This is a genomic window from Kitasatospora sp. NPDC041988 (genome assembly GCF_055588525.1).
The window spans coordinates 56,639-98,350 of the sequence record NZ_JBVJCO010000036.1 but is presented as its reverse complement, the minus strand read 5'-3'; the positions used below and the strand labels follow the sequence as shown (position 1 = coordinate 98,350).

Genomic DNA, 41,712 nt, shown 5'->3' with positions numbered 1-41,712 from the left:
CCGACGGCCGCATCGTCGACGAACTCGCCGGCCCCACCGCCGACACCGTCCTGGACCGCATGCGCCGCTTCGACGCCAAGGGCCGCACCAGCTGACGCCCCGCCGCCAGCACCCCGCCCCTCCGCAGACCTCAGGACACCCCATGTATCGCACCGCACTGCGCAATGTGCTGGCCCACAAGGGCCGACTCCTGATGACGGCACTGGCCGTCATGCTGGGCACCGCCTTCGTCGCCGGCACCATGGTCTTCTCCGACACCTTCGGCAAGGCCATGCGGGACAGCAACTCCAAGAGCTACTCCGACGTGTCGGTCCAGATCGTCGACCGGGCGGCCGGCTCCGGCGCCTCCGCGCGCGAGAAGAGCGAGAAGAGCGCGGCCACCCTGACCGACGCCACCGTCCAGCAGCTCGGCGCGCTCCCCGGCACCGCCCACGCCCGCGGCGTGGTCAGCGGCTTCACCGGCGTCGCCGACAAGAGCGGCAACCTGATCGGCCAGGCCTGGTCCGCCAAGGGCGCCAACTTCGCGCCCGGCCCGGACGGCAAGGACACCCGCTACCCGATGGCCGAGGGCCAGGGCCCGAAGAACGCCAAGGAGATCGCCCTCGACCGGAAGACCGCCGACAAGGCCGGCTACAAGGTCGGCGACACCGTCCGGCTGGCCTCCAACGGCCCGGTCGTCGAGGCGAAGCTCACCGGCGTCTTCACCACCGACGACCCGGTGGTGAACACCGGCGGCACGCTCACCCTGTTCGACCGCGCCACCGCCCAGCAGCTGCTGCTGGAGCCAGGCCGCTACAGCAGCATCGTGCTCACCGCCAAGCCCGGCACCGCCGAGAGCGCGCTGCTCGCCGAGGCCGGGCCGAAGCTCCCGGCCGGCCAGCAGATCCACTCCGAGACCGGCCAGGAGCTCAAGGACGACGAGCAGAAGATGATCGAGAGCGGCACGTCGAGCATGCGCACCATGCTGCTCGCCTTCGCCGGGATCTCACTCTTCGTCGGCATCTTCATCATCGCCAACACCTTCACCATGCTGGTCGCCCAGCGCACCAAGGAGCTCGCCCTGCTGCGGGCGATCGGTGCCAGCCGCAAGCAGGTCACCCGGTCGGTGCTGATCGAGGCGCTGGCGATCGGCACCGTCTCGGCCCTCGCCGGTCTGGTGGCCGGTATCGGGATCGGCGCCGGGCTGCAGTCCCTGATCCACTCGCTGGACGACGGCATGCCCACCGGCTCGCTGGTGATCAAGCCGCTGACCGTGGCGGTCACCCTGGTGGTCGGCGTCCTGGTGACCGTCCTCTCCGCCCTGCTGCCCGCCATGCGCGCCTCCCGGATCGCCCCGGTGGCCGCGATGAGCAGCGGCGACCAGCCGAGCAGCCAGAAGAGCCTGGTGGTGCGCAACACCATCGGCTCGGTGCTGGCCGCCGGCGGCGGCGCGCTGATCGCCTACGGCGCCTCCACCGGCGACAGCGACGGCCGGGTGCCGGTCGCGTTCGGCGCCCTGCTGGCCCTGATCGGCATCTTCATCCTGCTGCCCCTGCTCTCCCGGCCGGTGATCGCCCTGGTCGGCCCGGTGCTCGGCAAGCTGTTCGGCACGCCCGGCAAGCTCGCCCGGCAGAACGCGGTGCGCAACCCGCGCCGTACCGCCGCCACCGCGGCCGCGCTGACCATCGGCCTGACCCTGGTCAGCGGCCTGACGGTGCTCGGCGCCTCGATCGGCGGTGCGATCGACAAGGCCGTCACCAGCACGATGAAGGCCGACTACGTGGTCTCGGCCGCGAACGGCATGAGCCTCTCCGAGAAGATCCCGGCCGAGATCGCCAAGACCCCCGGGGTGACGGCCGCCTCGGCGATGACCACCGTCTACTGGGAGCTGAACGGCAGCACCCGGGCGATCAGCGGCCTGGACCAGGACACCTTCGACAAGCTCGTCTCGGTGGACGTGACCAGCGGCTCCGCCGCCGCGCTCGGCCAGGGCAAGATCCTGGTCGACGAGGACGTCGCCAAGAAGAACGGCGTCACCGCCGGTTCGACCATGACGGTCACCTACCCCGACGAGTCCACCGGCCAGGTCACCGTCGGCGGCGTCTACAAGGCGGGCGGGATGCTCGGCCCGGTCCTGCTGGCCAACAGCGAGATCGTCAAGCACGAGCCCGCGCCCTACCTCAGCGACGTCCTGGTCAAGGGCGCCGACGGCGCGACCGACAAGCTGAAGCAGGCGCTCAAGGACGCCACCGGCGCCAACCCGGTGATCGAGGTCAAGTCCAAGCAGGACGTCCGGGACGACTTCAGCCAGATCATCACCTTCGCGCTCAACATGATGTACGGGCTGCTCGCGATGTCCGTGATCGTCGCGATCCTCGGGGTGATCAACACGCTGGCCATGTCGGTCTTCGAGCGCAAGCGCGAGATCGGGATGCTGCGGGCGATCGGCCTGGACCGCGGCGGCATCAAGCGGATGGTCCGGCTGGAGTCCGTGGTGATCTCGGTCTTCGGCGCCGGCATCGGCCTGCTGCTCGGTTGCTTCATGGCCTGGGCGATCAACGGCACGCTGAAGTCCAGCATGGCGGGCCTGACCACCGTCCTGCCGTTCGGCCAGCTGCTGCTCTTCCTCGCCCTGGCCGGCGTGGTCGGCCTGGTGGCGGCGATCTGGCCGGCCCGCCGGGCGTCCAAGCTGGACATCCTGGCGAGCATCAAGACCGACTGACGGACCGACGGGCGGGCGACGGACCGACCATCGGCCCACCGGCCCCGGGCACCACGCCCGGGGCCACCGTCCTGGGACGACCACGCACACCGACAACGAGAAGGCCCCTGCCCGAGGGTTCGGCAGGGGCCTTCTCGTACTTCTGTACTCCGCCCGGTCGCACTGGCCGGCTGAGCACCACGGAGGTCGTGGTCCGGCGACGCTGCCGGGCGGAGGGCCTCCGACTCATACCCCGGTGCTCCCACACCGGAGTCGCAGTCGCTTACTTGCTGGCGAGCTCCTTGTCGGCGGCCGGCTTGGCGGCCTCGACGGGCTTCGGCGCGGGCGCCGCAGCCTCCTGGAACGCCTCGAACGGCTTCTCCATCTGGGCCAGACCCACGGTCTCGCGCTTCAGGAACATCGCCAGCGTCCAGTCGGTGAACACGCGGACCTTGCGGTTCACGGTCGGGACCATGGCGCCGTGGTAGGCACGGTGGAACCACCAGGCCAGGCGGCCCTTCAGCTTGACCTTGCCGAAGAGGATCGCGACACCCTTGTGCAGGCCGAGACCGGCCACCGCACCGAGGTTCTTGTGCTTGTACTCCTTCTGCGGGAAGCCGCGCATACCGGAGATCACGTTGTCGCCGAGGACGACGGCCTGACGGCAGGCGTGCTGCGCGTTCGGCGGGCACCAGGCGCCCTCGCCGGAGGCGAGGTCCGGCACCTGGGCGTTGTCGCCGGCGGACCAGACGTAGTCGAAGCCCTGGACCTGGAGGGTCGCGGCGGTGTCGACGTGGCCGCGCGGGCCGAGCGGCAGGCCGAAGTTGGCCAGCACCGGGTTCGGCTTCACGCCGGCCGTCCACACGATGGTGGAGGCGTCGACCTCGACGCCGTTCTTCAGCACGACGTGCTGGTCGACGCAGGAGTCCATCGAGGTCTCGATGAAGACCTCGATGTTGCGCTCTTCGAGCTTCTCCTTGGTCCACAGACCGAGGTCCGGGCCCACCTCGGGGAGGATGCGGTTGGCCGCCTCCACCATGATGAAGCGCATGTCGTCGCGGCTGACGGTCTTGTAGATCTTGGCGGCGTCGCGCGCCATGTCCTCGATCTCGGCGATCGTCTCGACGCCGGCGAAGCCACCACCGATGACGACGAAGGTCAGGGCCTTGCGGCGGATCGCCTCGTCCGTGGTGGACTCGGCCTTGTCCAGCTGCGCCATGACGTGGTTCCGGAGGCTGATGGCCTCCTCGACCGTCTTCATGCCGATGCCGTGCTCCGCCAGACCCGGGATCGGGAAGGTGCGGGAGACCGAGCCGGTCGCGACGACCAGGTACTCGAAGGGCAGCTCGTACGAGTCGCCCGCCGCGGGCTGGATGGTCGCGACCTTGCGGGCGTGGTCCACACCGGTGACAGCACCGGTGAGCACCTCCGCCTTCTTCAGGGCGCTGCGCAGCGGCGCGACGAGGTTGCGGGGCGCGACGTTGCCGCCGGCCGCCTCGGGAAGGAAGGGCAGGTACGTCATGTACGACCGCGGGTCGACGACCGTGACGGTCGCTTCGCCGTAACGCATCTTCTTGAGGATGCGCATCGCGGCATACAGGCCGACGTAACCACCGCCGACAATGAGGATGCGAGGACGCTCCGTGGTGCTCATATCCGAAAGTATCCAGCACCGTCCGGAGCAGCATTCGTGAGCCCGCTCACAAGCTCCTGGACACCCCGTGCTACACTTCGCGGCCCTTTTCGCCGCCTGGGGCCATCACCTCACGACCCCCGGGACCCCTCGGTGAGCACGGGTGGCCGGACGGCCCGGCTGAGCTGCAACGATCCGTACTACGCCTGGGTTCCCGCGTGTGATTTCGATTTTCAAACCCGTACGGGTGCCCCGCCTGCGATCCAGCGGGCGCCACGCCGACCGAGCCTTCAGTCCCACATTTCGGACGTTGCGGGCACGCAGGCACGACGAATGGATGGATCGCCATGTGAAGAAATTCACGAACTTTCCTGCCCGACCCCGGGCGCGCCCCGGCCCCGGGCCCCGTCAGGGGGCTCCGGGGCCGGTCGGGTAAGGCCTGCAAGGGCTCAGGAGGCCATACTCCATGCGATGCCGTCCAGGATGTCGTGCTCACTGACGACCACCTCGGCGGCGCCGGTCCGCGCCATGATCTCCAGCAGCTCCAGCGCGCCGGCCGCGATGACGTCCACCCGGCCGGGGTGCATCGACGGGATGGCCGCCCGCTGGTCGTGGGTGGCGGCGAGCAGTTCGTCAGCGATCCGGGCCACCTGCTCACGGCTGATCCGCGAATGGTGGATCGCCTCGGAGTCGTACGCCGGCAGGTCCTGGGCGATCGCCGAGACCGTGGTGACCGTCCCGGCCAGGCCCACCAGGGTGGCCGCACCGGTCAGCGGGACGGCCTCCTCGGCCTTGTCCAGCTCGGCCCGGACGTGCGCCCGGGCCTCGGCGATCTGCTCCGCCGACGGCAGCTCGGCGCCGCCGAAGTGGCGCTCGGTCAGCCGGACGCAGCCGATGTCCACCGAGCGGGCCGCCTCGACGTCCGCCCCGCCCAGCACGAACTCGGTGGAGCCGCCACCGAGATCGAAGACGAGGTACGGCGCCGGGAACTGACCGCCGGTGAGCTCCTTGGTGGCACCGACGAAGGAGAGGTGCGCCTCCTCCTCGCCGCTGACGACCTCGGGCGAGACGCCCAGGATGTCGCGCACGCCCTTGGTGTACTCGTCGCTGTTCTCGGCGTCCCGGGAGGCGCTGGTGGCGACGAAGCGGATCCGGTCGGGGCCGACGCCGAAGCCGGAGATGACCTCCGCGTACTCGCGGCAGGCCGCGAACGTGCGGGCCAGCGCGTCCGGGTGCAGCCGGCCGGTCTTGTCCACACCCTGGCCCAGCCGGTTGATGATCATCCGGCGGTCGAGGTCGGTGATCGCCCCGGTCTGCGGGTCGAGGTCGGCGACCAGCAGGCGGATCGAGTTGGTGCCGCAGTCGATCGCGGCGACCCGGGTGGTGGTCATGCGCCGGCCTCCTCGGTGCCCTCGGCCGCGGCCGCCTTCTTGGCGGCGCGCTCGGCGGCCTTCTGCTCCTTGGCGGCGATCACCGCCGCGTGGTCCTGCTCCTTGGCCCGGTTGCGCGCGACCCGCTCACCGGCGGCCTCGACCTCGGCGGCGGAGACGCACGGGCCCTTGGCCCACCAGTCCTCCAGCATGCCGATCGCCTCGTCGCCGAGCGGGTTGACGCCCTCGCCGGCCGCCAGCGAGTGGCCGACCAGCACGTGCAGGCACTTCACCCGGTCCGGCATCCCGCCGGCGCTCGGGAAGCCCTCCAGCACCTCGATGGCGTCACGGCGGGCGATGTAGTCCTCGTGGGCCTTCTGGTAGGCGGCGGCCAGCTCCGGGTCCTCGGCGAGCCGGGCGGTCTGCTCCTTCATCACGCCGTCCGCCTCCAGGGTGCCGATCAGCGAGGCGGCCTTGGGGCAGGTCAGGTAGTACAGGGTCGGGAACGGCGTGCCGTCCGCGAGCCGGGGGGCCGTCTCCACGACGTCCGGGTTGCCGCAGGGGCAGCGGTGCGCCACGCCGCGCAGACCGCGCGGGACCCGGCCGAGCTGGGCGGCGATGGCCGCGACGTCGGCGTCGGAGACGGAGGGGTGGTTCTCAGTGGTCATGAGGGGAGCTGGCTCCAGCGGGGGGCAGGGGTGTCTGCGAAGGAAGGGGAGAGGGCGGGGCGAGGGCGGCGGTGTCGGCGGCGTCCACGGAGTCCCAGACGCTGGCGTACCAGGGCTTGGCGGCCTTCGCCGGAGCGGCGGCCACAGCGTCGGACGGGGCGGGCGAGGACACGGAGGACTTGGCGGCGCCCTGGCCGGCCGGGTCCACCGCAATGTACGGGGTCTCCCCCGGCATCGCGTAGTGCAGCCGCGAACGGGCCTGCGCCTTGACGTACTCCGGGTCCTGCCAGCGGGTCTTCTCCCGGCGCAGCTGCTCGACCTGCTGCCGGGCGTGTTCGGCCTTCGCCCGCTGGGCGGAGATCTCGGAGCGCTGGGAGATGAACTGCCGGGTCGGGTAGGCCAGGATCGCCACCAGCGAGCAGAGCACCAGGACGAGGACGGTCGCCCGGCTCGTGAAGCGAGGCCGGGCCGCCAAGCCCGGGATCCTCCAGCCTGCCATCTCCCGTATCCCCTCCTGGTCGCGCCGGTGCCCCGCCGTCCACCCTACGGGGTGAACGGCGGGGCACCGGTCAGGCTTGCGCCGGCGGGCGCGGTCAGCCCTCGTGCTTACCGTGCTGACTACGCCGCCTCAGCGCGCTGGCCACTCCGCGGAGCGACTGTGCTGTCATTCCGCAGAGCGACTGTGCTGTCATTCCGCGGAGCGGAAGCGCGGGAAGGCGCCGCGGCCGGCGTACTCGGCGGCGTCGTCGAGGATCTCCTCGATGCGCAGCAGCTGGTTGTACTTGGCGACGCGCTCGGAGCGGGCCGGGGCACCGGTCTTGATCTGGCCGCAGTTGGTGGCGACGGCCAGGTCGGCGATGGTGACGTCCTCGGTCTCGCCGGAACGGTGCGACATCATGCAGCGGTAGCCGTTGCGCTGGGCCAGCTCGACGGCGTCCAGGGTCTCGGTCAGCGAACCGATCTGGTTCACCTTGACCAGCAGCGCGTTGGCGGTGCCGGTCTCGATGCCCTTGGCCAGGCGGGCCGGGTTGGTGACGAACAGGTCGTCGCCGACCAGCTGGACCTTGTCGCCCAGCTTGACGGTCATGGCCTTCCAGCCGTCCCAGTCCGACTCGTCCAGCGGGTCCTCGATGGAGACCAGCGGGTACGAGGCGACCAGCTCGGCGTAGTACTCGATGAGCTCGGCGGCGGTGAGCGCCTTGCCCTCGAACTGGTAGGCACCGTCCTCGTAGAACTCGGAGGCGGCGACGTCCAGCGCCAGCGCGATGTCGCGGCCGGGCACGTAGCCCGCCTTCTGGATGGCCTCGGTGATGAGGTCCAGGGCCTCGCGGTTGCTGTCCAGGTTCGGCGCGAAGCCGCCCTCGTCGCCGAGGCCGGTGGAGAGGCCGCGCTCCTTCAGGACGCCCTTGAGGGTGTGGTAGACCTCGACGCCCCAGCGGACGGCCTCGGAGAAGGACTCCGCGCCGATCGGGGCGATCATGAACTCCTGGATGTCGACGTTGGAGTCCGCGTGCGAGCCGCCGTTGAGGATGTTCATCATCGGGACCGGCAGGACGTGCGCGTTCGGGCCGCCCAGGTAGCGGAACAGCGGCAGGTCGCTGGCCTCGGAGGCGGCGTGCGCGACGGCCAGCGAGACGCCCAGGATGGCGTTGGCGCCGAGCGAGGACTTGTCCGGGGTGGCGTCCAGGTCGAGCATGGCCTGGTCGATCAGGCGCTGCTCGGTGGCGTCGTAGCCGACCAGCTCCGGGCCGATCTGCTCGATGACGGCCAGGACGGCCTTCTCGACGCCCTTGCCGAAGTAGCGGTTCTTGTCACCGTCGCGCAGCTCCAGGGCCTCGAAGGCACCGGTAGAGGCACCCGACGGGACAGCGGCACGGCCGGTGCTGCCGTCGTCGAGGCCGACCTCGACCTCGACCGTGGGGTTGCCACGCGAGTCGAGAATCTCACGGGCTACGACGACATCGATGGACGGCACGAGGCATCTCCTAGCGGAAGCAGGTTCGACTGACGGTGGGTGCTGTCGGACGAACGATTGCGGAGTCGTTACGACCAGAGCCTAACCGCACGGGCTCTCGGGGCCACGTTGACCTCGGTCCCGTCTCAGCGTGTGGCCCTACTACCCCCCGGTAGTTCACCTGGTTGCCCCATGAAAGGCGACCAGATGTGGACGAAGAGGGCCGAATCCGGCCCCCTTCGTCGAATCACCGTGAAGGCGGGGCCGCTCAGCCGAGGTTGAGCACCTGGCCGGGCAGGATCAGGTTCGGGTCGGTGCCGACGGTGCCGCGGTTGCCGTCGTACAGCGACTGCCAGCCGCCGGAGACGCCCTGGGTGGCGGCGATGCCGGCCAGCGTGTCGCCGGACTGGACGGTGTAGCCGTGGCCGGCGCGCTGCTGGGCGACCGGGGCGCTCGGCGCGGCCGGAGCGCTCTGGGCGGCGTGGGCGTCCTGGCTCGCGTCCTGGCTCGCGGCCTGGCCGGCGAACTGCTGGTAGACGCTCGGGTGGCTGGTCCAGTACCAACCGCCGTTGTTCTGGTACCAGTACACCTTGGCCTCGGCATCCCAGCCGGCGTGGCCGGAGAAGCCCGGGGCCTGGGTCTCCTGCTGCGCGTACGGCTGGGTCTGCTGCTGGGCGTGCGACTGGGCGGCGGGCTTCTGGGCCTGCTGCTGGACCGGCTGCTGCGCGGGCTTCGGCTGGGCCGGCTTCGGCGCGGCGGGCTTGGCATCCGAGGAGGCGTCGACCGAGGCCGGGGCACCGCCCTTGCTCAGGCCGGCCTTCTGCGAGCAGACCGGCCAGGCGCCCGGGCCCTGCGAGGCGAGGACCTTCTCGGCGACCGAGATCTGCTGGGCCCTGCTGGCCTGGTTGGCCTGCGGCGCGTACGAGGTGCCGCCGTACGCCTTCCACGTGCTGGAGGTGAACTGCAGACCGCCGTAGAAGCCGTTGCCCGTGTTGATGCTCCAGTTGCCGCCGCTCTCGCACTGGGCGACCGAGTCCCAGGTCGAGACGGGGGCAGCCGAGGCGCCGGTGGCGGTGAGGATCGGCATCGCGAGTCCGACGCCGGCCACGCCGGCGACGGCGATGGCCTTCTCGGTCTGGGTGCGACGACGGTGACGGCCGGTTCCAACGAACAGCATGACGAGGTCCCTCTCCGCACGCCTGCGAGGTGAGCTGTCGGGTTCGGACCGGGAGGTGGCCCGGCCGCGTCACGCGGAAAGCTTTCTGCCCGCGTGGGCGGCTTCACCCCAAGCCGTGGGGGACGGCAACAAACCTGGTTCCCCCGCCCCTGCCCAGGGTCTGGTCGGTTTCCCGTGACGCGGCGGGCAGGATTCGGCGTTCCGCGCACGAGGTCCGCAGCTGCGAACTCCACGGAGGGTAGACAGATCCTCTTACCAATCACAAGCTCATATCGCCGATATCACACAGAAATTACGGCGCGTGGTCGATCGCCCACCAACGGCGGCGGTATGTCCGGGTTGATGGTGATTCAATCCCCCAGTTGCGGCGTGTCGGAGACGCCCCATCAGTGTGTCGAGGTCTCAGACCGTGACATCTGAGACTCCGGCAGACGGTTCTGCGGCAGCTCACGGAGGGGTTGTCAGCTTGTGGCGAGCTTCTTCTCGGGACTGAATTCGACCGGAAGTTCGCGAAGTCCACGCATGATCAGGCCACCTCGCCAGCGCAGATTCTCCGGGCTTTCGGCAAGCCGCAGATCGGGCAGCCGGGTGAGCAGGGTGGCCAGCGCCGCCCGGCCCTCCAGCCTGGCCAGCGGGGCACCGATGCAGTAGTGGATGCCGTGCCCGAAGCCCAGGTGGGGGTTGTCCGTCCGGGCCAGGTCGAGGGTGTTCTCGGCGGCGAACCGCGCCGGGTCCCGGTCCGCCGCCGCGAGCACCACCAGCACCGGATCGCCGACCGGGATGTCCACTCCGCCGATGGTCAGCGGGCTGGTCGCGAACCGCCAGGTGGCCAGCTCCACCGGCCCGTCGTAGCGCAGGAGTTCCTCGATCCCGGTCTCCAGCAGGGCGCTCTCGCCGCGGGCGACCGAGTCCTGCAACAACGCCCGCTGGTCCGGGTTGCGCAGCAGCGCGTAGGTGCCGTTGCCGATCAGGTTGACGGTCGTCTCGAAGCCGGCGAAGAGGAGGATGAAGGCCATCGCCGCGGCCTCGTTCTCGGTGAGGTGCTCGCCGTGGTCGCTGGCCCGGATCAGGCCGGAGATCAGGTCGTCGCCGAGGTCCGCCCGCTTGCGGTGGATCAGCTCCGCCAGGTACGCGCGAATCCGCTTGACCGCCCGCCCCACGCCGCCGCGCTGCCCCCCGCCCTGGCCCGGCCTGGTGTGGCGCACCATCATGCCCGCCCAGTCACGGAAGTCGTCCTGGTCCTCGGCCGGCACGCCGAGCAGGTCGCAGATCGCGTAGATGGGGAGGGGGAAGGCGAACTCGTGGATCAGGTCGGCGCTGCCGCGCTCCGCGAAACCGTCGATCAGCCGGTCGGTGAGCTGCTGCACCCGCGGCTCGAACTCGGCCACCCGGCGGGGCGTGAACGCCTTCGACACCAGGCGCCGCAGCCGGGTGTGGTCCGGCGGGTCGATGTTCAGCAGATGCGTCATCAGGTCGGCCTGGCGTTCGCCCGGGATGCCGACCCTGCCGGTGCGGTGGGCCTGCTCGCTGTGGTGGACCGGATTCTTGGAGAGCCGGCCGTCGGCGAGCGCCTGCCGGGCATCCGCGTACCTGGTCACCAGCCACGCCTCCACCCCGCTCGGCAGGGTGGTGCGGTGCACCGGCTCGTGCTCCCGCAGCCACGCGTACGCCGGGTACGGGTCGGCGGCGAAGTCCCAGGTGAAGAGCGGCGGGCGGGCGGAATCGGGCTGAACTGGCATGCGTCGACGGTATCCGGTGGGGATCGGCGAGGTTCCCCTGCCGGGCCGGTCGGCCACCGGGCCGCGGCGGGGCGGTTCCCGGCCCGCACTCGGCGGGTTCTCGGCGTGGCAGGCGTGAGCCTGGTCACCTGAGGGGTAATCCCTGTTGCGGAGGGTCAGGACAAGCCTACGATCCTCCGCAAAGCAACACGTGGGCGCCGGTGCGGAGCCGCCCACAGGGAGGAGCGCACCATGCGGGTCACCGGGGCAGTCGTGGTCATCGCCGTACTCGACGGCGGGTCGGGTGCCGATCTCGCACGCCGCTTCACCGCCGCCGGCGCCGTCGGCGTGCTCGTCGCCGACCAGCGGGAAGGCATCGCCGAGGACCTCGCCGCCGAGCTCGACCGGCCGGGCTGCCCGGTCGTCGGCGTCTGCGGCGACATCCGCCGGCCCAGCGACGTCGCCGCCCTGGTCGACACCGCCGAGAAGCACCTCGGACCGATCGACCTGTTCTGCGTGGCCGGCCCGGACGGCGAGCGGATCGTCTCCCTCGCCGAGCTGCCCGACCACCTCGACCTGGAGCGGCTCGCCGAGCTCCTCGCGCTGGTCGGCGAGGCCATCGGCGAGGTCGTGATACCGCAGCAGCGCCGGCCGGTGGAGGACGTGGCGACGGTCTGACCCGACCGGCCCCGGGAAGGGAGTCGGGGCCGCCCGGGGTCGCCCGGGTTGGTCCGGGGGTCGCCCCGGGACTGGTGCGGCGTTCGCCCGGGCCGGTCCGGCCTCAGTCCTTCGGCTTGAGCCCCTCGGCGCCGCGGACGGCGTCCCGGTACTCGCGCGCGGCCGCCCGCAGCGCGGCGTCCACGTCCACCCCCGCGTCGTGCGCCCGCTGCGCCACGGCGAGCAGCAGCCTGCCCGCCGACTCCGCGGTGAGCTCCGCCGGCAGCTCGTACGGCGCGTCCGGCACGCCCGCCACCCCGGACCGGCGCACCCGCGACACCAGCTTCGCCGCGTACGCCAGCGACGGCAGCCCGGCCGGCACACCGTCCAGCACCGACTCGCGATCCGACTTCTCGGCCGCCTTCAGCGCCTCCCAGTTCGCCTCCACCTCGGCGGCGCCCTCGGCCTCGGTGTCCCCGAACACGTGCGGGTGGCGGTACATCAGCTTCTCGACGATGTCCCCCGCCACGTCGTCGATCGAGAAGGCGTCGGTGGGGTGCTCCTCGGCGATCCGCGAGTGGAAGAAGACCTGGAGCAGGACGTCGCCCAGCTCCTCGCGGAGCGTCTCGCGGTCCCCCTCCTCGATCGCCTCGACCAGCTCGAACGCCTCCTCGACCAGGTACTTCACCAGGCTGGCATGGGTCTGCTCGGCATCCCAGGGGCAGCCGCCGGGCGAGCGCAGGCGGTCCATCACCGAGACCAGGTCCAGCAGGCGCGCACCCGGCAGGTCGTACGAGCCCGGCAGCACCTCGATCTCGGGCACCTCGCCCGCGTGCTCCACCGCGAGGCGCGCCAGCGCGTCGGTCAGCCCGGGGTCGCCGTCCGGGCTGCCCAGCCAGACCGTCGGGCCCGCCCCGGCCGGCTGCTCGGCCGGCAGCTCGGTCAGCAGGCGCGCCAGCGCCGGCGCCGAACCGGGCGGCACGACCTCCACCTCGACCCCGGCCTGCCGCACCGCCGCCAGCTGCGGATTCCCGGCGTCCCCCGCCAGCACCCGCCCCGCCGACCGCAAGGCCTCCCACGCCGGCCACGCCAGCAGACCGGGGGCCACCCGGTGGGTGGTGGTGAGCAGGATCAACTTCGCGCCCGGAGAATTCGTCACACTCCGAACCTACCCGCCCCCGACCGCGGCCCGCCTCTGCGTTTCCCGGGGGCGCCGGTGGTCGGGCCGGGCACCGCGGCTCCCGTTCCCCGGCGTCGAAGCCCGCCCGACCTCCAGTGCCGCGCACCCCACGTCCGCACCCCACCACCCACGCGCGCCGCCACTCCGACAGCACGCCCGCGCGCAAAGTCCGTCCACCCGACTCCCTGTGCCGCACCTCTCTCCCCCCGCACGGAAGACTCAGGGGGCCAGCCAGAGCGGGGCGTCGGGGAGGAGGGCGACCTGGTCGGGGTTCCAGGTGCCGTAGCGGGGGTTGATGTGCAGGTGGAGGGCGTTGGCAGCGGCGGCCAGGGCGAGGCGGACGGTGGTGTCGCCCGCCGGGGTGTCGGCGTTCTGGCCGGCTGCGGCGGCGAGGCGGGTGACGCCCAGCCGGCGGCGGTAGTAGTCGTCGATCCCGCTGCCCGGTACGCCCCGGGCGGCCAGGACCCGGGCGAGCGGTCCGGCCCCGCCGTACCTGTCCTCGTCCGCCGCGCGGGCCGCCGCCACCTCGGCGTTGCCGACCGCCGGCCCGCGGTCGGCCACCGCGCGGGCGACCACCGCGTCGAGCACCAGGTCGGAGACGGCCCGCCGGACCAGCCCGTCCGGCTGCTGCCGGGCGTCCGCCGAGGCGCCGCCGGGGGCGTGCCGCAGCTCCGCGACCCGGGCCTCGACCGCGCCCACCGGGATCCGCCGGCCGTCCAGGACCGCCGCCGTGCCCGGTGTGAGCCCGTCGCCCCCGCACGCGGCCAGCGCCGAGACGGCGAGCAGGACGCCCGCGGCAGCGGTCCGACGGTGCATGGCTGGTCTCCGGGGTGAGGGTGGCGCGCGACGGGGTGATCCGGTGAGGGGCCGGGCGTTGTCCCGAGGGTAGGGCGGGCGGGGCCGGGTCGCGCGGACCGTGGCCCGAACGGGTCACCCGCACAGGGCACACCGGCCGTCAACCCTGACGATCGTCCAGGTCGCCCCCTTACTTTCGGGTCGGGCGGCCACCCGCCCGCCGCTCCTACCGTCCTGGTCATGAGGAACACGGTCAGGAGAAAAGCGGTCGGAACGACGGGCACCCGGGTGGCCGGCGCCGTGGCGCTGCTGGCAGCGGGCAGCGGCGTGGTCGGGTGGCTGGCGCCGGGGCGCGGCGGTGAGGGCGCGCCGGTCCGGGTGGTCGACGGCCCGTCCGCCACCGGTTACCGGCGGGTGGCGGACGCCGTCGCCGACGCCCCGCACTGGCTGGCCTCGCTGCTGGAGCCCGCCACCGAGGCCGGCCTGCTGGTGCTGGGCCTGCTGCTGGCGCTCTGTTGGTGGTCGGCGCGCGGTCGGCGGGCCGCCGACGTGGTCGCGGGGGTCGTGCTCACCGGCCTCGGCACGGTGCTCGCGTACGGGGCGAGCGAGGTGCTGAAGGTGGTGATCGACGAGGAGCGCCCCTGCCGGGCGCTGCTCGGCACAGCGACGGCGTCGGCACGGTCGGCCGTCGCCGAATGCCCGCCGCCGGGCGACTGGTCGTTCCCGAGCAACCACGCGACGCTGGCCGTCGCCCTCGCGACCGGCCTGGTGCTGTTGCGCCCGCGCTGGGCCCTGCTGGTCGTCCCGGCCGGCGGCTTGACGGCCGCGCTGCGGGTGGCCGCGGGCATGCACTACCCGCACGACGTGGTCGCCGGCGCCGCCCTGGGCGCAGCCGTCACGGGCGCGGTGGTCGTCGCCCTGCTACCGCTCGCGACGACCGCGGTGGCCGCGCTGGCCGGCGTGCGCGTCCTGGGGCCCCTGCTGGTGGGGCCCCAGCCGCCCATACCCTCCGCGTCAGGTGCGCGGACCGCCCGCGCACTCCCCGCCGAGGGTCAGGCCGGCCTCATGGGCGAGGACGGCGGCGGCCGCCCGGTTGGGCACGCCGAGCCGCAGCAGGATGGAGCTCACATGGGCTTTCACGGTCCCTTCCACCACCCCGATCCGGCGGGCGATCTGGCCGTTCGAGAGCCCGGCGGCGATCAGCGTCAGCACGTCCCGTTCCCGGGTGGTCAGCGCGGCCACCTGTTCCCGGGCGGAGGCGCGCCGGTCGGCCGGCCCGCCGGCCCCGGCGGAGGCCAGGTGGGCGACCACCCGCGCGGCCACCTTGGGTGAGAGGTAGGCGGCGCCGTCCGCGACCGCCCGGACGCCCGCGATCAGCTCCTCGGGCTCGCCGGACTTGATCAGGAAGCCGTTGGCGCCACCGCCGAGGGCCCGCAGGATGTAGTCGTCCTCCCCGAAGGTCGTCAACATGACGATCCCGGTGACGGCGCCGGTCCTGCGGATCTCGGCGGCGGCGGTGATGCCGTCCGCACCGGGCATCCGGATGTCCAGCACGGCGACGTCCGGCCGGTGCCGCCGGACCAGCTCGACGGCGTCCCTGCCGTCCCCGGTCTCGGCGACGATCTCGATGCCCGGATCGGTGGCGAGCACCGCGCGGATACCGGCGCGCACCATCGGTTCGTCGTCGGCGATCAGCACGCGGATCGGTGCGGCGGTCGTGTCCCGCTCCCCGCCGCTCATCCGGCCCTCACGAGACCAGGGCTTCCAGGGAGATCAGCACGTCCCCCTGGAAGCAGAGCCGGTAGGCGTCTCCGGAGCGGTCGTTGTTGAACGGCTGGGCCGTGATGGCGTAGTACTCGCACGTCACACCTTCTCCCCGGGGTGGCGGGTTCCCTGCCGACGGATGGTACGGAAACTGACGGTCCGGCAGAAATCGCTGCACCGTGGCGCGGTCCTGGCCGACCCGGAGCAGCGCGTAGTCCGCCGGGTCCAGCACGGCGCGGCCGGCGGTGTAGATCGTCCAGCCTCGCAGGACGGTGGTCAGCACCAGCACGGTGGCCAGCGGCACCAGGACGACCGCCGCCATCATCCGGCCCACCCGGCGGCGGGCGTGCCGCATCTCCCGGGCCGGTGACACGGTGCCAGGCCCGGTGACCGCGGCCGCGGGGGCACCGGAGCGCGGGAGGTGGGCGGAGACCTCGTACCCGCCGCCGTCGGCACGGGGCCCGTGGCCGAAGGTGCCGCCCGCCAGTCTGACCCGCTCGGCCAGGCCGATCAGGCCCCGGCCGCCACCACCGCCACGGCCCGGCGCGCCCTCCGGGCCCACCGGTGACGGACCGTTCACCACCAGGACGCGGGCACCGTCCGGTGAGTGGGTCACCCGCACCGTGACCGGCGCCCGCGGGGCGTGCTTGGCCGCGTTGGTCAGCGCCTCCTGGACCACCCGGTACGCGGCGTGCTCGGCCGCGCGCGGCAGGCCGTCCGTCTCGCCGGTGACGACCAGCCGGACGTCCAGGCCGGCCGCGGCCGCCTCCTCGACCAGCCGGTCGACGCCCGCGTCGGCCGGCCCCCGGGCGGATGCCTCGTCCGCATCGTCACGCAGGATTCCGATCACCTCGGCCAGGCGTTCCACGGCCGCGCCGGCGCCCGCCCGGATCTCCTGGGCCGCCTCCCGGTGCGGCGGGGCCAGGTCGGGCGCCAGCTTCAGGGCGCCGGCCCGCAGGGCGATCAGGCTCAGGTCGTGGCCGAGCGCGTCGTGCATGTCCTGCGCGATCCGGGCCCGCTCACGCAGCCGGGCCTGCTCGGCCACCAGCTGCTGCTCGCGCTCCAGCCGCTCCGCCCGCTCCCAGCCGGCCCGCACCAGCTCCTGCGACTGCCGCCAGAACCGGCCCACCATCCAGGGCCCCATACCGGCGCAGACCACCAGGGAAAGGAACGACGTCCCCGGCACCATCCACGCCGGCACCAGCAACGCCGCCGGCACCGCGACGGCGACCACGACGGCCAGCACCACCGCCGCGGGCCGCACCCGCTCCATCCGCCGCCCGGCCAGGAACGCCGCACCGATCGCCGGCACGGCCCACCAGATGCTCACCACGCTCAGCCCGATCGCCACCGCGGCACCCACCAGCAGCCCACCGTCGAACCATCCACTCCACCGCTGTCCACTCCTCCACACGGGTACGACCCTACGGAGGCCGGGCGCGGCACCGAATCCGCCGAAAGTCATGCCTCCGCACAGGAAGTCGGTCGGGCCGGCTTCCTGCTCCTCGTCGCATCGACGAGACCGGCGGTGGGTGGCTCCGCAGCGGGGTGCTCCCTGAGCGGTCGCAGGGCAGCCCCCGGGTCGACCGGGTGAAGTGCCCGGTTGGCGGCCCGGGGTGAGGACCCGGCTGGACGGCGGGGTGCCCGGCCACGGGCGGGAGGGTCAGTGCCAGGGGGTGCTGCGGGGGTCGGGGTTGTTGGTGGTGCGGTGGGTTTGCAGGGTGTCGAGGGTCTGGCGGAGGCGGCGGACGGCCGGGTGGTGCGGGCCGTCGCGGCGCTCGCGGTCGAAGAGGAGTTGGAGCAGCCACTGCCACGCCGCCTCGACGTCGCCGCCCGCCGTGAGCAGGGCGCCGATCCGCTCGCGTACGTCGAAGGCCCGGTCCGGGTCGGGGCCCCGTCCGGTGGTGAGCAGCGCCCGGTACTCGGCGAGCGCCTCCGGGCCCCGGCCGAGCCGGTCCAGGCACTCGGCGGCCCGGTAGCGGTGCTCCAGGGCCTGCGGGCCGTGCGGGCCGCCCTCCGCGGTGGCGGCGAGCAGCCGGTACTCGGGGAGCGCCTGCTGGTAGCGGTGCTCCTGGTGGAGCGTGCGGGCGTGGATGGTCCGGATGGTGCGGACGAGCGGTGCGTCGTCGCCGAGTTCGGCCCGGGCGCGGGGCAGCAGTGTCGCGGCGAGGTCGAGTACTTCGGCGCGCCGGCCGGCGTCGACCAGGTCGGAGAGGCGGGCGCAGGCGGCGGCCAGGTCCGGCTCGCCCGGCGAGGAGGGTGGAGCGGCCAAGGGAGCAGCGGGCGCGGGCACCGCCGCCATCAGGAACGGGTGCGGCTCCACGCGCGGGGCGGGCGGTACGGCGGCCGGTACCGGCGCCGCTGCCGTCTCCTCGGGCCGGGGCTGCGGCTGGTGGGGGTGGCGGTACGGGCGGGTGGGGTCGGGCAGCGGGCCGTACCGGGGTTGCGGGGCGGGTACGGCCGAGGGGAGCAACGGGAGCAGCCGCGCGTAGACCTGCTGGGCGTGGGCCGGACGGTCGGCGGGCTGCTTGGCGAGGAGGTCCAGGACCAGCCGTTCGAGCGGTTCCGGGACCTCGGGCCGGAGGTCGCGCAGTGGTACGGGCGGTTCGTCGACGTGCCGCCGCAGCACGCCGAGCGCGCTGGGCGCGCGGAACGGCTCCTCACCGGTGAGCATCGCGTGCAGCAGGCAGCCGAGCGCGTAGAGGTCGCTGCGCGGGTCGATGGTGGCGGCGAGCGCCTGCTCGGGGGCCATGTAGGAGGGGCTGCCGATGGGGACGCCGGTCAGGGTGAGGCGGGTGGCCTCGGTGTCGAGCGCGGTGGCGATGCCGAGGTCGAGCAGGATGGTCCGGCCGTCGTCCCGGACCATCACGTTGCTGGGCTTGAGGTCGCGATGGACGACCGGCACGGCGTGGACGGCGGCCAGCGCCGCGCAGAGCTGGGCGGCGACGGCGACGGCGCGCTCGACCGGGAACGGCGAGTCCTCGGCGATCAGGTCGGCCAGGCTGACGCCCGGGACCCGCTGCATCACGAGGTACAGCTCGCCGTCGTCCTCGTCCTCGCCCGCGTCGAAGACGGTGACCAGACCGGGGTGCTCGAGGGCGGCGGTGATCCGGCATTCGCGCAGGAAGCGGCGGCGGAGCTCGTCGCCGTGGCGGCGGCGTTCGGTGTCACCGTCACCGTCACCGCCACCGCTGCCGGACGGGTCGGCGGGGAGGAGCTGGTCGGTGCGGAGCAGCTTGACGGCGACCGGGCGGTCCAGCCGTTCGTCGTAACCGCCCCAGACCTGGCCCATCCCGCCGTGGCCGATCTTCTCGGCCAGCCGGTAGCGGCCGCCGATCACCCGGGCGGAGGTCACGGCCGACCGCCGTCGCGGGCCTGACGGCGCAGCAGTTCACCCAGCTCGCGCAGCTCGTCGCCGGTCGCGGGGGCGGCTCCGGGAGCGGGCGGCCCGGCGACGGGCCCGGCTCCGGGGACGGGCCCAGGAGCAGGGGTCGCGTACCCGGGCGCCGGGGTGTGGCCGTACGGCGCGTACGGCGCAGCGGGCACGCCCGACGCGGCGGTCGGCGGCGCGGCCTGCGTGGCGGGCGGCGCGTAGTAGGCCGCCGGGGCGGGCGGCTTGGGGCGGCCGGCCTCCCAGATCATCCGCAGGTCCATCACCAGGAAGTGCAGCGGCGCGCCCAGCCACATCAGCACCATCGCCACCATGCCGATGGTGTCCGCGGTGGGCGCCTTGGTGCCGCCGGCGACGCCCGCGCAGACCAGGTAGGTGAGGAACAGCCCGACGAAGACCACCGCACCGACGATGTCGTACGCCCGCCGCCGGCGGATCGCCAGCAACAGCGAGGGGATCACACCGAGCAGACCGATGGTCACCAGCGGGACGAGGGACCACAGCACGCGGCCGAGCACGCCGAACGGACCGGCGGCCATCCCCGGGCGCAGCACCGGAACGGGCTGGGTCGGGTAAGGCTGGGCCGAGTAAGGCTGGCCGGGGTAGGGCTGGGCGCCGTACGGAGCCCCGCCGGGTATGCCGTTGTGGGGCGCGCCACCGGGGAACGCGCCGCCGGGCGGTGGTCCGAACTGCCCGGGGTACTGCCCTGACATGTGCGCTCCTGAGCGGGTGAGAACGGCGGCCGGCCGCGGTACGGACGAACCCCGCACACCGTACCGCCCACCGCCGGCACACCGGAGGGCTTCCCGGCTCTCGGACCGGAGGGGCAGGGGCCGGCCGCTGCCGGTGCCGACGGGAGGTCAGGGGCGGTCCGGCGGACGGATGGTGCCGGTCGCGAGGGCGTCGGTGAGGGCCTGGGTGAGGGTGCGGGCGAGGGCGGCGGCCTGCTGGAGGCTGGTGTCGAAGGTGGCGAGACGGGCGAAGGCCGCGCCGAGCGCGCGCTGTTCGGCGAGCGGGAGGCGGGGGAGTTCGACGCGGCGGATGTCGAGGCGGGCGGTGGTGGAGGCGTGGCTGGCGGCCCGGCGGGTGGAGGCGGTGGAGCGGAACTGGCCGGCCAGGAAGTCGGGGTCGAGCGCGGCCGGGTCGGGGCGCAGGAGGTGGAGTTGGCGGCCGAGTGCGGCGCCGGCGAGCGGGCTGCCGGGCTCCACGACCCTGGCCACGCCGCCGCCGAGGGCGGGGACGAGGACGTCACCGGGGCGGATCCGGACGTCGCCGGCGGCGCCCGCCGAACCGGCCGGGCCCGCCGGGTCGAGGACGGCGCTGGGCGGGTTGCCCGCGACGAGGTCCTGATCCGTCAGCACGGGAGTACCGGCCGGGTCGGCGCCGGCCGGGCGGGCCGGCGCGCCGGAGCCGGAGGAGTAAACCTCCAGCACCCCACCGCGGACCAGCTCCCCCACCGTCACCACCGGGGAAGCCTGGGAGACCGGGCCCCCCGCTGCCGGGGCCCCCGCGGCAACGGAAGCAACCCCGCCGGACGCGCCCGCCCCGGCGACGGCCGGCTCGGGCAGCAGCGAGCCCGGGTCCGCGAGCCCGCCCAGCAGCTCGCTCAACCGTCCGCTCAGGTGGGAGAGTTCGGCGGCGCCGCCGACCGGTGAGGCGGGCGGGACGTGCCGGGTGGGCGAGAGGTCGGTCTCGTCGTCGAGCAGGTCGATCGCGGCCATCGCCCGGTGGACGCCCGGCCGGTCCTCCGGCAGCGGCAGGCCTTCGCGGGCGGCGAGGTCGAAGGCCCGCCAGGCGTCCAGGACGGTCCGGCGCAACTCGGCCCAGTGGACCTTGTCGCGCCCGCCCTCCCCTGGCTCCGAGCCGGACGACGAAGCGGCTGGCGACGCCGACGACGCGTCGAGCAGCAGCACCTGGCGGAAGTCGTCGCCAGGCCGGGGCGCGCGCAGCACCCACAGGTGGAGCGGCACCCCGTACGGCGGGGCGGCGCCGGCCGGCAGGGCGACGACGGCCCGCAGGGCGCCGGAGCGCAGCAGTTCGGCGCGGACGCGGCGCCCGGCCCGGCGGGTGGCGACGGTCGGCGGCAGCAGCAGCGCGGCGAGGCCGCCGGGGCGGGTGTGGGCGAGGCAGTGCAGTACCCAGGCGAGTTCGGACTCGCCGCGCGGTGGGACGAGGCCGCCCGGCCAGCGCGTGTCGAACTGCAACTCGTCGTGGCCCCAGTCCCGTTCGTTGTAGGGCGGCTGGCAGAGCACGGCCTCGAAGGTGTCGCCGGGGTAGCCGTCGGCGCGCAGGGCGTCGCCGGCGCGGACCTCGGCCGGGAGCGGCCCGGGGTCGGCGGCGGGCGTGTGCAGGGCGAGCCGCAGACAGGCGAGCGCGGCGGTGACCTCGTCGGCGTCCTGGCCGTAGCGGCCGGTGGTGGGCGGGAGCGCGAGCAGCAGGGCGCCGAGGCCGGCGGCCGGGTCGAGCACGGTGGCGGGGACGCCGGCGACGGCGGCGAGCAGGTCGGCGGCCTCGGGCGGGGTGGGGCTGAGCTGGCGGGTGTTGGCCTCGGCGTACCGGGTGAGCAGTTGCTCGTACGCGCCCGGGGCGCCGGCGGCGGAGGCGAGTTCGGCGAGCAGGCGGGCGAGGTCCAGCTGAGTGGAGCCGAGCAGGCCGGGGAGGCGGAGGCCGGCGGCGCCGTCGCCGAAGGTCCGGACGGCGGTGTCGGCGAGCGCCCGGGGCAGGGCGGTGGCGAGCCGGGTGTCGGGTTCGGCGGCGAGGGCGGGCCAGCGGCCGGGCTCGCGGTGCAGCAGCAGGAGGACGCTGCCGGCCTGGACGAGCGGCGCGGCGGGGTGGCCGGCGGGGTCGCGGAGGGTCTCCAGCAGCTGCCAGACGCGTTCCAGCAGCGGTAGTTCGGCGATCTTGCCCTGGTCGCGGAGCCAGCCGGCCACCTCGTCGAGTGCGAAGGTCGGGCTGCTGTCGGTGCCGCCGACCGGGCGGGGGAAGTCGGCGTGGCGGCGGCGCCAGTTGCTGACGGCGGCCCGTCCGACCCCGGCCAGCCGGGCGATCTCGACGGCGGTCACCTCGGGACGGTCCGGCATGGGGGCTCCTTCGGCGCACGCGGGGCTGGGGTGTGACCACACAGCATAGTCAGCACCTTCCAGCTCGGAGTTCACACGTGAACAGAGAGGTTTCGTGAATGAGTGTTGACATGGTTCACAGCGAATGGTGTGATCTCTCTGTCGGCACCGCAGAGGGCGCCGACACCACACCACCGAGAACCGGGAGAAACCCCATGTCCGTCACCACCCGCACCACCCGCACCACTCGCCGCAACGCCGCCCTGCTGCTGGGCGCCGCGCTCGTCGCCCTCACCGCCACGGCCTGCAACTCCACCGGCGGGTCCACCGTCTCCACCGAGCCGAAGCAGACCTCGGCCGCCACGGCCGCCGCCGGCTCCACCGGCGCCGCCAAGCCCGCCGAGTCCAAGCCGGCCGAGTCCAAGCCGGCCGACGCCCCCAAGGCCGCAGCCAAGCTGGGCGACACCATCGCGCTCAAGGGCAACGACCCGGCCGACACCGCCGACGTCACCCTGGTGAAGGTGGTGGACAACGCCGAGGGCGAGGACGAGTTCACCCACCCGGCCGACGGCAAGCGCTTCGTCTCGGTGCAGTTCCGGATCAAGGCGAGCGGCAAGAAGGCGTACAGCGACGTCCCCGGCAACAGCGCCAAGCTGCTGGACGCCCAGGGCCAGGCCTTCGGCTCGACGGTCGCCGACACCAAGGCGGGCCCGAGCTTCCAGATCCCCGCCAACATCGCCCCCGGGGAGAGCGCCCTCGGCTTCGTCACCTTCGAGGTGCCGAAGGACGTCAAGCTCGACAAGGCCCAGTTCGGCCTCGACAGCGGCTTCGCCCCGCAGACCGGCCAGTGGAAGCTCGGCTGACCCGGGGCCGCTCACGCCGAACGCACGACGGCGGCCTCAGGCACCATGGCCCGAGACCGCCGCAAGGCCCGCCGAAGCGGGCGGGCTCACCCGCCGGAGCGGGTGGCGAACCTCCCCGCCGCTACTTCTTCGCCCCCGCCAGGTCGTCGAACATCGCCGACAGGAACTCCCGGCACCACCCCAGAAGTTCACGCCCGACCAGCGGCTTGCCGCCGATCCGGCCGGTGGCCGGCCGGGGCACCAGCAGCTGCTGGGCGGCCACCTTCACCTGGCTGCGCGGGTAGAGCCGGTTCAGCCGCAGCTGCTGCGACTCCCGCAACTCGACCGGCCCGAACCGTACGTTGGAGCCCTGCAAGGTGATGTCCGAGATCCCGCAGCGCCGCGCGTACAGCCGCAGCGCCGCCACCAGCAGCAGGTTCTCCACCGGCTCGGGCAGCTTGCCGTACCGGTCCACCAGTTCGTCCCGGACCTGCTTGATGTCGTCCTCGGAGTTGACCGCCGCGATCGAGCGGTACGCCTGGAGCCGCAGCCGCTCGCCCGGGGCGTAGTCGTGCGGCACGTGGGCGTCGACCGGCAGCTCGATCTTGACCTCCAGCGGCTCCTCCTCCGGCTCGCCGCCGCCGGCCAGCGACTCCCGGAACTCGGCCACCGCCTCGCCGACCATCCGCATGTAGAGGTCGAAACCGACGCCCGCGATGTGCCCGGACTGCTCGCCGCCGAGCAGGTTGCCCGCGCCGCGGATCTCCAGGTCCTTCATCGCCACGTACATACCGGCGCCCATCTCGGTGTGCTGGGCGATGGTGGCCAGCCGCTCGTGCGCCGTCTCGGTCAGCGGCTTCTCCGGCGGGTACAGCATGTACGCGTACCCGCGCTCGCGGCCACGGCCGACCCGGCCGCGCAGCTGGTGCAGCTGGGAGAGGCCGAAGGTGTCGCCGCGCTCGACGATCAGGGTGTTGGCGTTGGAGATGTCGATGCCCGACTCCACGATCGTGGTGGAGACCAGGACGTCGAACTCCTTCTCCCAGAAGTCGACGACGACCTTCTCCAGCGCCGTCTCCCCCATCTGCCCGTGGGCGGTGGCGACCCGCGCCTCGGGGACGAGGTCCTTCAGCCGGGCCGCCGCCTTGTCGATCGACTCGACCCGGTTGTGGATGTAGAACACCTGGCCCTCGCGCAGGAGTTCACGCCGGATGGCGGCCGAGATCTGCTTCTCGTCGTACGGGCCGACGAAGGTCAGGACCGGGTGCCGCTCCTCCGGCGGGGTGGTGATGGTGGACATCTCGCGGATGCCGGTGACCGCCATCTCCAGGGTGCGCGGGATCGGGGTGGCGGACATGGTCAGCACGTCCACGTTGGCCCGCAGCTTCTTCAGCTGCTCCTTGTGCTCGACGCCGAACCGCTGCTCCTCGTCCACGATGACCAGGCCGAGGTCCTTGAACCTGGTCTCGGCGGAGAAGAGCCGGTGGGTGCCGATGACGACGTCCACCGAGCCCTCGAAGAGCCCCTCCAGCACGGCCTTCGCCTCGCTGTCGGTCTGGAAGCGCGACAGCGCCTTCACCGTCACCGGGAAGTTGGCGTACCGCTCGGCGAAGGTGGAGAAGTGCTGCTGCACCAGCAGCGTGGTCGGCACCAGCACGGCCACCTGCTTGCCGTCCTGCACCGCCTTGAAGGCCGCCCGGACGGCGATCTCGGTCTTGCCGTAGCCGACGTCGCCGCAGATCAGCCGGTCCATCGGGACGGACTTCTCCATGTCGGACTTGACCTCGGCGATGGTGGTCAGCTGGTCGGGCGTCTCCGCGTACGGGAAGGCGTCCTCGAGCTCGCGCTGCCATGGGGTGTCCGGGCCGAAGGTGTGGCCGGGGGCGGCCATCCGGGCCGAGTACAGCTTGATCAGGTCGGCGGCGATCTCCTTGACCGCCTTCTTGGCCCGCTGCTTGGTCTTCGCCCAGTCCGCGCCGCCGAGCCGGTGCAGCGTGGGAGCCTCGCCGCCGACGTACTTGGTGACCTGGTCCAGCTGGTCGGTCGGCACGAAGAGCCGGTCGCCGGGGTGGCCGCGCTTGGCCGGCGCGTACTCCAGCACCAGGTACTCGCGGGTGGCGCCCTGCACCGTGCGCTGCACCATCTCGACGTAGCGGCCGACGCCGTGCGCCTCGTGGACGACGTAGTCGCCGGCCGCCAGTGCCAGCGGGTCGATCGCGTTGCGGCGCCGGGACGGCATCCGCCGCATGTCCTTGGTGGAGGACTTCTGGCCGGAGAGGTCGGTCTCGGTGATGACGGTCAGCTTGAGCGCCTCGTCGACGAAGCCGTGCTCGATCGAACCGCAGGAGACGTAGACGACGTCCCGGGTCGGCGCCTCGGCGAGGTCGGCGACCAGCCGGGCCGGAATGCCCTCGTTGCCGAGCACCTCGGCCAGCCGGGAGGCCGGGCCGTGGCCCTCCGTCACCATGACGACCCGCCAGTCGGCGGCCAGCCGCTCCTTGGCGTCGGCGATCGCGCGGGCGGTGTCGCCCCGGTACGCCTCGACCGCGTGCATGCCCAGCGTCAGGGTGTTGGCGTCGAACTCCAGGACCGTGCTGACCGAGGCGTCGCTGGTCGCGAACGGGCTGACCGACCACCAGGGCAGGCCGATCTCGGCCGCGTGCTCGCGCACCTCGGCGAGCGAGCGCAGCGAGGCGGCGGAGACGTCGATCGCCTCCAGGTCGATCGGCCGGTCGCCGCCGGCCGCGGCCGCCACCCAGGAGGCGTGCAGGAACTCCTGGCTGGTCGCCACCAGGTCGGCGGCCCGGGTGCGGACCCGCTCGGGGTCGCAGACCACGGTGACCGAGCCGAGCGGCAGCACGTCCAGCAGCAGCTCCATGTCGTCGACCAGGACGGGCGCCAGCGATTCCATGCCCTCGACCGCGATGCCCTCGGCGATCTTGTCGAGGATCTCCGCCAGCCCCGGGTGCCCGGCGGCGAGCTCGGCGGCCCGCGCCCGCACCTCGTCGGTCAGCAGCAGCTCGCGACAGGGCGGCGCCCAGAGGCCGTGCTCGGCGATCTCCAGCGAGCGCTGGTCGGCGACCTTGAAGTACCGGATCTCCTCGACGTCGTCGCCCCAGAACTCCACCCGCAGCGGGTGCTCCTCGGTCGGCGGGAAGACGTCCAGGATGCCGCCGCGGACGGCGAACTCGCCGCGCTTCTCGACCAGTTCGACCCGGGCGTAGGCGGCCGCGGCGAGCCGCCGGGCGATCTCCCCCAGGTCGTGCGACTCGCCCCGCCGGACGGCCACCGGCTCCAGCTCGGCCAGCCCCTTCACCTGCGGCTGCAGCACCGACCGGACGGGGGCCACGATCACCTGCACCGGGCCGGCCGCCGGGTCGTCCGCCCGTGGGTGCACGATCCGGCGCAGCACCGCCAGCCGGCGGCCGACCGTGTCCGAGCGCGGCGAGAGCCGCTCGTGCGGCAGCGTCTCCCAGGCCGGGTACTCGGCGACCGCGTCGGGCGGCAGCAGCGAACGGAGCGAGGCGGCGAGGTCCTCGGCCTCCCGGCCGGTCGCCGTGACGGCCAGCACCGGGCGGCCGCGCTCCCCCGCCGCCTGCCCGGCCAGCGCGCGGGCCAGCGCGGCGATGGCGAACGGCCTGGCGGCGGGCGGGCCGACCAGGTCCAGGTGGTGGCGGCCGCCCGCCGCGGCACCGGTGGCGGTCGCGGCCTCGATCGCCTCGGCGAGCGCCGCGTCCCGCGCGACGACATCGAGCAGTCCGGTCAGGCTCATCTGGAGTCTCTTCTTCGTCCCGTGGCTGGTGCTGCCCGGGGCGGCAGAGGCCCGCCGGGGCAACGCGAACGGCCCGGCACGCCGAGCGGCCGGGGGTCTCCAGCCTACGCCGCAGCACCGACACGCACGTGGCGCACGGCCGGGGCACGCCCGCGCGGACGGCCGCCGCCGCACCCGGACGAGGACGAAGCACCGGCCGCGGGCTGCGACTGCGCCTCCGCGATCTGCCACGAACTGGACATACTCCTGTCACTGCCCGTCCATGGAGATCGCGCACCATGGTGAATGTGCCCGCCGCACCCAACCGTGGGGGATGGCTGCGGAGGCACAGTCGCACACCCGATGGGGGTCGGGGGTGCGAGGCCGGGCGACCCTGGGTGGGGGCGCCCGCCCAAGCGCCGGGAACCGTGGCGCCCTTTCCTGGAGGGCGCCACGGGTCTCGGCCTCTTTCGTTCGCGGCGCCCGTTCGCCGTACCCGTTCGTCGTCCGCGTTCGCCGTCCGCGTCGCAGCGCTTGTCCGCGGTCCTCGTTCGCGGCGCTGCGCACATCCGCACCCCGCATTTGCGCGAACGCTCACCCGGGCCGGTCCGCCCTCCCTACCCTGTGGTGAAGACCGTGTGGAGACGCCCGGAGGGGCCAGGGGGCGTCGCGATGGAGGGGGTTCTTCGTCATGCGCGTTGTCATCGCAGGCCAGGGGTACGTGGGGCTGCCGCTGGCGGTCCGGGCGGCCGAGGTGGGACACCAGGTGGTCGGCTACGACGTGGACGAGCGCCGGATCAAACGGCTGGCGGTCGGCGAGTCCTACGTCGAGGACATCCCGGCCGAGCGGCTGCGGCCGTTGCTGGAGAACGGAACGTACCTGCCGTCGGCCGAGCCGGCCGACGTGGCGGGCTTCGACATCGCGGTGATCACCGTGCCGACCCCGCTGCGCGACGGCGTGCCCGACCTGTCGTACATCGAGGCCTCGGCCGCCCTGCTCGCCCAGCACCTGCGGCCGGGGGCGACGGTCGTCCTGGAGTCCACCACCTATCCGGGCACCACCGAGGAGCTGCTCGCGCCGCTGCTGGAGGTGGGGTCGGGGCTGACCGCGGGGCGGGACTTCCACCTCGGCTACAGCCCCGAGCGGATCGACCCGGGCAACCCGACCTGGCGGCTGGAGAACACCCCGAAGGTGGTCTCCGGCATCGACCCGGCGGCGCTGGCGGCGGTCGAGGGCTTCTACGGACAGCTGGTGGAGCGGACGGTGCCGGTCTCCTCCTGCAAGGAGGCCGAGCTGACCAAGCTGCTGGAGAACACCTTCCGGCATGTGAACATCGCGCTGGTCAACGAGCTGGCGATGTTCGCCCACGACCTCGGCATCGACGTCTGGGAGGCGATCGACGCCGCCTCCACCAAGCCGTTCGGCTACCTCCGCTTCACCCCGGGGCCCGGCGTCGGCGGGCACTGCCTGCCGATCGACCCCTCCTATCTGTCCTGGCGGGTGGAGCGGGCGCTCGGCCAGTCGTTCCGCTTCGTCGAGCTGGCCAACGACGTCAACAGCCACATGCCCGACTACGTGGTGCGCCGGCTCGGCGAGGCGCTGAACGAGCGGCAGCGCTCGGTGAAGGGCTCCCGGGTGCTGCTGCTCGGGCTCGCGTACAAGAAGAACACCGGCGACGCCCGGGAGACCCCGGCGGCCCGGATCGCCGAGCTGCTGGGCCGGATGGGCGCCGAGGTCCGCGCCGCCGACCCGCACGTGGTGGTCGGGGTGCACGTCCCGGAGCCGGTCATCCCCGGCCAGCGGGCCGCCGAGCAGGACCGGCACGGCGACCCGTTCGCCGCCGTCCGCCGGGTCGAGGCGACCCCGGAGGAGCTGGCGGCGGCGGACGCGGTGGTGCTGCTCGCCGACCACGACGAGTTCGACTACGACGCGGTGACCGCGCACGCCCGGTACGTGCTGGACTGCCGCCGCCGGCTCTCCGGCGCGTCGGTCGAGGTGCTCTGACCGTCGGTCGGGGTGCTCCGACCGCGCGCCGGCCCCGGACGGCAGAACGCGGTGCCGGGCGTCCGCACCCGCCCGGCACCGCGTAACGGACCTGATCCGGCTACCAGCGGGACAGGTTGATGTCGTACATCATCACCTGGTGGCCCTGGTGGCCGTTGAAGTCGTACTGCTCCCAGTTGAAGACGGTCCAGGAGCCCATGCCGCCCCCGAGATAGGTGACGACCCGGTTGTTGCCCGCGTCGATCCGGTCGACGTTGTAGATGCGGACCGCCATCCAGCCGTCATTCGCAAAACAGAGCTGGCCGCTGTAGCCGTAGTTGTAGACCTTCGCGTAATCGTTGCGGTCACCGCAATCGACCCGGTTCACCGCGTTCGCGCCGGCAGCCGGCAGCAGTGCGGCCGCGGCCGCGGTGAGGACGGCGAGCGCGCCGGCCCGGCGGGCCAGGCCATTTCCGGTGCGACGTTCCTTGCGAGGATTTGCGGGATTTGTGCGGTGAATCATGAAACCCCTCCATCGACGGCGGTTGCGACTCCAGAGATTTACATGGGGCTCCGTCGCCGAACAGTTGATTTCCGGCCAAGCCGAGCGCCGCCGACACATGCCGGAACGGGCCGAAACGGAATGCGCTAGGGTCCGAACAAGCTTGCAGCGCTTGAGGATCGGAGCAGAAGGTTGGCACGTCCACCACATTTGGGACGATTCGCCGCCATCACCCTGGCGGCCGCTTTACCTGCCTTTTCCGCGGGCTGTACCAGTTCATCCGACAGCGGTCCGGCAGAATCCTCGCCGACCCCGCCCGCGATCAGTGCACCGAAACCACCGGAATCCGGGCGCGCCGGAATGACCGGACTTCCGCTCTCCGCTTATCAGGCCAATGACCAGGTGGCCGTGAAAGAGATTCAGGTGAGGAATGCGCTGGTCGTCTCCTGCATGCGGAAGGCCGGGTACACGGCGTTCGACGGCGACGGCCTCCAGGCCGCGCAGGCCCCCGACAACACGACCGCCCTGCCGGCCGGCGCCTGGGGGTACCTCGGGACGGCGGTCGCGGGCGTCCAGGGCTTCCACCCGCCGAAGCGGCCCCTCCCCCGGCCGGCCGGGCCGGCGGCCGGCTCCGGCGAGGCGTACGACAGCGCCCGGGTGGACTGCGACCGTCAGGCGGCGGAGCGGATCGGCTCGCCGTCCGGGCCGGGCACCGAGCTGGTCGGCCGCCTCTTCGACGAGTCGATCGCGGCGACCGGCCGCGACACCCGGGTGACCGCGGCGACCGCGGAGTGGTCCGCCTGCATGGCCGCCGCCGGCTTCCAGGCCGACGACCCGGCGGCGCTGCCGGGCCGGTTCCGGGCCTCCCCGGAGGCCTCCTCCGCCGAACTCGCGACGGCCCGCGCCGACGCGGACTGCACGGACCGGACCAACCTGGCCGGGATCTGGTTCGCCGTCCTGGCCGGCTACCAGCAGCAGCAGATCGACCGCAACGCCGAGGCCCTGACCGCCCAGAAGGAGGCGGTCAGGGCCCAGGACGCGAAGCTCGCGCAGCTGCTGGCGGGCAACGGCTCGTGACCGCGGCCCGGCCGCCGGTCAGGCGGCAGGCATCGGACGCCGGCCGTCCGCCGTCGGCTCGCGGCCCACGGCTCGCGGCCGTCAGCGCCGGTTGTAGCCGACCGTGTTCGGCGTGGCGTATTCGCCGCCGTCGTCGACGATCACGATCTTCGGGATGATCCGGGTCTCCTCCTCCGGCCGACCCGGCGCCACCGGGGCACCGGAGGGGGCGTCGGCGGAGGCGGACGCCCCGCTCGGCGGCGCTGACGGCCGCGGCGGCGCCCCGGCCGGGGCGACAGCCGGGGTGGCGGGCCGGGCGGCCGCCGGAGCAGCGGGCGCCACCGGCCCCGGCGTCACCCGGCCCGGGGTGACCGCCAGCACCGTCGTGGCCGCGTCGGCCGGCCGCCCGCCGCCCACGGGGACGTCCTTGCGCAGGTCGGCCACCGCGATCTCCCCGGTGTCCGCCTCCGAGTCCACCGCCGGCTCGTCCGCCTCCGACGCCTCCGGAGCGTCCGTCGCAGCCGGGGCCTGCGGTGCCGGGGCGTGCGGTGCCGGGGCCTGCAGTGCCGGGGCCTGCGGTGCCGGGGCCTCCTCGGCGGGCTCGATCGCGCCCACCGCCGCGCCGGTGAGCGAGGCGAGGGTGGCCTTGATGTGGTCCAGGTGCTGCTGCACCGTCTCGTGCCGGGCCGCGAACTCGTGCTGCTCGCGCTCGCTCGCCGCGTTGATCCGCTCGGCCTCGCGGCGGGCCTGCTCGACCAGCTCGTCCGCCCGGGCCTGCGCCTCGGCGTCCGACTGCTTGATCTGGCCGAGCACCGTCTCCCGGTGCTGCTCGGCCTCCTTGAGCCGGCGCTCGGCGGTCGCCGAGACCTCGGCGTCCTCGGCGTCGGCCCTGGCCTCGGCCGCGGCGAAGGTCTCGTCGGCCTTGCGGCGCAGCTCGGCCAGCTTGGCCTCGGCCTGCTCGGACGCCTCGGCGGCCGCGACCCGCACCTTGGCTGCGTGGGCGGTGGCGGAGTCCCGCAGCGCCCGGCTCTCGCGGTCGGTCTCGGCCCGGAGCGTCTCGGCCTCGGCCCTGGTCCGCTCGTCGGTGCGCCGGGCGGCCTGGTCGGACTCGGCGCGGGTGGTGGCGGCGTACTCCTTGGCGGCTTGGCCGAGGGCCTGGCCGGCCTCGTAGACCTCGTCGCGCAGGTCCTCGGCGAACCGCTCGGCGGCCTCCCGGACGGCGCGGGACTCGTTCTCGGCCATCCGGGCCAGGCCGGCGGCCTGCTCGCTGAGGACCTGGTAGTCGGGTTCCGGGGCGTCGGCGGCGGCCTGTTGGATGTTGGCCAGGCGGCGCTCCATCTCCCGGATTCCGGCGCCGAGCACACTCAGCCGCTCCCACGCCTCGTCGCGCTGGGCGGTGAGAGCGGTCAGCGCTCGGTCGACCTGCTCGGGCGCGTAACCGCGCCGGGCAGCGGTGAAGCCGTACTGGGGGACGGCGTCGCTCATGGGCTCTTCCCCTCGGGTCGCGGGCTGCGGAGCCCATGATCGGACGGATCGGACGGATCGGGAACCCGATCGAGGACCACGTCTCACTATCGACGAAATACTGATCGGAATGTGTCGAGGACCGGACGAGTAGACCCATCCTCTTGACCTATTTTGCGCAGATCGGGGCGAAACCCCAACGAGGCAGAGCCGCGACGGCACGTCGAAGGGGTCGTTCCGGACACCGGAACGACCCCCTCCACCTGCGCGGATCCGGGACGACCTGCTACAACAGGCCGTCCCAGAACTGCTCCAGCAGGACGGCCCACCAGGTGTCCGCCGACTGCAGGGCCGCCGGGTCGATCGCGGCGAGCTGAGACTGGAAGTCGGTCGTCCAGCGACCGGCCTGGTCCGGCGTCAGCCCGTACCGCAGCCGCCACATCCGGCCCAGCAGGGCCAGGGCGCGGACGAACTCCGGTACACCGCTGTTGACGAACCGAGGCGGCTCTCCGGTTCCGTCCATGTCCACCGCGACCACGTGCGCTGTGCCGTACTGCACACAGAGCTGGCGGCCGTAGTCGTTGCCGAGCACGAGGTAGCCGCCGAAGTCCGGGCCGCCGGACAGGCCGCGCTCGGCGGCCAGCTCGGCGAGCGTCGGGATCGGGCGGCCCTCCTGGGCCTGGGCCCAGAAGAACGGGCCGAACTCGCGCGGCAGGCCCGCCCACATCAGGGTCTGCGCCACCGGCTCGGGGACGCCCTGGCGGGAGACGGCGCGCTGCTCGAAGCGGAACACGTTCGGGCCGAAGGCCTGCCCGAGCTCCTGGGCGAGGTCCTGCGGTGCGATCGGCGGCAGCGGCGGCACCGTCCCCGGCGCGGGCAGCGGCACCCGGAACGGGCGGACCCGCTGGGCGCCGGAGGCCAGCTGGTGCAGCTCGTCCAGGTGGTCGAGCAGCTGGGCCATGCCGGCCTGGCGGGAGTGGTGGTCGCGGCCGTAGTCGGCGGTGTGGGTGAGCCGGACGTTCGGCCAGGAGGCGGCGATCATCCGGTTGCAGTAGCCGCCCGGGAGGTCGCAGGACTCCAGCTCGGTGTAGAGCTCCAGCACCTGCTCCGGCGGGACGTTCAGCCGCCGCAGGTCCTGCAGGATCTTCCACTCCGGGTGCGGGGTGCCGGGCTCGCTGCGGTGCAGCAGCTTCTGCTCGGAGCCGTCCGGGCCCCGGTAACTGAGCGCCGCGAAGTAGCCCGGGCCGACGGCGGGCACGCCGGGCGGCACCGGGGCGCCCTGCGGCGGGCCGGGGACGGGCGCCGGCGGGACGGCCGCCGGGGCGGGCGCCGGTGCCGGAGCGGCGGGCGAGGCCGCACCGGGGTAGCCGTAGCCGGCCGCGGGCGCGCCGGGGCCCGGGCCACCGGGCGGCGGCGGGACGGCCGGACCGCCGGACGGCGGCGTCCCCGGGTCGACGGGCGCGCCGGGGGCGGCGCCGAGCAGCGCCGGGTCGATCGCGCCGGCCAGCTGGGTGCGCTCGTACGCCACCCCGGCGCCGGGCGTGGCGCCGGCGGACGGGGCCGGCGCTGCGGGCGGCCCGGCCGGGGCGTCCGCGCCGCGCAGGCCCCCCGGGGGCGGGGGCGGCGGGGTGCTGGCCGCGTTGCGGCCGCCCGGGCTCGCGACGGGCGTGCCGGAGCCGGGCGTGTGGCGCAGCCCGCCCGGCGGGGGCGGCGGCGGGGCCGAGCCGGAGTTGCGGCCGAGCGAGACGGGGGCGCCGGACTGGCCGGACGCGCCGCCGCGCAGCGCGGCGGGCGGAGGCGGCGGCGGGGCGCCGCCCGCGTTGCGGCCGAGCCCACCCTGCGACGCGTCAGCGGCGGGGGCGCCGGGGCCGGGGGCGCCTGGCAGACCGGCCAGGCCGGGCAGACCGTCCGGCGAGGCCAGCATGGTCGCGGCGTACTCGACGGGCGCACCGGGGCCGGGCGCCGGCGTGCCGGGGCCGGGCGCACCGGGCAGACCGGCCAGCCCGGGCAGACCGTCCGGCGGCGCCAGCATCGTCGCCGCGTACTCGACGGACGGGCCGGCGGGCGGGACCGCGGGAGTACCCGGAAGCGGCGCGCCGGGGCCGGGGGCGCCCGGCAGGCCGGCCAGCCCCGGCAGACCGTCCGGCGGTGCCAGCATCGTCGCCGCGTACTCGACGGACGGGCCCGCGGGCGGGGCCGGGGGCATGCCGTAGTCGCTCACGGGCAGCAGTTCGGTGGCCGCCTCGGCGCCGGGCCGGGGCTCGCCGGGCAGGCCGGCGCCGTTGGTCCGCAGCCCGTCGGGCAGCAGCACGGTCGCCGCCTCGACACCGGCGGAGCCGGCCGAGGGCGCGGGCGCGGCCGGCGCGACGGGTTCGACTGGCGCGGGCTGCGGGGCGGGGAACGCCGGCTCGTCGTGGCCGGGCGGCGGCGCGAGCATGGTCGGCGCGTCCCCGGCGGGCCGCTCGGAGACCGGCGGCGTGGTCAGCACCGCGGGCGCCGGCACCGGCGCCGGAACGGGCTCAGGCGCGGGCTCAGGCACGGCAGCCGGCACGGGCTCAGGCACGACGGCCGGCACCGGAGCAGCGGGAGCAGGAGCGGGAACAGCCGGAGCCGGAGCCGGTGCCGGAGCCGGTGCCGGAGCAGGCGCCGGCGTCCCCAGCCGCTCGGCCTCAGCCGCGATCGCCGCGGCGCCCGCCTCCTGGAGCCACTGCGGCGGGCTGAGCAGGAAGGACGTCGCCTCGACCGGCCCGGGTGCGGGCCGCGCCGCCCCGGCGGGGTTGGCCGCCACCGGCCGCCCGTAGACCTCTTCGTACTGCCGGACCACCTCGTTGACGGGCAGCGCGGGCCAGAGCGTGCTGGCACCGGAGTCCCGGGCGATCACCAGCCGCGCCTCACCGGCCGAGCCGCCCGAGCCGCCCGAGCCCGCCGAGCCGCCCACGCCGCCGGCCTCGTCCGACCCGGAACCCTCGCCGGCACCGCCCGGCTCACCCGAGCCGTCGGCGGGCTGGACCGCCCAGCAGACGAAGCCCAGGTCGAACTCCCGGACCCGTACCTCGCGCTGCTGCGAACGCGGCACCCCGCCGTTGATCCACTCGTCGGCGAGCTCCTGCGCCTGCGCGTACGTCACCACGCCCGGTTCACCCCTGTCCCCTTCATCCCCGCTTGCTGCTTCGTACCGGCCTGCCGCTTCGTACCGGCCTGCCGGGCACCCTTGACCACCGCCACCGGGGCCACGTCAGCCCACCGGCACGGCGCGGGCGAACCCGCCGTCCACCATCAGCTCCGCCACCGTCTCCAGCTCCGGCGGGCTGCCGGCCAGCCGGAGCAGGAACGCGTCGAAGTCCTCGCCGCAGGGCAGCAGCAGCCGGGCGACGCGGTCCTCGGGCGCCTCGGGCGCGCCGCTGTCGCGGGCGTCGTCGTAGAGGCAGAACCAGACCGAGCCGATCCGGTCGCCGCGCACCTTGAGCGCCACGATGCCGCCCTGGGCGTAGGCGATGCCCAGGTAGTCCTTGGTGAGGTGGTCGCGCAGGCACTTGTTGGCGTAGACGACGTCCTCGGTGCCGTACTCCTCGCTCAGGGTCAGGAACGGCTGGTCGAGCAGCAGCCCGAGCTCGGGGTCGAGCGCCACGCCGACGGGGGCGCGGCCCCCGCCGAGCTTGAGGAAGGTCCGGTAGGCGCCGGGCAGCCGGTAGCCGAGGCGCTCCTCGGCTCGCTGCACGAGGTCCTCGGGCACGCCGATCGGGTCGCTGCCGTCCCTGGCGAGCGAGAAGTGCACCGGCCGGCGCTCCTGCAGCGGGCGGGTGCCGCGGCGACTGTGGTCGGCGCTGGAGGTGGCCAGGCCGCCGTGGTGCCGCAGCAGCGCCTTGACCTCGACCGGGACCAGCTCCATCCGGCGCCAGCCGGGCGCGGCCCGGCCGACCGCGTGGTGCCACGTCCAGCCGGGCGGGGTGGCGACGGCGGTCTCCAGGTCGGCCCAGAGCGGGTGGCCCTGGGTGAACTGCGCGGCGTTGGCCGAGACGTAGTCGGTCAGGCGCAGCTCGTCGACGCCGAACCCCTCCGGCGGGTCGGCGACCTCGGCCGCGGCGGCGGCGTAGGGACCGAAGTCCGGGAGGCCGTACTCGTCCACCTGGACCCCGGCCGGGTGCCGCTCCGCGCGGACCGGGTCCGGGAACTGCACCACCTGACCTGCGTACGCCGCGTTCGGTGCGGCGGTGACGCCGGGCCGACCTGTCGTCATCTGGGAGCCCCCACTGGCTGCTGCAAATACTTCGGTGCGCTTGCTGGCTACCAGCGTAGGGGGTCGGCCCGGGCCCCGGACCCCCGCCCGGGGGACGGAGCAGGATCGGGCCTCAGTCCGGGAGTGCCTTCGCGAGGGCCTCGGCGACGCGCTCCTGCTGGCCCTCGGTGATCTGCGGGTAGAGCGGCAGCGTGAGCAGCTCCCGGGCGGCCCGCTCGGCGACCGGGAACGCGCCCTCGCCGTGGCCGAGGTGACGGAACGCGGGCTGGAGGTGGACCGGCACGGGGTAGTGGATGCCCGCGCCGATGCCGGCCGCCTGCAGGGCGGCGAGCACGGCGTCCCGGTCCCGGCCGGGGCCGATCCGCACCGCGTACAGGTGCCAGACGTGCTCGTTGCCGGGCGCGGTCCGCGGCAGGGTGACGCCGTCGAGCCCGGCCAGCAGCCGGTGGTAGCGGGCGGCGGCGGCCCGGCGGGCCTCGTTCCAGGCGGGCAGCCGGCGCAGCTTGGCCCGCAGGACGACGGCCTGGAGGGCGTCCAGCCGGGAGTTGAAGCCGAACCGCTCGTGCTCGTACTTGCGGCCGGAGCCGTGGTCGCCGGTCAACCGGACGGCGGCGGCCAGGCCGTCGTCGTCAGTGACGACGGCGCCCGCGTCGCCGTACGCGCCGAGGTTCTTGCCTGGGTAGAAGCTGGTGGCCGAGATCCGGCCGTGCAGGGCGCGGCCGTCCTGCCGGGCGCCCTGGGACTGTGCGGCGTCCTCCACCACGGGCCGGTCGCCGGCCAGCTCCAGCAGTGGCGCCATCGGGGCGAGCTGCCCGTTGAGGTGGACGGGCAGCAGCGCCACCGCGCCCGGCAGGGCGTCGGCGACGCGCACCGGGTCGATCAGCAGGTGGTCGGGGTCGGCGTCGACCAGCACCGGCCGCAGTCCGGCCCGGACGACGGCCTCGGCGGTCGCGACGAAGGTGTTGGCGGGCAGCACCACACCGCCGCCGGGGGGCAGGTCGAGGGCGCGCAGGGCCAGTTCGAGGGCGTCGGTGCCGTTGGCGGCGCCGACGCAGTGCCGGGTGCCGGAGAAGGCGGCGTACTCCGCCTCGAAGCCGTCCGCCTCGGGGCCCCTGATGTAGCCACCGGTGGCGAGCACCCGGTCGAAGCCGGCCCGGACCTCGGCCTCGACCTCGGCGTGCGCGGCCTTCAGATCGACGAGCGGGACGGGCGGCTGATCGGTGGTCATCCTGGTCTCCCCCTGGGGCGTCTCGGCGGGTCTGTGCGAGGCGATCGGGCGGGCCGGTCAGCCGAGCGCGGCGCGCAGGGCGGCGGCCACCCGGTCCTGCTGCTCCTCGGTGAGCGCGTGGTGGAGCGGCAGGATCAGCGAGCGGCGGGTGAGCAGCTCGGTGGCGGGCAGCGGCACCCGGGCGGTCCCCTTGTACGGGGCCTCCAGGTGGGCGGCCATGATGCCGCGCCGGGCGGAGACGCCGGCCTCGGCGAGCCGGGTGAGCAGCTCGGTGCGGTCGGGGGCGCCGTCGGGCGGCAACACCCAGCAGGACTGGTAGTTGGTGGTGCCGTGCGCCGGGTCGGCGACCAGCCGGGCGCCGGTGCCGGCGAGCAGCTCCCGGTACCGTGCGGCGAGTTCGCGCCGCCGGGCGACCATGGCCGGCAGCTTGCGCAGCTGCACCAGGCCGATGGCGGCCTGGATGTCGGTCATCCGGTAGTTGAAGCCGATCTCGTCGTAGGTCTCCAGCAGGCTCGCGCCGCCGGCCGCGGCGTGCCGGTCGGCGGCCGAGACGCTCATGCCGTGTTCGCGCAGCCGCCGTAGCCGGGCGGCGAGTTCGCCGTCCTGGCAGGTGACCATGCCGCCCTCGCCGGTGGTGAGGAGCTTGCGCGGGTGGAAGGAGTAGGCGGCGATCGTGGCGGTGCTGCCGGCCGGGCGGCCGCGGAGGACCGAGCCGGCCCCGCAGGCGGCGTCCTCGACCACGGTGACCCCGCGCGGCTCGACGGCGGCCCGGATCGCGTCCAGGTCGACCGGGACGCCGCCCTGGTCGACGGCGATGACGGCCCTGGTCCGGCCGGTGAGCAGCGGTTCGACGGTGGCCGCGGTGAGGTTGCCGGTGGCCGGGTCGACGTCGGCGAAGACCGGGACGGCGCCGACGTAGGTGACGGCGTTGGCGGTGGCGACGAAGGAGAGCGAGGGGACGACGACCTCGTCCCCGGGCCCGATGCCGGCGCCGATCAGCGCCAGGTGCAGGGCGGTGGTGCAGGAGGAGACGGCGACGGCGTGCGGGACGCCGAGGTGCTCGGCGAAGGCCCGCTCGAACGCGGCGACCCGGGGGCCCTGGGCCACCCAGCCGGAGCGGACGGCCTCCGCGGCGGCCTCGGCCTCCTCCTCGCCGAGCCACGGCACCATCACCGGGATGTCGGGCATGACGGGGTTGTTCTCGGACACAGCTGTACTCCGAACTGCCGTGACTGCCGTGACTGCCATAACTGCCGTGCCTGCCGTGCCTGCGGTGCTGCCGTGACTGCCGTGGCCGGACAGACGAGGGGGACTACTGCTCGCGCCACCAGGCGACCAGCCTGCGCAGGCCGTCGTCGAGGCCCAGTTCGGGCTTCCAGCCGAGGTCGCGCTCGGCGGCGGTGATGTCCGCCAGCCGCCGGACCACGCCTCCGGCGGTGCCCCGGGCGGGCCCGTGCTCGACGTCCAGGTCGAGGCGGTCCATCGCGGCGAGCAGCGCGTCGGCCAGGCCGCGCAGCGAGACCTCGGTGGAGCTGGCGATGTTGTAGACCTGGTCGGTGACGGGCGCGGCGGCGGCCAGCAGGTTGGCCCGGGCGATGTCCTCGGTGTAGACGAAGTCCATGGTCTGCGCGCCGTCGCCGAAGATCAGCGGCGGTCGCCCGGCGGCGATCCGCTCCATCCAGCGGATGAACACCTCGGTGTACTTGCCGTGCACGTCCATCCGAGGCCCGTACACGTTGAAGTACCGCAGCGCGACGTAGTCCAGCCCGGACATGGCGTGGAAGGAGCGCAGCAGGCCCTCGTTGAAGACCTTGGCGGCCCCGTACAGGGTGTCGTTGTTGTAGGGGTGCTGGGTCTCGGGGGTGGGGAAGGTGTCGGCGAGGCCGTAGACGGAGGCGGTGGAGGAGGCGATCACCTTGCCGACGCCCACCTCGGCGGCGGCCTCGACCACGTCGAAGGTGCCGTCCACCATGATCTCCAGGGCCAGCCGGGGCTCGGTGGCGCACTGGGTGATCCGGATCGCGGCCAGGTGGAAGAGCAGGTCGGTGCCCGGGTCCAGCAGGTCGCGCAGCAGCGCGCGGTCGCGGATGTCGCCGTCCACCACCCGCAGCTGCCCGGGCGTGGCGATCTCTTGGGCGTTCGCCAGGTTGGCCGTCCGGCCGCGGACGAAGTTGTCGAGCACGACCACCTCGCGGGCGCCCGCCTCGATCAGCTGGTCGACCACGGTGGAGCCGATGGTGCCGGCCCCGCCCGTGACCAGGCAGCGGGAGCCTTCGATCTGTACAGCGTTCACCGCGCGGCGGACCTTTCCTGAGCGTCTTCCAGGGCGTCGGACAATCGGTCGATCGTCACTGCGTCGTCCAGGCCGGCACCCACCGGGACGGTGGCGCCGCCGAGTTCGAGGCTGAGCGAGGCCGCCTCCAGCAGTTGCAGCACGCGAAGCCCGGCCCGCCCGTCGGTGAGCGGCGCCCGGCCCTCGGTGATGGCGGCGGCGAACTCGGCCATCACGTTGCGCAGCGCCTCCTGCTCGACCAGGGCGGGCGCGACCATCTCGCCGACCCGGTAGGAGATCAGCGCCTGGTGGCGGATCGCGTCGGTCAGTTCGTCGGGCGGGGTGAGGTCCACGCCGCGGTCGTGGACCGCGAGCCGGGCCTGCGGGTTGAGGTCGTCCCAGACCAGGGTGCGCCGCGAGCCGCCGATCAGCGTGGTGCGGACCTTGGTCGGGGAGAGCCAGTTGACGTGGCAGTGCGCCAGCGCGCCGTTGCTCAGCCGGACGGTCAGGTAGGCGACGCAGGCCCGGCCGGCGCCGATCGGGTCGGCGCCCTGGGCGGAGACCCCGACCGGTTCGACGCCCGGCGGCAGCACGAAGTCGAGGATGGACAGGTCGTGCGGGGCGAGGTCCCAGAGCACGTCGACGTCCGGCTGGACCAGCCCGAGGTTGATCCGCACCGAGTCGAAGAACTGGACGTCGCCGATCTCCCCGCCGTGCACCAGCTCGCGGATCCGGCGCACCACCGGGGTGTAGCAGAAGGTGTGGTCGCACATCAGCACCAGCCCGCGCTCCTCGGCGAGCGCCACCAGTTCGGCGGCCTCCGCGGCGGAGGTGGTGATCGGCTTCTCCACCAGGACGTGCTTGCCCGCCTCCAGCGCGGCCCGCACCAGCCGGTAGTGCGCCGCGGCGGGCGTGGCCACGGCGACCGCGCCGACCCGCTCGTCGGCGAGCACCTGCTCGAACGAGGTGGTGGACCGGACGGTGCTGTACTCCCCCAGCACCCGGCGGGACCGGCTCTCGTCCAGGTCGCAGAGCCAGTGCAGGCGCAGCGCCGGCGTCTGCTGCGCGTTGCGGACCAGGTTCGGGCCCCAGTAGCCGGCCCCGACCACGGCGATCCCGACCGGGTGCGCGGGCGCGGGCTGCGGCGGCACACCCGGCGTGGGCACGTGCTCGCCGGGTGCCTCGTTGGCGGTTTCCGTCTCCGTCATCGCAAGACCCCCCTTGCTTGTCGGCTTGGCCTCCGGAGCACTCGGGTCCGTGGGCCTCAACGGCCAGTGCGGGCAAAGGAGTTGTCATGCCCTGCCGGAAACCCCCCTCCGGCCGGCCGTCCCCTTGGCCCACTGCTGGAACGCTACCGGCCGCCACCGCCGGCCGGGGGCGGATTCGGGAAACCCGGGGACGAGTCGTGACGATGGCGTGCGGATCCGGCCGACATCACGTGCCCGCCCGGCCTGCCGCCGGGACCGATCGTCCGCCCTCGCACCCCGGTTGTACGAATGTCGGTGACATTTGACAGGCTTGCCCCGGGCCGGCCCCTGCCGGCCGTGCCGTCAGCGGGAAGAGGAGGAGGACGACCCATGACCACCGGGGAACCGGCCGGACCGCCCCTGCTGCGCCACCACCGCGACAGCCTGCTGCCCGCCGTCGCCGCCGCCCTGTCACTGAAGGGCGGCGAGGTGCACACGCTGGCCGGCGACAAGCCCGCCCGGCGTCCGGTGCTGCACCCGCTGGTCGGCGACTTCCTGGACGCGCTGCCACCGGAGCACCGCGAGCGGTTCACCGGCCGCTGCCCGGAGGCCGTCCTGCTCTCCCAGTACCTGACCACGGTGGACGCCAGACGCTCCAAGCGCGCCTCCCGCAAGCCGATGAGCGTGCAGGACGCCCGCAAGGCGCTCAAGGGCTCCCGGCTGACCACCGTCCGGATCCGCGAGGAGCACGACCCGGCGCACGGCACCCACGCCCCGCCCTGCCGCTCCTGCGTCCCGCTGCTGGAGCACTTCACCGTGCAGAGCGTCGCCGTCGGACCGCGCTGACCGCACCGGCCGGCCCCGCACCCCCGTACGCCCCCTGTCCCCGAGCCACCGGAGCCCGTCCTGAACCCGACCAGCCCGCCCCCGCCCCCGCCGAGCACGCTCGGCGGGCCCGCCCTCCGGACCCGCCCGCGCTTCCCGGCCGACGTCGCCGCCGAGCTGAAGACGGCCGGCTGGCACCCCGGCCGCTGGGAGATCCGGCAGGCCGAGGAGTGGGCCGACACCCTGATGGGGTACGGCACCCCGGCCGGCGTCCAGCACACGGTGTTCCCGGCGGCGGTGGAGGCCTGGGCCGAGTTC

General features: G+C 74.1%; 30 protein-coding genes, 2 pseudogenes and 1 riboswitch (1 of these 33 running past the window's edge). Of the genes and pseudogenes, 9 read left to right on the top strand and 23 right to left on the bottom strand.

The window, feature by feature from the left end; translation table 11 throughout:
- Positions 1 to 95, top strand: a pseudogene (locus tag ACZ6NC_RS30150) (ABC transporter ATP-binding protein); the annotation flags it as partial.
- Between the two features lie 47 nt (positions 96 to 142).
- Positions 143 to 2,701: an ABC transporter permease gene (locus ACZ6NC_RS30145; protein WP_465736996.1), complete on the top strand. Its 2,559-nt coding sequence runs from the start codon at positions 143 to 145 to the stop codon at positions 2,699 to 2,701.
- A gap of 262 nt (positions 2,702 to 2,963) precedes the next feature.
- Here the strand turns inward: ACZ6NC_RS30145 and ACZ6NC_RS30140 are convergent, their stop codons facing one another.
- The 7 genes from ACZ6NC_RS30140 to ACZ6NC_RS30110 form a co-directional block, all read right to left on the bottom strand.
- On the bottom strand, positions 2,964 to 4,334 hold the full coding sequence (locus tag ACZ6NC_RS30140) for an NAD(P)/FAD-dependent oxidoreductase (protein WP_465736995.1): 1,371 nt from the start codon (positions 4,332 to 4,334) through the stop codon (positions 2,964 to 2,966).
- Between the two features lie 428 nt (positions 4,335 to 4,762).
- Positions 4,763 to 5,704 carry a Ppx/GppA phosphatase family protein gene (locus ACZ6NC_RS30135; RefSeq protein WP_465736993.1) on the bottom strand — a complete coding sequence of 314 codons (942 nt, stop codon included), beginning with the start codon at positions 5,702 to 5,704 and terminating at the stop codon, positions 4,763 to 4,765.
- Complete coding sequence (locus tag ACZ6NC_RS30130) at positions 5,701 to 6,351, bottom strand: DUF501 domain-containing protein (RefSeq protein ID WP_465736991.1); 651 nt, start codon at positions 6,349 to 6,351, stop codon at positions 5,701 to 5,703. Before ACZ6NC_RS30130 ends, ACZ6NC_RS30135 begins: the two co-directional genes overlap by 4 nt.
- On the bottom strand, positions 6,341 to 6,826 hold the full coding sequence (locus ACZ6NC_RS30125) for an FtsB family cell division protein (protein WP_465736989.1): 486 nt from the start codon (positions 6,824 to 6,826) through the stop codon (positions 6,341 to 6,343). The genes ACZ6NC_RS30130 and ACZ6NC_RS30125 overlap by 11 nt, the downstream gene beginning before the upstream one ends.
- Positions 6,827 to 7,039: 213 nt before the next feature.
- Positions 7,040 to 8,326 (bottom strand): phosphopyruvate hydratase, encoded by a 1,287-nt coding sequence (gene eno / locus ACZ6NC_RS30120; protein ID WP_465736987.1) that lies wholly within the window; start codon positions 8,324 to 8,326, stop codon positions 7,040 to 7,042.
- 247 nt (positions 8,327 to 8,573) lie between these two features.
- A complete protein-coding gene (locus ACZ6NC_RS30115; RefSeq protein ID WP_465736985.1) occupies positions 8,574 to 9,482 on the bottom strand; it encodes a LysM peptidoglycan-binding domain-containing protein in 909 nt (302 codons plus the stop codon).
- 5 nt (positions 9,483 to 9,487) lie between these two features.
- Positions 9,488 to 9,658, bottom strand: a riboswitch (cyclic di-AMP (ydaO/yuaA leader).
- 285 nt (positions 9,659 to 9,943) lie between these two features.
- Positions 9,944 to 11,221 carry a cytochrome P450 family protein gene (locus ACZ6NC_RS30110; RefSeq protein WP_465736983.1) on the bottom strand — a complete coding sequence of 426 codons (1,278 nt, stop codon included), beginning with the start codon at positions 11,219 to 11,221 and terminating at the stop codon, positions 9,944 to 9,946.
- Between the two features lie 231 nt (positions 11,222 to 11,452).
- On the opposite strand from ACZ6NC_RS30110, the gene ACZ6NC_RS30105 reads away from it, so the two are divergent.
- A complete protein-coding gene (locus ACZ6NC_RS30105; protein ID WP_465736981.1) occupies positions 11,453 to 11,878 on the top strand; it encodes an SDR family NAD(P)-dependent oxidoreductase in 426 nt (141 codons plus the stop codon).
- A 103-nt stretch (positions 11,879 to 11,981) separates the two neighbouring features.
- Here ACZ6NC_RS30105 and ACZ6NC_RS30100 read toward each other — a convergent pair whose 3' ends face one another.
- On the bottom strand, positions 11,982 to 13,016 hold the full coding sequence (locus tag ACZ6NC_RS30100) for a nucleoside triphosphate pyrophosphohydrolase (RefSeq protein WP_465736979.1): 1,035 nt from the start codon (positions 13,014 to 13,016) through the stop codon (positions 11,982 to 11,984).
- 240 nt (positions 13,017 to 13,256) lie between these two features.
- Complete coding sequence (locus ACZ6NC_RS30095; protein ID WP_465736977.1) at positions 13,257 to 13,853, bottom strand: hypothetical protein; 597 nt, start codon at positions 13,851 to 13,853, stop codon at positions 13,257 to 13,259.
- Positions 13,854 to 14,072: 219 nt separating this feature from the next.
- Between ACZ6NC_RS30095 and ACZ6NC_RS30090 the strand changes: the two are divergent.
- A pseudogene (locus tag ACZ6NC_RS30090) lies at positions 14,073 to 14,687 on the top strand (phosphatase PAP2 family protein); the annotation flags it as partial.
- Positions 14,688 to 14,846: 159 nt separating this feature from the next.
- Here ACZ6NC_RS30090 and ACZ6NC_RS30085 read toward each other — a convergent pair.
- The 5 genes from ACZ6NC_RS30085 to ACZ6NC_RS30065 all read right to left on the bottom strand — a co-directional run bounded on the left by ACZ6NC_RS30085 (position 14,847) and on the right by ACZ6NC_RS30065 (position 22,067).
- Positions 14,847 to 15,572 (bottom strand): response regulator, encoded by a 726-nt coding sequence (locus tag ACZ6NC_RS30085; RefSeq protein ID WP_465736975.1) that lies wholly within the window; start codon positions 15,570 to 15,572, stop codon positions 14,847 to 14,849.
- 7 nt (positions 15,573 to 15,579) lie between these two features.
- Entirely contained in the window at positions 15,580 to 17,010 is a 1,431-nt protein-coding gene (locus ACZ6NC_RS30080) for a sensor histidine kinase (RefSeq protein ID WP_465736973.1), read from the bottom strand.
- A 249-nt stretch (positions 17,011 to 17,259) separates the two neighbouring features.
- Positions 17,260 to 18,951, bottom strand: a complete 1,692-nt coding sequence (locus tag ACZ6NC_RS30075; protein WP_465736971.1) for a protein kinase domain-containing protein — start codon at positions 18,949 to 18,951, stop codon at positions 17,260 to 17,262.
- Entirely contained in the window at positions 18,948 to 19,700 is a 753-nt protein-coding gene (locus ACZ6NC_RS30070; protein WP_465736969.1) for a hypothetical protein, read from the bottom strand. The genes ACZ6NC_RS30075 and ACZ6NC_RS30070 overlap by 4 nt, the downstream gene beginning before the upstream one ends.
- A gap of 147 nt (positions 19,701 to 19,847) precedes the next feature.
- Complete coding sequence (locus ACZ6NC_RS30065; protein WP_465736967.1) at positions 19,848 to 22,067, bottom strand: N-6 DNA methylase; 2,220 nt, start codon at positions 22,065 to 22,067, stop codon at positions 19,848 to 19,850.
- 194 nt (positions 22,068 to 22,261) lie between these two features.
- On the opposite strand from ACZ6NC_RS30065, the gene ACZ6NC_RS30060 reads away from it, so the two are divergent.
- On the top strand, positions 22,262 to 22,909 hold the full coding sequence (locus ACZ6NC_RS30060; RefSeq protein WP_465736965.1) for a DUF4352 domain-containing protein: 648 nt from the start codon (positions 22,262 to 22,264) through the stop codon (positions 22,907 to 22,909).
- A 121-nt stretch (positions 22,910 to 23,030) separates the two neighbouring features.
- Here the strand turns inward: ACZ6NC_RS30060 and mfd are convergent, their stop codons facing one another.
- Positions 23,031 to 26,660 (bottom strand): transcription-repair coupling factor, encoded by a 3,630-nt coding sequence (gene mfd, locus ACZ6NC_RS30055; protein ID WP_465736963.1) that lies wholly within the window; start codon positions 26,658 to 26,660, stop codon positions 23,031 to 23,033.
- 670 nt (positions 26,661 to 27,330) lie between these two features.
- Here mfd and ACZ6NC_RS30050 point away from each other — a divergent pair.
- A complete protein-coding gene (locus ACZ6NC_RS30050) occupies positions 27,331 to 28,644 on the top strand; it encodes a nucleotide sugar dehydrogenase (RefSeq protein ID WP_465736961.1) in 1,314 nt (437 codons plus the stop codon).
- A 100-nt stretch (positions 28,645 to 28,744) separates the two neighbouring features.
- Here the strand turns inward: ACZ6NC_RS30050 and ACZ6NC_RS30045 are convergent, their stop codons facing one another.
- Positions 28,745 to 29,146, bottom strand: coding sequence for a beta/gamma crystallin domain-containing protein (locus tag ACZ6NC_RS30045; protein WP_465736959.1), 402 nt, complete (start codon positions 29,144 to 29,146; stop codon positions 28,745 to 28,747).
- Positions 29,147 to 29,548: 402 nt separating this feature from the next.
- On the opposite strand from ACZ6NC_RS30045, the gene ACZ6NC_RS30040 reads away from it, so the two are divergent.
- Complete coding sequence (locus tag ACZ6NC_RS30040; protein WP_465736957.1) at positions 29,549 to 30,202, top strand: hypothetical protein; 654 nt, start codon at positions 29,549 to 29,551, stop codon at positions 30,200 to 30,202.
- Between the two features lie 81 nt (positions 30,203 to 30,283).
- Here the strand turns inward: ACZ6NC_RS30040 and ACZ6NC_RS30035 are convergent, their stop codons facing one another.
- The 7 genes from ACZ6NC_RS30035 to ACZ6NC_RS30005 all read right to left on the bottom strand — a co-directional run bounded on the left by ACZ6NC_RS30035 (position 30,284) and on the right by ACZ6NC_RS30005 (position 40,590).
- Positions 30,284 to 31,666, bottom strand: a complete 1,383-nt coding sequence (locus ACZ6NC_RS30035; protein ID WP_465736955.1) for a hypothetical protein — start codon at positions 31,664 to 31,666, stop codon at positions 30,284 to 30,286.
- 265 nt (positions 31,667 to 31,931) lie between these two features.
- Positions 31,932 to 34,775, bottom strand: coding sequence for an SUKH-4 family immunity protein (locus tag ACZ6NC_RS30030; RefSeq protein WP_465736953.1), 2,844 nt, complete (start codon positions 34,773 to 34,775; stop codon positions 31,932 to 31,934).
- A 105-nt stretch (positions 34,776 to 34,880) separates the two neighbouring features.
- Positions 34,881 to 35,882, bottom strand: a complete 1,002-nt coding sequence (locus ACZ6NC_RS30025) for an HNH endonuclease (protein WP_465736951.1) — start codon at positions 35,880 to 35,882, stop codon at positions 34,881 to 34,883.
- A 112-nt stretch (positions 35,883 to 35,994) separates the two neighbouring features.
- Positions 35,995 to 37,110, bottom strand: a complete 1,116-nt coding sequence (locus tag ACZ6NC_RS30020) for a DegT/DnrJ/EryC1/StrS family aminotransferase (RefSeq protein WP_465736949.1) — start codon at positions 37,108 to 37,110, stop codon at positions 35,995 to 35,997.
- A gap of 57 nt (positions 37,111 to 37,167) precedes the next feature.
- Positions 37,168 to 38,319 carry a DegT/DnrJ/EryC1/StrS family aminotransferase gene (locus ACZ6NC_RS30015; protein WP_465736947.1) on the bottom strand — a complete coding sequence of 384 codons (1,152 nt, stop codon included), beginning with the start codon at positions 38,317 to 38,319 and terminating at the stop codon, positions 37,168 to 37,170.
- Positions 38,320 to 38,422: 103 nt separating this feature from the next.
- Positions 38,423 to 39,403, bottom strand: coding sequence for an NAD-dependent epimerase/dehydratase family protein (locus ACZ6NC_RS30010; RefSeq protein ID WP_465736945.1), 981 nt, complete (start codon positions 39,401 to 39,403; stop codon positions 38,423 to 38,425).
- Complete coding sequence (locus ACZ6NC_RS30005) at positions 39,400 to 40,590, bottom strand: Gfo/Idh/MocA family protein (RefSeq protein WP_465736943.1); 1,191 nt, start codon at positions 40,588 to 40,590, stop codon at positions 39,400 to 39,402. The genes ACZ6NC_RS30010 and ACZ6NC_RS30005 overlap by 4 nt, the downstream gene beginning before the upstream one ends.
- Positions 40,591 to 40,959: 369 nt before the next feature.
- On the opposite strand from ACZ6NC_RS30005, the gene ACZ6NC_RS30000 reads away from it, so the two are divergent.
- Together ACZ6NC_RS30000 and ACZ6NC_RS29995 are read left to right on the top strand one after the other, a co-directional pair.
- A complete protein-coding gene (locus ACZ6NC_RS30000) occupies positions 40,960 to 41,415 on the top strand; it encodes a YwqJ-related putative deaminase (protein WP_465736941.1) in 456 nt (151 codons plus the stop codon).
- Positions 41,416 to 41,475: 60 nt separating this feature from the next.
- Positions 41,476 to 41,712, top strand: the 5' portion of a protein-coding gene (locus ACZ6NC_RS29995; protein ID WP_465737001.1) for an SUKH-3 domain-containing protein. It continues 309 nt past the right edge of the window; the window shows 237 of its 546 coding nt (coding positions 1-237); its start codon is at positions 41,476 to 41,478; the stop codon falls past the right edge of the window.

What these genes read in the sequence shown, in the direction of transcription:
- ACZ6NC_RS30005 (WP_465736943.1), bottom strand. Translation starts at nt 40,590, where the DNA reads ATGACGGAGACGGAAACCGCCAACGAGGCACCCGGCGAGCACGTGCCC.
- ACZ6NC_RS30065 (WP_465736967.1), bottom strand. Translation starts at nt 22,067, where the DNA reads ATGCCGGACCGTCCCGAGGTGACCGCCGTCGAGATCGCCCGGCTGGCC.
- ACZ6NC_RS30045 (WP_465736959.1), bottom strand. Translation starts at nt 29,146, where the DNA reads ATGATTCACCGCACAAATCCCGCAAATCCTCGCAAGGAACGTCGCACC.
- mfd (WP_465736963.1), bottom strand. Translation starts at nt 26,660, where the DNA reads ATGAGCCTGACCGGACTGCTCGATGTCGTCGCGCGGGACGCGGCGCTC.
- ACZ6NC_RS30145 (WP_465736996.1), top strand. Translation starts at nt 143, where the DNA reads ATGTATCGCACCGCACTGCGCAATGTGCTGGCCCACAAGGGCCGACTC.
- ACZ6NC_RS30115 (WP_465736985.1), bottom strand. Translation starts at nt 9,482, where the DNA reads ATGCTGTTCGTTGGAACCGGCCGTCACCGTCGTCGCACCCAGACCGAG.
- ACZ6NC_RS30135 (WP_465736993.1), bottom strand. Translation starts at nt 5,704, where the DNA reads ATGACCACCACCCGGGTCGCCGCGATCGACTGCGGCACCAACTCGATC.
- ACZ6NC_RS30050 (WP_465736961.1), top strand. Translation starts at nt 27,331, where the DNA reads ATGCGCGTTGTCATCGCAGGCCAGGGGTACGTGGGGCTGCCGCTGGCG.
- ACZ6NC_RS30000 (WP_465736941.1), top strand. Translation starts at nt 40,960, where the DNA reads ATGACCACCGGGGAACCGGCCGGACCGCCCCTGCTGCGCCACCACCGC.
- ACZ6NC_RS30140 (WP_465736995.1), bottom strand. Translation starts at nt 4,334, where the DNA reads ATGAGCACCACGGAGCGTCCTCGCATCCTCATTGTCGGCGGTGGTTAC.
- ACZ6NC_RS30025 (WP_465736951.1), bottom strand. Translation starts at nt 35,882, where the DNA reads ATGACGACAGGTCGGCCCGGCGTCACCGCCGCACCGAACGCGGCGTAC.
- ACZ6NC_RS30085 (WP_465736975.1), bottom strand. Translation starts at nt 15,572, where the DNA reads ATGAGCGGCGGGGAGCGGGACACGACCGCCGCACCGATCCGCGTGCTG.
- ACZ6NC_RS30130 (WP_465736991.1), bottom strand. Translation starts at nt 6,351, where the DNA reads ATGACCACTGAGAACCACCCCTCCGTCTCCGACGCCGACGTCGCGGCC.
- ACZ6NC_RS30095 (WP_465736977.1), bottom strand. Translation starts at nt 13,853, where the DNA reads ATGCACCGTCGGACCGCTGCCGCGGGCGTCCTGCTCGCCGTCTCGGCG.
- ACZ6NC_RS30020 (WP_465736949.1), bottom strand. Translation starts at nt 37,110, where the DNA reads ATGACCACCGATCAGCCGCCCGTCCCGCTCGTCGATCTGAAGGCCGCG.
- ACZ6NC_RS30035 (WP_465736955.1), bottom strand. Translation starts at nt 31,666, where the DNA reads ATGAGCGACGCCGTCCCCCAGTACGGCTTCACCGCTGCCCGGCGCGGT.
- ACZ6NC_RS30070 (WP_465736969.1), bottom strand. Translation starts at nt 19,700, where the DNA reads ATGTCAGGGCAGTACCCCGGGCAGTTCGGACCACCGCCCGGCGGCGCG.
- ACZ6NC_RS30105 (WP_465736981.1), top strand. Translation starts at nt 11,453, where the DNA reads ATGCGGGTCACCGGGGCAGTCGTGGTCATCGCCGTACTCGACGGCGGG.
- ACZ6NC_RS30110 (WP_465736983.1), bottom strand. Translation starts at nt 11,221, where the DNA reads ATGCCAGTTCAGCCCGATTCCGCCCGCCCGCCGCTCTTCACCTGGGAC.
- ACZ6NC_RS30060 (WP_465736965.1), top strand. Translation starts at nt 22,262, where the DNA reads ATGTCCGTCACCACCCGCACCACCCGCACCACTCGCCGCAACGCCGCC.